58 protein-coding genes, 2 pseudogenes, 1 riboswitch and 2 other annotated features (1 of these 63 running past the window's edge) are annotated in these 57671 nt (G+C 42.4%); of the genes and pseudogenes, 13 read left to right on the top strand and 47 right to left on the bottom strand.

From position 1 onward, the window contains the following. From CU633_RS05465 to CU633_RS05435, 8 genes are all read right to left on the bottom strand, one after another. On the bottom strand, nucleotides 1–87 hold the beginning of the coding sequence (locus CU633_RS05465) for a phosphoribosylanthranilate isomerase (protein ID WP_101658715.1). Its footprint begins 528 nt before the window's first position; the window shows 87 of its 615 coding nt (coding positions 1–87); the start codon lies at nucleotides 85–87; its stop codon lies beyond the left edge, outside the window. After that, nucleotides 84–878, bottom strand: a complete 795-nt coding sequence (trpC, locus tag CU633_RS05460; protein WP_101658714.1) for an indole-3-glycerol phosphate synthase TrpC — start codon at nucleotides 876–878, stop codon at nucleotides 84–86. Before trpC ends, CU633_RS05465 begins: the two co-directional genes overlap by 4 nt. 1 nt (nucleotide 879) lies before the next feature. After that, nucleotides 880–1905, bottom strand: a complete 1026-nt coding sequence (trpD, locus tag CU633_RS05455; RefSeq protein ID WP_101658713.1) for an anthranilate phosphoribosyltransferase — start codon at nucleotides 1903–1905, stop codon at nucleotides 880–882. Beyond that, nucleotides 1877–2488 (bottom strand): anthranilate synthase component II, encoded by a 612-nt coding sequence (locus CU633_RS05450; protein WP_101658712.1) that lies wholly within the window; start codon nucleotides 2486–2488, stop codon nucleotides 1877–1879. Before CU633_RS05450 ends, trpD begins: the two co-directional genes overlap by 29 nt. Continuing rightward, entirely contained in the window at nucleotides 2472–3872 is a 1401-nt protein-coding gene (gene trpE / locus CU633_RS05445) for an anthranilate synthase component I (RefSeq protein ID WP_101658711.1), read from the bottom strand. Before trpE ends, CU633_RS05450 begins: the two co-directional genes overlap by 17 nt. A gap of 71 nt (nucleotides 3873–3943) precedes the next feature. Continuing rightward, nucleotides 3944–4227: a binding site (T-box leader), on the bottom strand. A gap of 35 nt (nucleotides 4228–4262) precedes the next feature. Continuing rightward, nucleotides 4263–4509 (bottom strand) — a binding site (T-box leader). 94 nt (nucleotides 4510–4603) lie between these two features. Next, nucleotides 4604–5257, bottom strand: coding sequence for an MOSC domain-containing protein (locus CU633_RS05440; RefSeq protein ID WP_101658710.1), 654 nt, complete (start codon nucleotides 5255–5257; stop codon nucleotides 4604–4606). Nucleotides 5258–5578: 321 nt separating this feature from the next. Next, on the bottom strand, nucleotides 5579–5662 hold the full coding sequence (locus CU633_RS23595) for a putative holin-like toxin (RefSeq protein WP_219620947.1): 84 nt from the start codon (nucleotides 5660–5662) through the stop codon (nucleotides 5579–5581). A 257-nt stretch (nucleotides 5663–5919) separates the two neighbouring features. Beyond that, a complete protein-coding gene (locus CU633_RS05435) occupies nucleotides 5920–6720 on the bottom strand; it encodes a DUF2935 domain-containing protein (RefSeq protein ID WP_101658709.1) in 801 nt (266 codons plus the stop codon). 249 nt (nucleotides 6721–6969) lie between these two features. Between CU633_RS05435 and cls the strand changes: the two genes are divergently transcribed. After that, a complete protein-coding gene (gene cls, locus CU633_RS05430; RefSeq protein ID WP_101658708.1) occupies nucleotides 6970–8448 on the top strand; it encodes a cardiolipin synthase in 1479 nt (492 codons plus the stop codon). 95 nt (nucleotides 8449–8543) lie between these two features. On the opposite strand, the gene CU633_RS05425 is transcribed toward cls, so the two are convergent. The 5 genes from CU633_RS05425 to CU633_RS05405 form a co-directional block, all read right to left on the bottom strand. Then, nucleotides 8544–9167: a flavodoxin family protein gene (locus CU633_RS05425; protein ID WP_101658707.1), complete on the bottom strand. Its 624-nt coding sequence runs from the start codon at nucleotides 9165–9167 to the stop codon at nucleotides 8544–8546. A gap of 192 nt (nucleotides 9168–9359) precedes the next feature. Beyond that, the gene (locus CU633_RS05420; RefSeq protein ID WP_101658706.1) at nucleotides 9360–11228 is read right to left on the bottom strand and encodes a PTS fructose transporter subunit IIABC; all 1869 of its coding nucleotides are present in this window, start codon (nucleotides 11226–11228) and stop codon (nucleotides 9360–9362) included. A gap of 13 nt (nucleotides 11229–11241) precedes the next feature. After that, entirely contained in the window at nucleotides 11242–12156 is a 915-nt protein-coding gene (pfkB, locus tag CU633_RS05415) for a 1-phosphofructokinase (RefSeq protein ID WP_101658705.1), read from the bottom strand. Next, nucleotides 12153–12902: a DeoR/GlpR family DNA-binding transcription regulator gene (locus tag CU633_RS05410; RefSeq protein WP_101658704.1), complete on the bottom strand. Its 750-nt coding sequence runs from the start codon at nucleotides 12900–12902 to the stop codon at nucleotides 12153–12155. Before CU633_RS05410 ends, pfkB begins: the two co-directional genes overlap by 4 nt. A 215-nt stretch (nucleotides 12903–13117) precedes the next feature. Further along, nucleotides 13118–15172: a thioredoxin domain-containing protein gene (locus CU633_RS05405; protein WP_101658703.1), complete on the bottom strand. Its 2055-nt coding sequence runs from the start codon at nucleotides 15170–15172 to the stop codon at nucleotides 13118–13120. A gap of 251 nt (nucleotides 15173–15423) precedes the next feature. Between CU633_RS05405 and CU633_RS05400 the strand changes: the two genes are divergently transcribed. Beyond that, a complete protein-coding gene (locus CU633_RS05400; protein WP_101658702.1) occupies nucleotides 15424–16023 on the top strand; it encodes a biotin transporter BioY in 600 nt (199 codons plus the stop codon). 18 nt (nucleotides 16024–16041) lie between these two features. Beyond that, a complete protein-coding gene (gene bioB / locus CU633_RS05395) occupies nucleotides 16042–17043 on the top strand; it encodes a biotin synthase BioB (RefSeq protein ID WP_180954873.1) in 1002 nt (333 codons plus the stop codon). Nucleotides 17044–17242: 199 nt separating this feature from the next. Here the strand turns inward: bioB and CU633_RS05390 are convergent, their stop codons facing one another. The 4 genes from CU633_RS05390 to CU633_RS05375 form a co-directional block, all read right to left on the bottom strand. Then, on the bottom strand, nucleotides 17243–18922 hold the full coding sequence (locus CU633_RS05390) for a bifunctional metallophosphatase/5'-nucleotidase (protein ID WP_101658767.1): 1680 nt from the start codon (nucleotides 18920–18922) through the stop codon (nucleotides 17243–17245). A 646-nt stretch (nucleotides 18923–19568) separates the two neighbouring features. After that, nucleotides 19569–19979 carry a hypothetical protein gene (locus CU633_RS05385; RefSeq protein WP_101658700.1) on the bottom strand — a complete coding sequence of 137 codons (411 nt, stop codon included), beginning with the start codon at nucleotides 19977–19979 and terminating at the stop codon, nucleotides 19569–19571. 305 nt (nucleotides 19980–20284) lie between these two features. Further along, nucleotides 20285–20728, bottom strand: a complete 444-nt coding sequence (locus CU633_RS05380) for a DUF6376 family protein (protein WP_101658699.1) — start codon at nucleotides 20726–20728, stop codon at nucleotides 20285–20287. Nucleotides 20729–20896: 168 nt separating this feature from the next. Further along, on the bottom strand, nucleotides 20897–21790 hold the full coding sequence (locus tag CU633_RS05375) for a YitT family protein (protein ID WP_101658698.1): 894 nt from the start codon (nucleotides 21788–21790) through the stop codon (nucleotides 20897–20899). A gap of 296 nt (nucleotides 21791–22086) precedes the next feature. Here CU633_RS05375 and CU633_RS05370 point away from each other — a divergent pair, with 296 nt between their 5' ends. Together CU633_RS05370 and CU633_RS05365 are read left to right on the top strand one after the other, a co-directional pair. Further along, nucleotides 22087–23151: a DUF3900 domain-containing protein gene (locus tag CU633_RS05370; protein WP_101658697.1), complete on the top strand. Its 1065-nt coding sequence runs from the start codon at nucleotides 22087–22089 to the stop codon at nucleotides 23149–23151. Between the two features lie 41 nt (nucleotides 23152–23192). Continuing rightward, nucleotides 23193–23483 (top strand): DUF6509 family protein, encoded by a 291-nt coding sequence (locus CU633_RS05365; protein WP_101658696.1) that lies wholly within the window; start codon nucleotides 23193–23195, stop codon nucleotides 23481–23483. A 97-nt stretch (nucleotides 23484–23580) separates the two neighbouring features. On the opposite strand, the gene CU633_RS05360 is transcribed toward CU633_RS05365, so the two are convergent. From CU633_RS05360 to ku, 9 genes and pseudogenes are all read right to left on the bottom strand, one after another. After that, a complete protein-coding gene (locus CU633_RS05360; RefSeq protein ID WP_101658695.1) occupies nucleotides 23581–23790 on the bottom strand; it encodes a cold-shock protein in 210 nt (69 codons plus the stop codon). 336 nt (nucleotides 23791–24126) lie between these two features. Beyond that, entirely contained in the window at nucleotides 24127–24327 is a 201-nt protein-coding gene (locus CU633_RS05355; protein ID WP_101658694.1) for a cold-shock protein, read from the bottom strand. 99 nt (nucleotides 24328–24426) lie between these two features. Continuing rightward, nucleotides 24427–25800 carry a DEAD/DEAH box helicase gene (locus CU633_RS05350; RefSeq protein WP_308314709.1) on the bottom strand — a complete coding sequence of 458 codons (1374 nt, stop codon included), beginning with the start codon at nucleotides 25798–25800 and terminating at the stop codon, nucleotides 24427–24429. Nucleotides 25801–26217: 417 nt separating this feature from the next. Continuing rightward, nucleotides 26218–26418 carry a cold-shock protein CspD gene (gene cspD / locus CU633_RS05345; RefSeq protein ID WP_101578371.1) on the bottom strand — a complete coding sequence of 67 codons (201 nt, stop codon included), beginning with the start codon at nucleotides 26416–26418 and terminating at the stop codon, nucleotides 26218–26220. Between the two features lie 239 nt (nucleotides 26419–26657). Beyond that, nucleotides 26658–28337, bottom strand: a complete 1680-nt coding sequence (locus tag CU633_RS05340; protein ID WP_101658692.1) for a glycerol-3-phosphate dehydrogenase/oxidase — start codon at nucleotides 28335–28337, stop codon at nucleotides 26658–26660. A 140-nt stretch (nucleotides 28338–28477) separates the two neighbouring features. Then, nucleotides 28478–29968, bottom strand: a complete 1491-nt coding sequence (gene glpK, locus CU633_RS05335; RefSeq protein WP_101658691.1) for a glycerol kinase GlpK — start codon at nucleotides 29966–29968, stop codon at nucleotides 28478–28480. Nucleotides 29969–30000: 32 nt separating this feature from the next. After that, nucleotides 30001–30825, bottom strand: coding sequence for an MIP/aquaporin family protein (locus CU633_RS05330; protein WP_101658690.1), 825 nt, complete (start codon nucleotides 30823–30825; stop codon nucleotides 30001–30003). Between the two features lie 219 nt (nucleotides 30826–31044). Beyond that, nucleotides 31045–31562: pseudogene (locus CU633_RS05325) on the bottom strand (glycerol-3-phosphate responsive antiterminator). 313 nt (nucleotides 31563–31875) lie between these two features. Beyond that, nucleotides 31876–32706, bottom strand: a complete 831-nt coding sequence (gene ku, locus CU633_RS05320; RefSeq protein WP_101658689.1) for a non-homologous end joining protein Ku — start codon at nucleotides 32704–32706, stop codon at nucleotides 31876–31878. Nucleotides 32707–32845: 139 nt separating this feature from the next. Between ku and CU633_RS05315 the strand changes: the two genes are divergently transcribed. After that, nucleotides 32846–34681: a DNA ligase D gene (locus CU633_RS05315; protein WP_101658688.1), complete on the top strand. Its 1836-nt coding sequence runs from the start codon at nucleotides 32846–32848 to the stop codon at nucleotides 34679–34681. Between the two features lie 42 nt (nucleotides 34682–34723). On the opposite strand, the gene dapF is transcribed toward CU633_RS05315, so the two are convergent. From dapF to CU633_RS05275, 8 genes and pseudogenes are all read right to left on the bottom strand, one after another. After that, a complete protein-coding gene (gene dapF, locus CU633_RS05310) occupies nucleotides 34724–35707 on the bottom strand; it encodes a diaminopimelate epimerase (RefSeq protein WP_101658687.1) in 984 nt (327 codons plus the stop codon). A gap of 203 nt (nucleotides 35708–35910) precedes the next feature. Next, nucleotides 35911–37173, bottom strand: a complete 1263-nt coding sequence (locus CU633_RS05305) for an EAL and HDOD domain-containing protein (RefSeq protein WP_101658766.1) — start codon at nucleotides 37171–37173, stop codon at nucleotides 35911–35913. Nucleotides 37174–37376: 203 nt separating this feature from the next. Further along, nucleotides 37377–38675, bottom strand: a complete 1299-nt coding sequence (locus CU633_RS05300; RefSeq protein ID WP_101658686.1) for an NCS2 family permease — start codon at nucleotides 38673–38675, stop codon at nucleotides 37377–37379. 267 nt (nucleotides 38676–38942) lie between these two features. After that, a complete protein-coding gene (gene ribH, locus CU633_RS05295) occupies nucleotides 38943–39407 on the bottom strand; it encodes a 6,7-dimethyl-8-ribityllumazine synthase (RefSeq protein ID WP_101658685.1) in 465 nt (154 codons plus the stop codon). Between the two features lie 32 nt (nucleotides 39408–39439). Beyond that, nucleotides 39440–40057, bottom strand: a pseudogene (ribB, locus tag CU633_RS05290) (3,4-dihydroxy-2-butanone-4-phosphate synthase); the annotation flags it as partial. Between the two features lie 18 nt (nucleotides 40058–40075). Then, nucleotides 40076–40729 carry a riboflavin synthase gene (gene ribE, locus CU633_RS05285; protein ID WP_101658765.1) on the bottom strand — a complete coding sequence of 218 codons (654 nt, stop codon included), beginning with the start codon at nucleotides 40727–40729 and terminating at the stop codon, nucleotides 40076–40078. A 137-nt stretch (nucleotides 40730–40866) separates the two neighbouring features. Next, a riboswitch (FMN riboswitch) is annotated at nucleotides 40867–41014 on the bottom strand. A gap of 175 nt (nucleotides 41015–41189) precedes the next feature. After that, nucleotides 41190–41747: a TlpA disulfide reductase family protein gene (locus CU633_RS05280; RefSeq protein WP_257958527.1), complete on the bottom strand. Its 558-nt coding sequence runs from the start codon at nucleotides 41745–41747 to the stop codon at nucleotides 41190–41192. Nucleotides 41748–41923: 176 nt separating this feature from the next. Continuing rightward, a complete protein-coding gene (locus CU633_RS05275) occupies nucleotides 41924–42712 on the bottom strand; it encodes a hypothetical protein (protein ID WP_101658682.1) in 789 nt (262 codons plus the stop codon). Nucleotides 42713–42854: 142 nt separating this feature from the next. Between CU633_RS05275 and CU633_RS05270 the strand changes: the two genes are divergently transcribed. Continuing rightward, nucleotides 42855–43349 (top strand): GNAT family N-acetyltransferase, encoded by a 495-nt coding sequence (locus CU633_RS05270; protein ID WP_101658681.1) that lies wholly within the window; start codon nucleotides 42855–42857, stop codon nucleotides 43347–43349. A gap of 118 nt (nucleotides 43350–43467) precedes the next feature. On the opposite strand, the gene CU633_RS05265 is transcribed toward CU633_RS05270, so the two are convergent. Continuing rightward, nucleotides 43468–43800, bottom strand: a complete 333-nt coding sequence (locus tag CU633_RS05265; RefSeq protein ID WP_101658680.1) for a DUF4870 domain-containing protein — start codon at nucleotides 43798–43800, stop codon at nucleotides 43468–43470. Between the two features lie 174 nt (nucleotides 43801–43974). Here CU633_RS05265 and CU633_RS05260 point away from each other — a divergent pair, with 174 nt between their 5' ends. From CU633_RS05260 to CU633_RS05250, 3 genes are all read left to right on the top strand, one after another. After that, nucleotides 43975–44754: an undecaprenyl-diphosphate phosphatase gene (locus tag CU633_RS05260; protein ID WP_180954879.1), complete on the top strand. Its 780-nt coding sequence runs from the start codon at nucleotides 43975–43977 to the stop codon at nucleotides 44752–44754. 13 nt (nucleotides 44755–44767) lie between these two features. Continuing rightward, complete coding sequence (locus CU633_RS05255; protein ID WP_101658678.1) at nucleotides 44768–45892, top strand: amidohydrolase; 1125 nt, start codon at nucleotides 44768–44770, stop codon at nucleotides 45890–45892. Nucleotides 45893–46183: 291 nt separating this feature from the next. Then, entirely contained in the window at nucleotides 46184–46744 is a 561-nt protein-coding gene (locus CU633_RS05250) for a GNAT family N-acetyltransferase (protein WP_101658677.1), read from the top strand. Between the two features lie 81 nt (nucleotides 46745–46825). Here CU633_RS05250 and CU633_RS05245 read toward each other — a convergent pair whose 3' ends face one another. Both CU633_RS05245 and CU633_RS05240 read right to left on the bottom strand, forming a co-directional pair. Next, the gene (locus CU633_RS05245; protein ID WP_101658676.1) at nucleotides 46826–46972 is read right to left on the bottom strand and encodes a YflJ family protein; all 147 of its coding nucleotides are present in this window, start codon (nucleotides 46970–46972) and stop codon (nucleotides 46826–46828) included. A 185-nt stretch (nucleotides 46973–47157) separates the two neighbouring features. Continuing rightward, nucleotides 47158–47934, bottom strand: a complete 777-nt coding sequence (locus CU633_RS05240; RefSeq protein ID WP_101658675.1) for an SDR family oxidoreductase — start codon at nucleotides 47932–47934, stop codon at nucleotides 47158–47160. A gap of 166 nt (nucleotides 47935–48100) precedes the next feature. Between CU633_RS05240 and CU633_RS05235 the strand changes: the two genes are divergently transcribed. Together CU633_RS05235 and CU633_RS05230 are read left to right on the top strand one after the other, a co-directional pair. Next, the gene (locus CU633_RS05235; RefSeq protein ID WP_101658674.1) at nucleotides 48101–48568 is read left to right on the top strand and encodes an Hsp20/alpha crystallin family protein; all 468 of its coding nucleotides are present in this window, start codon (nucleotides 48101–48103) and stop codon (nucleotides 48566–48568) included. A gap of 36 nt (nucleotides 48569–48604) precedes the next feature. Further along, nucleotides 48605–49075, top strand: a complete 471-nt coding sequence (locus tag CU633_RS05230; RefSeq protein ID WP_101658673.1) for an Hsp20/alpha crystallin family protein — start codon at nucleotides 48605–48607, stop codon at nucleotides 49073–49075. A 5-nt stretch (nucleotides 49076–49080) separates the two neighbouring features. Here CU633_RS05230 and CU633_RS05225 read toward each other — a convergent pair whose 3' ends face one another. From CU633_RS05225 to CU633_RS05215, 3 genes are all read right to left on the bottom strand, one after another. Further along, entirely contained in the window at nucleotides 49081–49590 is a 510-nt protein-coding gene (locus CU633_RS05225) for a GNAT family N-acetyltransferase (RefSeq protein ID WP_101658672.1), read from the bottom strand. A gap of 162 nt (nucleotides 49591–49752) precedes the next feature. Then, the gene (locus tag CU633_RS05220) at nucleotides 49753–50481 is read right to left on the bottom strand and encodes a CAP domain-containing protein (RefSeq protein ID WP_101658671.1); all 729 of its coding nucleotides are present in this window, start codon (nucleotides 50479–50481) and stop codon (nucleotides 49753–49755) included. 470 nt (nucleotides 50482–50951) lie between these two features. Continuing rightward, nucleotides 50952–51245, bottom strand: a complete 294-nt coding sequence (locus CU633_RS05215; protein ID WP_101658670.1) for a hypothetical protein — start codon at nucleotides 51243–51245, stop codon at nucleotides 50952–50954. Between the two features lie 101 nt (nucleotides 51246–51346). On the opposite strand from CU633_RS05215, the gene CU633_RS05210 reads away from it, so the two are divergent. Then, nucleotides 51347–51592 (top strand): DNA alkylation repair protein, encoded by a 246-nt coding sequence (locus tag CU633_RS05210; protein WP_101658669.1) that lies wholly within the window; start codon nucleotides 51347–51349, stop codon nucleotides 51590–51592. A 72-nt stretch (nucleotides 51593–51664) separates the two neighbouring features. Here CU633_RS05210 and CU633_RS05205 read toward each other — a convergent pair whose 3' ends face one another. The 7 genes from CU633_RS05205 to CU633_RS05180 all read right to left on the bottom strand — a co-directional run bounded on the left by CU633_RS05205 (nucleotide 51665) and on the right by CU633_RS05180 (nucleotide 57436). After that, nucleotides 51665–52489 (bottom strand): hypothetical protein, encoded by an 825-nt coding sequence (locus CU633_RS05205; RefSeq protein ID WP_101658668.1) that lies wholly within the window; start codon nucleotides 52487–52489, stop codon nucleotides 51665–51667. A gap of 89 nt (nucleotides 52490–52578) precedes the next feature. Then, nucleotides 52579–53001: a MarR family winged helix-turn-helix transcriptional regulator gene (locus CU633_RS05200; protein WP_257958513.1), complete on the bottom strand. Its 423-nt coding sequence runs from the start codon at nucleotides 52999–53001 to the stop codon at nucleotides 52579–52581. 141 nt (nucleotides 53002–53142) lie between these two features. Beyond that, a complete protein-coding gene (locus tag CU633_RS22740; RefSeq protein ID WP_180954872.1) occupies nucleotides 53143–53310 on the bottom strand; it encodes a hypothetical protein in 168 nt (55 codons plus the stop codon). A 191-nt stretch (nucleotides 53311–53501) separates the two neighbouring features. Further along, nucleotides 53502–54998: a S41 family peptidase gene (locus tag CU633_RS05195; protein WP_101658763.1), complete on the bottom strand. Its 1497-nt coding sequence runs from the start codon at nucleotides 54996–54998 to the stop codon at nucleotides 53502–53504. A 125-nt stretch (nucleotides 54999–55123) separates the two neighbouring features. After that, nucleotides 55124–56014: a M15 family metallopeptidase gene (locus tag CU633_RS05190; RefSeq protein WP_101658667.1), complete on the bottom strand. Its 891-nt coding sequence runs from the start codon at nucleotides 56012–56014 to the stop codon at nucleotides 55124–55126. A gap of 230 nt (nucleotides 56015–56244) precedes the next feature. Continuing rightward, nucleotides 56245–56949 (bottom strand): purine-nucleoside phosphorylase, encoded by a 705-nt coding sequence (gene deoD / locus CU633_RS05185; protein ID WP_101658666.1) that lies wholly within the window; start codon nucleotides 56947–56949, stop codon nucleotides 56245–56247. Nucleotides 56950–57127: 178 nt separating this feature from the next. Next, complete coding sequence (locus tag CU633_RS05180; RefSeq protein WP_101658665.1) at nucleotides 57128–57436, bottom strand: YodL domain-containing protein; 309 nt, start codon at nucleotides 57434–57436, stop codon at nucleotides 57128–57130. Nucleotides 57437–57671 lie beyond the last annotated feature (235 nt).

The raw sequence follows: 57671 nt of genomic DNA, 5'->3' as shown, positions 1-57671 counted from the left end.
AAAAACAAAACCGAGCAGATCGGCACCGGCCTGTACTGCGGCTTGAGCCGTTGTGCTGTCCGTTATTCCGCAAATTTTCACTTTCATCTCTGCTCCGCCTTCATAACCGGTACTTTCATGCCTTTTAATTGTTCTTCCAGACTGCCCGCTGCCATCAGCGCTTCTCCAACTAATATCCCGTTTGCACCAGCCCTGACAGCTCTTTCCACATCAGCTTTTGTTTTCAATCCGCTCTCGCTGATTAAGAAAGCACCTGATTTTTTAATTTGTGGCGCGAGCGTTTCGGTTACTCCGAGATCAACCTTGAACGTCTTCAAGTCACGGTTGTTTACGCCAATCAGCTTTGTTCCGGTTTCCAACGCTGTTTCGAGTTCCCTGGCGTTATGAACTTCTATTAAAACTTCAAGGCCGTTTGCAATGCTAAAATTATATAATTCTTTTAACTGCTCTTTTTCGAGGGCGGCTGCAATTAACAAAATGATGTTGGCCCCTGACCGTTTGGCGAGCTCTATCTGTGACCTGTCGATCATAAAATCCTTGCACAAAATCGGGCTGTCGACCGCTGCCCGCACCGCCTCAAGGTCAGCGAACGAGCCTTTAAAAAAGCTTTTGTCCGTTAAAACAGAAATGGCATCTGCCCCGAATTCGACATACGCGCGGGCCTGCGCCTGCGGGTCCGCCCCGATATTTATATCTCCTTTGGACGGCGAAGCACGTTTAAATTCTGCAATGATTTTTAGTTCATCTGCCGGCTTTAGCTTTTCAAGGAACGATCTTTTAAAATAGTTGTCTTGTCCGCGTTTTTCCTCAAGGGCATGCTTGATCTCGCCAAGTTCCCTATGCTTTTGTGCGATTATTTTGTCTAAAATCGTTCCCACCTTAAATCACCTCTTGTTGATAAAAACGTGTTTTTTCTATTAATTGTTCAAGCTTATTAAGGGCAGCACCCGAGTCGATGCTCTCTTTGGCAAGTTCAATTCCTTTTTTAATTGATGATGCTTTTCCGCCGGCATAGATGCCGATCCCTGCGTTGAGAAGAACTGTATCGCGGTAAGCTCCCTTTTTCCCTTTGAGAACAGCTTGTAAAATTTCTGCATTTTCCCTGGCGTCCCCGCCTATGATTTCCTGGTTGTCATATTGCGGAAGCCCCGCTTCTTCCGGACGAAGAATCTGCTTTCTTATTTCTCCTGCTTCAAGGATAACTAAATGGTTCTCTCCTTGAAGCGATGCTTCGTCCATATGGCCGGCACCGCTCAAAACAACGGCGCGCTTTCTGCCCAATTTTTTTAACACATTTGCAAACATTTCCGAAAAATCGCGTCGGTATGTTCCAAGCAATTGATAGTCCAAATCAATCGGGTTTGTGAGCGGACCGATTAAATTAAACACTGTCGGGATCCGCAGGTCTTTACGGACTTTCATAATTTGCTTGATTCTCGGATGGACATTGGGCGCGAACAAAAAGGCAATCCCGATGTTTTCAAGCATCTCTTCGGTTGCTTCTACAGAGGAAGCGAGATTAACGCCAAGCTGCTCAAGGACATCGGCGCTTCCCGTTTTACTGGAGACGCTCCGGTTGCCATGCTTGGCGACCGCAATCCCTGCACCGGCAATCACAAACGCCGAAGTCGTGCTGATGTTGAAGCTTTTCGAACCATCGCCGCCTGTACCGCAATTATCCATAACATTGTTAAACCTCTTTTGAAAGGGCAAGGAAGCATCCCGCAATGCCTGGACAAGGCCGGCGATCTCATCCACGGTTTCGCCTTTCGTCTTTAAGCTGATTAAAAATGCCGCAATCTCGCTATCTGTAATATCATCCGAAAGCAGCTGAAGAGCTGCTTCCTTCATTTCTGCTTCTGTTAATGAATCCCGCTCAGACAGCCTTTGAAGATACGTTCTCATCTGCAAACTCCCTCCCTATTTCTCTCAAAAAGTTTTTTAGCATCTGTTTGCCGAGTCCTGTGCCGATCGACTCAGGATGGAATTGCATCCCAAACAGCGGATACCGTTCGTGCTTGACAGCCATGATTTCCTGATCATCCATGGAGCTGGCCAGGATTTGAAATGCTTCTGGCAGGGTGCCGCGGCTGATCACAAGTGAATGATATCTCATCGCGTCAACCGGCTGGGTCAAATATTGAAATAAATGAGAGCCCGAATGCGTCAGCTGCGAAATCTTTCCATGCATAATCTTTTTGGCGACTTCTATTTTTGCCCCGAATGCATAGCCGATTGCTTGATGGCCAAGACAAATGCCGAGAATCGGAATCTGCTTGTAAAAAGTATTGATCGTTTCAATGCAAATGCCGGCTGCCTCGGGACGGCCCGGACCTGGTGAGAGGACGATCGCTTCCGGACTCAGTTTTTGAATTTGTTCAATGCTGATTTCATCGTTGCGGACAACCGTAACGGTTTCACCAAGTTCACCCAAATACTGATAAAGGTTATAAGTAAATGAATCGTAATTATCAATTAGCAATATCATCTTGATCCTCCAAAAAGGCTTTTAGTTTGTGAAGCGTTTCTTCGTACTCTTTTTCCGGGGAAGAATCGTATACAATTCCTGCTCCTGCCTGGATATACGCTTTGTCTTTTTTGATCAGCATCGTCCGGATCGCGAGCGCGAAGTCGAGGCTGCCATTGGCGGAGATATAGCCGACCGCCCCTGAGTACACGCCCCGCTTCACTTCTTCAAGTTCATTGATGATTTCCATCGCCCTGATTTTCGGCGCTCCCGAGACTGTGCCGGCTGGCAGGCATGATATTAATGCATCGATCGGCTTATACTTTTCGTTAAGCGTTCCTGTCACTTCCGAAACCAGGTGCATCACATGCTTGAATTTTTCAACCTCCATATATTTATCAACTTGGACCGTTCCAAACTCGCAGATCCGGCCAAGATCGTTTCGGCCGAGATCGACAAGCATGCGATGCTCTGCCAGCTCTTTTTCATCCTCAAGTAAGCTTTTTTCGTGAATCCCATCCTCCTGCTCCGTTTTACCGCGCGGCCTTGTACCGGCGATCGGGTTCGTTGTCACTTTTTTACCGTTTGCTTTAATTAAGCTTTCTGGGGAAGATCCCGCCACTACGTAGTCGCCAAAATCAAGATAGTACATGTAGGGGGAAGGATTGCCGACTCTCAGCTTTCGATAAAATGAGAAAGGATCTCCTGCAAATGTTGCCTGGAGCCGCTGTGAAAGAACGACTTGAAAAATGTCGCCTTCAGAAATGTATTGTTTTGCTTTTTCAACCTTTTCGATAAAATCATTTTTGCTGATCGAGGCTTTGAAGGCTGAAAGGTTTGCGTCCTCTGCAAGCTTTGTTTCTCCGCCCGCAAATAGTTCGGTTTTTCTTTTTGCTATCCGCGCCTTTAACTCGTCAATGGTCGTTTCTTTTCGAAGCGGGGATGCGACAATGGAGATTTTTTGTTCAAGATGGTCATAGACGATCACATCTTCGTAAAACATAAAATGAACCTCGGGAATATCCAGCTCATCAGGCAAGTTTTCGCCGATTTTCTCGTATTGGCGGATGACATCATAGCCGGCATAACCGACAGCACCGCCGACAAGCGGAAAATCGGTTGCCTCATTATCAGGCAGAAGGGCTTTTAATACTTCAAGCGGCTTCTCATTTCTTCGTTCCTGCCCGGTTTCGGTCTTAATTGTTGTTCTGTCCCCCTCGCCGGTAAGTTCGAAAACGGGATCTGCCCCGATGAAGGAATATCGTCCCGAAGCCTCATATTTTAGCGAACTCTCCAATAAAAATTTTTTCCGCCCCGACAACCTTTGAAAAATCAAAATCGGTGTGAAGGTATCCCCCTCCAGTTGTTCAACGATTAGATTCTTATTTTCCAATAAGCTTTTCATCCACCCATGCTCCTTTCACAGCTGTTTCTGAAAATAAAAAAGACCCCTATACACACGTTATGGACGTGTATATAGAGGACGATTATGCTGGACCGTGGTGCCACCTCAAGTTCGGAGCAGTTGTCATTGCTCCCTCTTTCAGATACAGGCTAAACCCGGGAATATTCTTGGGAAGAATACCCACAGCTCAGGCCGATATCCTATCCTTTTAACGGTGGAAGTCCGTGTACCCCTACTCAATGTTCAAGGTACCTCTCGTAAGGCCATTCAGCTGACTTCTTGTACCGGGTTCCACCAATCCCGGCTCTCTGGAACGAAGATCAATCAGCTTACTCTTCTTACTCAACGATTTTTTTATGATATTTTCAACACAAAAAGGGCCTCCCGTCAAAAAAGGACGAGAGACCCGTGGTGCCACCTTCATTAGCTAAAAATCAGCTCACTTTACGACATCAAAGCATTGCTTTAATATCTGTCTCTTGTAACGATGAGACTGTTCGCCAAAGCCTACTATTCGTAAAGAAGTTCGGTTCGGAGGCTCCGAAGTCCATTCACTCTTACATCGACACTGATTTGCACCAACCATCAGCTCTCTGCAGTTTCCGTAAAAGTTACTACTCTTCGTCATCGCCGTACGTTTGATTTATTGTTTTCAATGATAATGACAATATAAAAAAATGTCAATAAGTAAATTCTATTTTTTAAAAATATTTGTGCAATAAGTACACTGCTTACACCCGCTCCTTTAGCAGTTCCCTTTTTAACTTTTCCTGCCAAACAGGTGCCAATTCTTCAACCTCAAGAATTTTTTCAATCGCCTCTTTGTTTTTCCTGTCATGAAAAAGAGTTTGATTGGCAAACAAAATCGATACCTTTTTTGCGTTTTCTTCTACCAGTTCCACGTGTGAATTCTGAAAAACCATTCCTTCTTCAAGGACCCGGAAAAAATATCCTGTAAATCCTGTCTCGACAATTCTTTTTAACAGATGGTCCATGCCGTTGTGCTTGGAAATCGTTGAACATGGAACCCGCCCCTGAGAAATTTGCACAACTGCATTTCCCATTCTGTAAATATTCCCTATGTACACATCCGCCTCCCGCATTCCCGCAATCGTAATATTCTCACCAAAAGCAGGCGGCTGGAGAGGGACCTTGAACTCTTTTTCCCATAAAGAATAATGCTCGAAAGGATAAAGGCAAACAGCGCGCTCAGGACCGCCATGGAACTCATGATTAGCCACTCCGTCGCCAATAAAACCTTCTTTTGTTAACAGAACCTCTTGAATCGGTGTCTTGCCGATTGCCGATTTTTCCTCTTGTCCTTTCCATAGAAAATCTTTAGGTTCTCCGACTGACAGTGCTATAATTGGTGCATTATTATTCATCTTTATCACCCCGATGTCTTTTTCGCCGCTTAAGCCGGTTTTCCCTTCTTTTCCCTGTGCTTATTCATGAATGGCACTATTCACCATTTTTTTGACAAAAGTGCAAATATAGAGAATCTAAAGCCATCCTGCTTCCTGCAATCAATGGATTAATCGTGACATTCCCGGCGTTCTATGATATTCTTTTAGTTGAAGATTGCATAAAATATAAAAAGCCGCAAGTGTTACTGGCACCTGCGGCCTGCCATAGTCGTTCCCATAGGGGATCGGCCTATCTCATATTAAAATAGACCTCTCCCTCAATTTGCGGTCAAGGGAGGTCTATTTTTTTTGGTTGAAGGCAATCACTGCGACGATTAAACTGGCAAAAGACAACATCACCATCATCGCTTCAAAAACCGACATGGCATCACCCCCTTTCGTATGGGGCTAGCCGACCACCCTTGAGAAACAAACTATCGCCTCTATAGTATAACACAGATTTGTCCAGTGCATAGAACAGATGTTCTGTTTTTTTAAAAATTGAGACTATGCTCCTACCCCGAAAACTTAAGAAAATTGTCTAAACAAGATATCAAGAATGAGAACTTCAACAATGCTTCACTTTTGCACACCTATTTTTTAAAAAAGTTAAATGCTTTCTAATAAATGGCATGCTGCCTTCATTCAGCTTCAATTCTTGGCTTCCCCGGATCGCAGCCCGACCTTTCTAATGAAGCCGATTCTGCCACCTTCGTTAAATAATAACATTCCTCCCGGTACATATGGTCTGCCATCAATGGAGCAAAAGTCCCCAAAGCCTGTGCTGACAGCTCAAGCTCTTCAAGCTCGTTGAGAAAATTCATAAACAGTTGTATTTCCAATGATACTTCCTTGTTCATTCGCCTTAATGCCGGAAACGATTTAAGGTTCGTCCGCAAATAGCCGGTCATCTCAACAGCCTTTAAATAAAAGTCTTCAAAATCTTTAACATACATCATGGTTTTTGCCTTTAGTTTTTTTTCAATCTGGTCGAGATTGTCATTAATGGCCCCTGCATGTCCGGCCGCGTCCAACAGCCAGACAAGATGATGATGCAGTTCATGGAAAATCGGTGGTGTTTGCCCGTTTTTTAAATAATCGAGAACTCGAATATACTCTTCTGCTTCATTGACCATATGGTTAATAAACGTTGGGGATAAGCTTATCTTGATTTGGCCCTGCAAATGCCTGGCGATTAATGAAAGCTTAAATTCGCGAATTTGTTTCGCTTGCTCGTCCGCTTCGTTACTTAGCCCGATTAAATCCTCTCCATTAACCCGCTGTAACAGCCTGTCAAATCGGCGGATAAAAGAAGCCGCCTTCGCGATATCCTCAGTTTCACCTGGTGCGAGCGAATCATGAATAAACCGGCTGTGATCTCCAAGAACTTGCAGCCAAAACCTGTGTTCAAACCGTGCCGAACGCTCAAAATTGGAAACCATGCTACCTCTCCTTTCGTATTCTCTACATTGATACTTATCTTTTTATTCAGTCATTTATGACAATGAAAATCTCAGGTGAATCCCGGTCGAATCCTGCCACCCGAACACTTTTAACCTGGTTTAAAGGCGAGGTCGTGAACGTCAAGTTTTAAATTTTCATCGATAACGTGTTATTCTTTTGTTAGGATGGTATTTTTTATATTTGAACGACAGAAGCTATTTTTTTGCCGTTGATTGTGGGGAAATCAAATGGTCATTAATCTCAATCCAGACATTGGTTTTAATTTAACATCGATTTTATTGGTGCTTGTGCTGATTTTGAATTTTCTTTTTGCCATTTTCGTCATTTTTCGGGAGCGACGTGATGCCAGTTCAACATGGGCCTGGCTGCTCGTTCTTTTCTTCATCCCCCTGCTTGGTTTTATCCTTTACCTGCTATTCGGTCAAAACCTAAGCCGCTACCATCTGTTTCAATGGGAAGACAGAAAAAAGATCGGCATTGAAAGGATGCTCTCGAATCAATTGCATCAATTAAGAACGGACCAATTCCATTTTCGGAATAAAGCTACGGAAACCAGCAAAGATTTAATTCATATGCATTTATTAAATAATGATGCTGTTTTGACCGAAGATAATAGCGTGGAAGTTTTTACCGACGGACAGGAAAAGTTTGCGCGCCTTTTTAAGGATATTGCAGCTGCGAAACACCATATCCATTTGCAATATTACATCATAAGAAGGGATGAGCTCGGCAAAAAGTTGATAGATGCGCTGACGGTTAAAGCAAAAGAAGGTGTAAAAGTCCGGATTTTATATGATGATCTCGGATCAAGGACGATTACGAAATCATTTTTGAAAGAATTGCGCAAGGCCGGTGGAGAAGTCGAAGTATTTTTCCCTTCAAAATTGCGCTTAATTAATTTGCGCCTTAATTACCGTAACCATCGCAAGCTGGTGATCATTGACGGGAAAATTGGCTATGTTGGCGGTTTTAATGTCGGCGATGAGTATTTAGGCCTGAATCCTAAATTTGGCTACTGGCGTGACACCCATTTGCGCATTGAAGGCACAGCTGTACATGCCATCCAAACCCGCTTTATTCTTGACTGGAACCAGGCTTCCCACAACCGGGATATCGCTTACGCACCGGAGTACTTCCCCGAGGAAATTGGTACGGGCTATGTCGGGATGCAAATTGTAACGAGCGGTCCTGATTCAGAATGGCATCAAATTAAAAACGGCTATATTAAAATGATTTCTTCCGCGAAGAAATCGATTCTTATTCAAACACCTTATTTTATCCCGGATACAAGCCTGCTCGATGCACTCCAGATTGCCTGCTTGTCGGGAATCGATGTTAAAATCATGATTCCCAACAAGCCTGACCATATGTTCGTTTATTGGGCGACCTTGTCATACATTGGAGAACTTTTAAAAGCGGGGGCAACTGTTTTTATTTATGAAAATGGCTTCATCCATGCAAAGATGCTTGTCGTCGATGAGCAAATTTCATCTGTTGGTACGGCCAATATTGATGTCCGCAGCTTTAAGCTGAATTTTGAGGTAAATGCATTTCTTTACGATGAAACGATCTCAGGAAAGCTTAGCAGCATTTTTCAGGAAGACTTGCTCGTTTCCACCGAATTGACGCTGGCCAGCTATCAAAGCCGGTCTCTATGGATCCGCTTCAAAGAATCCGTATCAAGGCTGCTGTCACCGATTTTGTAAAGGAGCAGATCTGAGATTAAAATTGGTCTCAGGATCGCCATCATTTGTCGCGATTATCCGAGCAAAAAAGGCACATCACGTCGCTGTGCCTTTTTTTACTCCAATAAATTCCCTTCTGCGGGAATCGGATTTTCTTTTAACAGACGGGCAAAGTGTACGAGATTATGTCCAGTTGTACGGACTGATCTCATCGTAAAATCATTTTCCCAGCCGTTTGCTTCAATATATGAAGGGCCTGGACCAGCTTCCCCGACCCAGTAGGTGTCAACATTGGGTGGTACTGTGAATCCGATATGTGACAAACCATAAAGAATCGAGCACGCAGCGTGCTTGGCGCCATCTTCATTGCCGGTCACGACAGCGCCGCCAACTTTATTGTAGTAGAGGGATTGCCCCTTTTCATTGGCCATACTGCTTGCTCCATATAATCTTTCGATTGCAAATGCCGCAATACTGCTTTTTTCCCCAAGCCAGATCGGTGTTCCAATTATAACGATATCAGCCTTTTTTACTTTTTCAAAAATATCAGGCCACTCATCATCAATACCTTCATCAGCTGAAATCCCATATGCGATATTAAAATCGGCCAACCTGATCATTTCAGATTGAACCTGTTCCTTAGTAAAGATTTTTTCGACTTCGCGCATTAAGCTCTCCGTATTCGATTCTTCAGGGCTTTTCTTTAATGTACAGTTCAGAAAAATTGCTTTCAATGACATAAACATCCTCCTTCGCGATACTCTTTATTTTTAACCTATTTCTTAAAAACAAAACAAATGAAGCGAGGATTTTTTGGAAGATGCGCCTGAAGTTTGCAAGTCAGAAATATCCTCAAACAATAGTTCTCAGCAAATTTGTTTCCAAAAAAAGAAGCTCACCCAAAGTTGGGTGAGCCGCTTTCGTATTACCTATTAAAGCTTTACCGGTTTCTTTAAGAAGCCGAGCAGTAAAGCAGATACAACCGCACCTGCGATAATGGCAAGGAAGTAGAGGAAACCGTTGCCTTCAACCAACGGAATAACAAAGACTCCGCCGTGAGGTGCTCTCAATCCAATCGAGAACATCATCGATAGGGCTCCTGCGATCGCGGATCCAGCCATAATCGAAGGAATGACACGAATTGGATCTGCGGCTGCATAAGGAATCGCACCTTCTGTAATAAACGATAAGCCCATTATATAGTTGACTTTTCCTGCTTCTCTTTCCTGCTTTGTAAACTTATTTTTGAAGAAAGTCGTCGCCAGCGCAATGGCTAGAGGCGGTACCATACCTGCTGCCATAACCGCAGCCATTGGCTCATACACACCGCTCGTAAGCAGGCCAGTTCCAAAAACATATGCTGATTTATTGATCGGACCGCCCATATCAACAGCCATCATTAATCCGAGCAAGATGCCCAGTAAAACGGCGTTACCAGTACCAAGTCCTGTTAACCATTCTGTTATCGCTTTGTTCATTGCTCCAACTGGCTCGTTGACAAGATAAAGCATAATAAATCCAGTTAAGCCAATTCCGAGCAACGGATATAAAAGAATTGTCTTGATTCCTTCAAGAGACACTGGCAGTCCCTCCAGTAGTTTCTTTAAACCCACAACCAAATATCCAGCCAGAAAACCGGCAATCAGTCCACCCAGGAAACCGGCGCCACTTGTAGCAGCCATGAAACCACCGACCATCCCCGGTGCAAATCCAGGCCTGTCGGCGATGCTTGATGCAATAAATCCGGCCAGTACCGGAATCATTAACCCAAAAGCATTTCCCCCGCCAATAATACTCAATGCTTCAGCGATTGGATTATAGGAAGGGTCTTCGGGATTGGCAGCATTATAGCCAAATACAAATGATAGCGCGATTAAAATTCCGCCCCCAACTACAAATGGAAGCATATTGGATACGCCGTTCATTAAATGCTTATAAATACCTGTTTTTGGTCCCCGCTGTTCTTCTTTATCCCCGGATTTTCCAGAACCGCCTTTGAATACAGGGGCATCCTGGTTAACAGCACGGGTGATGAGCTCTTGAGGCTTGCGAATACCGTCGGCAACAGGCGTTTCAATGACATGCTTTCCGCGAAAGCGTTCCATTTCAACAGAAGTGTCTGCAGCGACGATGACCGCAGCTGCGTTTGCAATTTCTTCCGGCGTCAGAACATTTTTTGCCCCGCCTGATCCCCTCGTTTCCACCTTTATGTCGACACCCATTTCAGCAGCTTTTGCCTTTAAGGAATCGGCAGCCATATACGTATGCGCAATACCTGTCGGACAAGCCGTAACAGCGACGATATATTTTTTTGAATCAGCAATTGTTTGTTCTTCTTGTTCATCCTCACGGTCATAGCTGTCAATGATTGTGATCACATCGTCTTTTGTGCTCGCCTCCATCAGTTTCGCGCGGACTTCTTCCTTCATTAAAAGAGCAGACAGACGTGATAACGCTTCCAGATGGGTATTGTTGGCGCCCTCAGGAGCTGCGATCATAAAGAACAGATGGGCTGGCTGGCCATCCAAAGACTCATAATCCACACCTTCTTCGGATTTTCCGAAAACGATTGCCGGTTCGATCACAGCTGCTGTTTTTGCATGGGGAATCGCAATTCCATCGCCAATTCCAGTCGTGCTCTGCTCTTCCCTTTTTAAAATTGCCTCAGTGAATTGAACTCGATCCGAGATCTTTCCAGCTTTTGCGAGCACTTCCACCAATTCATCCACAGCCCCCGGCTTTTGGCGGCTATTCATTGATAACAAAATTGTATCTTTCGTTAGCAATTCTGTAATTCTCATTTTTCTCTCTCCTTTATAAGAATTCCTTAATCACTACTTCTGGCAATAGCTTAGCAACCTTTTCCGGGGTGCATAAGCCGATCGAAAACGCGGTAGCGCTTCCGGATGCCACACTGTACTGAAATGCTTCTTTAAAATTGTTTGTCGTTTCATATTTTGCAAGAAAACCGGCAACCATGGAATCTCCTGCCCCAACCGAGCTTTTTACTTCTCCTTTAGGCACTTCGGCAATGTACGCAACACTTTCATTAATAAACACCGCTCCTTTTGCAGCGAGCGACACAATCACGTTTTTCGCGCCCATTTCAACAAGTTTTTGCCCGTAGTGGATTGCTTGTTCACAAGTTTCAATATTTGCTTGAAACAGCTCGCCAAGCTCATGGTGATTCGGCTTAATTAAGAATGGCCGGAACTTGAGTACATTCTTTAAAAGGTTTCCCTCAGCATCAACCGCAAACCTCGCCCGATTCGCACTGCATATTTCAACAAGGTCTTCATATGTCGTTTCCGGCATTGTAGCTGGAATGCTTCCTGCCAGAACAAGCAAGTCTTCTTCCGTCAACGCGCTCACTTTATCTTTCAGCGCCTGATAATCCCCATTTGCAATCTGCGGACCTTTCGCATTAATTTCTGTCTCTGTATCCGTTTTCAGCTTGACGTTGATTCTCGAATCTTCTTTTACGCGTACAAACTGCGAAGCTATGTTTTCATTTTGCAGGTAATCTTCAATAAATTGGCCGGTAAATCCGCCGATAAAGCCCAATGCCTGGCTGCTAATGCCCATTCCCTTTAAAACTCTTGAGACATTAATTCCTTTGCCGCCGGGAAATTTTGCATCTTTGTTCGTGCGGTTTAAGCCGCCAATATTTATTTGTTCAAGTTCGACAATGTAATCAACGGATGGATTTAATGTCAGTGTATAAATCATGCTGTCACAACCTTTATCGTTGTTTTACTTAAAAATTGCTCTTCAGTTTCTTTGTTTAATTGATTCGTAATAATTGCTGCTTCATGCAAATCGGCAATTTTCGCAAAAGAGATTTCGGAAAACTTTGTTTCATCTGCAAGCACAAACGATTCACGCGATAAAGATATCGCCGTTTGCTTGACGAGTGCTTCTTCCTGATCAGGAGTGGTATACCCAAATTGCGGATGAATCCCGTTTACACCCATGAAGCATTTATCAAAGCGGTAATTCTCCAGGCTGGCGAGGGCTCCCCTGCCGATGATTGCCTTTGTTTTATGTTTCGCAAAGCCGCCGATTAAAAACGTGTCGATTTCTTTATCAAGCAACAAATGAATGTGCATAAGCCCGTTCGTCACAACTACAATATCCTTCGGTAAATATTCGATCATCGCCATGACTGTGGAACCTGCATCGAGATAGATGCAGTCGCCTTCTTCCACCAGGTTTGCAGCATATTGAGCAATTTGCCTTTTTTCCTGAAGGTTTTTGAATGATTTTTCCGACATGCTCGCCTCTTGCAGTTTTCCTTGAAGTCTGGCAGCACCGCCATGAACCCTTTTTAAGAACTTCTCTTGCTCCAATTGGATCAAATCCCGCCTAATAGTCGATTCCGAAGTATTAGTTAAATCAACCAGCTCCTGAATCTTGACTGTATTCCTCTCCTTTAACAACTGAAGGATCAAGCGGTGACGCTCTGGTGTCAGCAATCCAACACCCCCCTTAACTATTTTCTCTTTATAGTTCCATGTTACTGTAACCGATTTCAAAAATCAATCATTATCATTCATTTTCTTTCATATTTTTATAGTTTTTGAAGGATTATGATTGATTTTATAATTTTCAGATTATAAATCAAAAAAACACCCCATCGTAACAGACAGCGTGTTAGTGAAAAAATTACTTCTGATAAGTATTCCCTTTTTTAAGAGGGATTCCCATCTAATTTTAGTACCGACAATACTTCGTCCTTCGATGTTAACGGCTGCTTGCAGGCGAAGTTTTCACATATATATACGGTTAATGAACGATCAGCGAGTGGCCGGTATCCTCTCTCATAGATCGTTTCCAAACCTTCATCACTCGTTGAAGTGACTACTGCCAATTCTGGAGCATATTTTGAACGCAGCTCTGCGACAAGGTCAAGCCTTGGCTCCGCTTCGCCCACAATCACAACTTCCTTCATCGGGTATTCCTTGAGCAGCAAGCATTGCAACAAAAATGTATGCCCTGATCCGTATGCTTCGATATCCGGCTTAAAAACCTTCAATATTTCGTCCGCCATATCGAGCCATTTAGTGTCACCTGTAAAATGCCCCAACCTCAAAAGATTAGCGGCTGCAACACTATTACCTGACGGAATGGCCCCATCATATCCTTGCTTCTCCCTGACGATGAGTGACTCACTGTCCGCTCTTGTAAAAAAGAAGCCGCCAGCTTGTTCATCCCAGAACATCGGGCGCATCTTCCCCGCCGCGTCAACAGCCTTATTTAAATATGTCATATTCGCAGTGCCTTGATACATTTCAAGGTAACTCCAAAGCAGAAACGCCCAGTCATCCAGATATGCCGGATATTTTGCTTCCCCGTCCCGGTATCGGGCAAGCAATTGACCGTCAACGACAAGCTGCTCTTCGATAAATTGAAGAGCCTTTTCCGCTTTTTCAATATAAGCTTTGTTTTGAAGTGCCTGTCCGGCTTTCGCAAGCCCGGCGATCATCAGTGCATTCCATGCTGTTAATATTTTATCGTCCAAATGCGGATAAACGCGCTCAGTACGTTTCTGATGCAGCACTTTCCGCAGTTCCTCGAGTTTTTGTTTTCCTTCTTCCATAGTCAAGCCAGCTTCCGAAAATGTTTTCGCCATATTGTCTTGAAGCAAATTTGGGATGTTTTCACCTTCAAAGTTTCCTTTCGGTGTTATATCGTAGATTCTCGAGTAAAACTCCCCATCCTTTTCTCCAAGCAAATCTATGATCTCCTTTTTTGACCAGACATAATACTTGCCTTCAGCCCCTTCACTGTCCGCGTCAATCGCAGAGTAAAAAGCGCCTTTTTCATCGGTCATTTCACGGTCAACAAAAGTGACAATTTGCTCAACAATCTCCTTATAGCGGCTTTCGCCGGTGATCTGGTAAGCTTCGGCATATGTGTAAAGAAGCAAGGCATTGTCATAAAGCATTTTTTCAAAATGCGGAACAAGCCATTGTTCATCAACAGAATAGCGGGCAAACCCAAATCCGATATGATCATAAATTCCCCCGTCGGCCATCGCGTTTAAAGTTCTTTCAACCATTTTCAGGGCTATTTCGGCATCTGTCCATTTGTAGTACTTGAGTAAAAACATCAGCGTGTGCGGCATCGGAAACTTCGGTGCATCGCCAAATCCTCCATAAATGCTGTTAAACCGGTTCGATAATTGCTGATATGTTTTATGGAGCACGTCCTCAGAAGGCAGCTCTGCCCCGCTTCTCTCTGCCGACTGCCGCAGCGCTTCTGCAGCCTCCTCTGCAATTGTATCGATTTTATCCCGTTTGTTTTGGTACTGATCATAAAGCTGCGTCACGACTTCTTTGAAACCAGGAACTCCATATTTACTCTCCGGCGGGAAATAAGTACCTGCATAAAATGGCTTTTGATCCGGAGTAATAAACACATTCAGCGGCCAGCCGCCATGACCTGTCATCAGCTGGCAAATATTCATGTAAATTGAATCAATATCAGGCCGTTCCTCGCGATCCACTTTGATCGAAACAAATCTCTCGTTTAGCAGCTTTGCCACTTCTTCATCTTCGAATGATTCTCGCTCCATGACATGACACCAATGGCAAGTCGAGTAGCCGATGCTCACGAACACTGGCTTATTTTCCCGTTTTGCTTTTTCGAATGCTTCTTCTCCCCAAGGGTACCAGTCGACTGGGTTGTGGGCATGTTGCAATAAATATGGGGATTTTTCAGCGATTAATCTATTTGCTGGCATGGGATCACCCTCATTCCATTATGAATATTTGACTTCTTGTTTCATTGTACCCTAACAAACGAAAAAGACACCAACAAGCGTCTGTTTATACTTAGCATAACGAAAAATAAAATATACTTTCTATTTACTTTCTGATAACTGGGACCCGTACAATGGGAACTATATTTTTCGTCAACTAAAATATAATTTCAGTTGACATATGTTAACTAACCGTTTTATCTTTAAATTATTACAATTCAAGGAGGAATAAGATGAACAGGAAACTGACTGCCTTTGATTTAACCCTTGTACCATTATTTGTTGCGCTAATGTGTATAGGGGCAAACATTACGTCAATCGTGCCATTCATGGTCGTTGGAGGCGTTCCGATTACTTTACAAACGTTCTTTGCGATCTTATCGGGCATTATTTTGCGAAGCCGTTTAGGAGCCATTGCCATGATCGTGTATGCATTGGTCGGCCTTCTTGGAGTACCAGTTTTTGCAAAATTCGGCGGCGGATTTTCGCATATTCTGAGTCCTACCTTCGGCTTTATTATTTCATTTATTTTTACAGCTTATTTTGCTGGAAAAATTGTTGAAAAAAGCAAAACAGTTAGTACTTACATCATTGCAGCCTTAGTGGGAATGATGATTAATTACGCATTCGGAACAAATTGGATGTATTTTGCTTATAAGCTATGGGCAGCAGCCCCGGAAGGTTTCACGTATCAAATGGCATGGCTCTGGATGGTTGTCCCGCTTCCGAAAGATATCTTCTTAGCTGTGTGTGCTGGTTTATTAGCCCACCGTTTAGACAAGACCGTTCTTTCAAAAGCCTTGTTTAAAAAAGCCAATCGTTTAGCATCTTAATCCAAGGAGGAAACCATGGTGGAAAACTGGAAAGAGCTTGCATTTGATGTTCTAAGGGGTAGAGAAATCTCCGATGAAGAAGCATTCAAAATTTTAAATTGTCCTGATGAGGAGCTTCTTGAACTGCTGAACAGTGCTTACTTAATCCGTAGATTTTACTATGGAAATAAGGTAAAACTGAATATGATCATTAATACTAAATCAGGAATATGTCCGGAAAATTGCGGTTATTGTTCACAATCAAGTATTTCCACTGCTCCAATTCCTAAGTACAGAATGGTAGATAAGTCGACTATTCTGAAGGGAGCCGAACAAGCGTACCGGCTAAATGTGGGCACCTACTGTATTGTGGCAAGCGGACGTGGACCGAGTGATAGAGAAATTGATACTGTGGTCTCCGCCGTTGAAGAAATCAAAGAGAAATACAATCTTAAAATTTGTGCCTGCCTTGGCCTCATCAAACCAGATCAGGCCAAAAGATTAAAAAATGCCGGAGTCGAAAGGTACAACCATAATATCAACACGTCAGAAAATCACCATGAATCCATTACAACCTCCCATACATATCAAGATCGGGTAGATACTGTCCAACTTATAAAAGAAACCGGAATCTCCCCGTGCTCCGGTGTTATTATTGGAATGAGAGAAACCCAGCAGGATGTCATCGACATGGCCAGAAGCCTAAAAATTTTAGATGCTGATTCAATTCCAGTCAATTTCCTGCATGCTATCGATGGAACACCTTTAGAAGGTGTTGATGAACTTAATCCGCGCTATTGCTTAAAGGTATTATGTCTAATGCGGTTTGTTAACCCCTCAAAAGAAATTCGGATTTCCGGTGGAAGAGAAGTTAATTTACGCAGCCTTCAACCGCTTGGATTATATCCTGCAAATTCTATTTTTTTAGGAAACTACTTAACAACAGAAGGACAGGAAGGCACAGCAGACCATCAAATGTTAAAGGATCTGGGATTCGAAATTGATTTTATCAAGGAAGAGGCGGAAACTGCAGCATTCTAACATTCACGGTTGAATGTTCAAGAAAATACATTTAGTTTTCATTTCTTGCCACATGGCCTGACCTGAGATATTTTGTCTCAGCGATAGGCCTTTCTTGTTTTCATCATGCTATCAGGAGCTTACTCAAGTTTAATTTTCTCACTGGATCGGTAGATTTGGTATTCCTTCCCTTCGCCACTATGTTTCATATCCTTTCCTACTACTTTTGTTCAGTAGAAACCACCGCTCTATTTAGATCGACTTCAGGAGCGTGAGCGAATTCATTATTTAATTTGGTAATTCTGCTGTCAGCTGAGGCTATAATAGGTTTTGGCTGTGTTTCCACATAGCTGATCAGAGCATCTATATCGACCGGGCCTTTTCTATGATTTTTGCCTTTTGCAAATGAAGTAAAGTCGTCTTTTCCCGCAGCCAGGAAGGTATTGACTGTTACCGAGTATTCCAAATCAGGATTGATCTTTTCACCATTCGGCAAGAAAATATCAACCACTTTTTGTCCGGCGGGTAATTCGTTTGACCAGGTGTATTTCAAGCCGGAAATTTGCAGCATACGCTTTTTGGGAGACCACTGCTGATTTAAAGCATCGCGCACTTGTGAACCAGTCATTGTTAATCTCACTAAATGGTTGCCGAATGGCAGAGCAGTAAACAATTCACCCCATGTAATCGGCCCGGCATCAAGATCTGAGCGAATCCCGGCCGATTCAATAAAGGCAAAGTCGGTGTTCATTGTGTGGCGCATGCTGTCGGCGATTAGCGTACCAAAATCAGATTGACCAGCTGCATTTTGCCCTCTTGTCAACTCCACTCCTGTTTCACCGATTTTTTCGTTAATCGTATCGCTCACATCATCTTGATATGCGGCTATCATTTTAGTCATTTGTCGATCCGCTTCGATTGCATCTTGATAGGTTACGATAATTTCAGCTCTTTTTTCAACAATATCCCCGGTTGCAGCATCGATGACGAGGTCCACATCGGCAAACGCCGTACCGGCTGAGTAAGCCTGAACCAGTAATTTACCATCCACGACTGAGTTCATATAAGCGTGGTTATGCGCACCAAAGATTACATCTACTTCATCATCGACCTGTCTGGCAAAATCAACAATTTCCCCATTTGGTTTCGAACCGTCAATACCGGATTTCCCGGGATTGTGCGCAAGCACGACAATCGCTTCCAAGCCCTGATCCTTTAACTCTTGTGTATATTTATTAATCGCTGTTACTTCATTTGTAAACTTGACATCTTTAACCTTGCTCGAATCCAAAATATTTGGAGTATCAGAGTAGACGACTCCTATAAATCCTATTTTCACACCCTTAACTTCTTTAATGACATAAGGATCTAGTATTGTCTTGTTCGTATCTTTGTCAACTACGTTTGCAACAACGTATGGAAAATTTGCACCTTGAAATTCTCCGTACCTTTTTGCTGTTTTAGGATGTTTGCCCCCATCAATCAGACGCATCATTTCCTGGACACCTTCATCAAATTCGTGATTTCCAACGGTACCGACATCAAATCCCAGCTCATTTAACATATGAATTGCCGGTTCATCCTGCAATAATGCGGATGCTGGTGAGCTTCCCCCAACTGCATCGCCTGCATGGACCAGCAGTGTGTTGGGATTTGTTCTTTCACGTTGTTTTAAGTATGCAGCTAAATAATCAGCCCTCCCGGCAAGCCGGTTGTTCACTTTTTTGGATGTATCAATCTGGCCATGAAAATCGTTGATCCCCAGGAGTTGAACTTCAATGTCCTGTTCAATTGAATGGGAAGTTGATAGGGAAAATTGGGCGATCAATGTTGTTGCCAACAGACTAATGAATAGTACAGCTGCTCTTTTCACAAAATGCCCCGTTTGTGTATTCTTCATTCTGGCGCACCATTCCTTTACAGAATTAATGTACATCAAAAAAATGATGAATTCTTTCCCTGCAACTGCCCTCCTCTTAAATTTTACGAAAATGAATACCGCCTCTCGTCGGAACTCAATAAACCAATTTCAGGATAGTTCTACAGTCGTGTTAATTGGCAGTAATCCTCTATGCTTCAGAGTATAAAATACTATTGTTATGCAATTTCGAAGACAGTGTAATTTTATTGAAAATTTTTGTAAAGTGTGTGTGCCGATGGTTACGCTTTCAAAATGATAGAAACCCAGCATGCTTTCCATACTAAGGGTATAATGTAGAGATTTTCTATTGGAGGCGGATTTTGCGTGTAAGCTATGTGATATTGGACATTTTTCTCTAACCCGAAAAAGTGGGCTATTGATGAGTTTTTAATAATCGGGGTAAGTTTACGGTTTATTCTTGGTGGTACGTGGCGAAAAAAATAGTTCTTTCCGGATTTATTGAGATGCGAAAATTGAGATGGTATAAGTAGAAAAGGTGATTAAATTTTTAATTAGGTCGATAAGAGCCTATAGTGGATGATTGTCATTAAAAATTAATTGCCTTCCTTTTCAGTTCGGAAAAATTTCATTATACAAAAAAGAACGGTAGATACCGGCCCGCCCTTTATTGTTGTGATATTCGATTAATTATCCGTTCGTGTTCAGCTAACTTCTTAATGATTAAGCCCATATCCTTTTCGTTGTCCTTTGTTCGCTTATGGATTGAATGCAGTAACGTTAGAACATCATCTTTATATTGAACGTCGGTGATTTCTAACCGTTCTTCCAACTTGTCAAATCTTTTTTCCATTTGGTCGAATCCTTTGTCAACTTCCTCAAAACGTTCATTCATATTCTTTTCCATTTGCTCAAACCGATTGTCAAACTGTTCGAAACGTTCGTTTATATTCTTTTCCATTTGCTCGAACCGATTGTCAAACTGTTCGAAACGTTCGTTTATATTCTTTTCCATTTGGTCGAATCGTTTGTCCTGACCGTCTAACTTTACCAGGATTTCCTTTAATAGTTCTTCCATTTTATGTAGCCTCCTCTTTCCTTCAAGTATAACATCAAATGAATTTATCGTAACGTTAAATTCATTTTCAACAACCACAACCTACAACGTGTGATTAAAAGGGACTTATTTGTGTTTGAAATCGACGATGAAATAGTACGATTTTAAAAGAGTTTGGAAAATATAAAAAAGACCGTTGGTGCTGTTCACCAAACGGTCAGATAATCGATGTTTAACTTGGAAGATTAGCATTGGATAGAAAGTAATCCACCGAGCTGCAAACTATAGGGATGATTATTTTTGGTTAAAACTTCGTGCCTGCTTACTTATGCTCCCAATTGTTCCAACTGCTCAATAAGACTGGTGATTTCATTTAAGGTGGTTAATATTTGTGAATCTTCCAATGTAGTTAAATCAAGATTTCCGATTTCGATATTTTCCAGGTATATATCTATAGCCGCTTTCAATTGTTCACTATATTCAGTCAGTTGGGCATGGACATCGTCTGCCACTGCCGGCGGTTCAATGGCGATGAAATTTTCTGCATCTTCTTTCATATCAATTAAGCTATTCTTAAGCTCCTGGACTGAGTCATTGTTTGCTATTGCTTCTTCCGCCAGTTGCGGCAATTCTTCCGCAAATTTGTTTGCTTCGTTAATATAGGTTGTTGCATCATTAACATATTCAACCGACTGATTTACATCGTCGAGGAAAGAACAGCCGCTTAGCAGCATTACAATCATTCCGAAAATGGCTATATACCGCTTCATTGTTAACTCCTTTCATATCATCTTGTTTGATTTCATATATAAATACGATTGAAATCTAAATAAGTTTCATAAGCTGCATTTGCAAACGATACAGTGTGATCATTGCCGGATTCAAATTATATATTTTCCGCTTCAAAAAAAGCGGCAACACCAGCCTTCTGGAAACCATTAATGAATATCGCGCTTCTTGAATCTTCCGCCGCGCACTTCGGATATATTTGCAACAGCAAGAAAAGCGGATGGATCAAGGTCTTCAACGATCATTTTCAGCTTCGCCTCTTCAAGCCGGGTAATGACGCAGAAAATGACCTTTTTGTTATCACCTGTGTATGCCCCTTCCCCATTTAAATATGTGACTCCCCTGCCAAGCCGGGCAATGATGGCATCGCCAATCTCTTGATGGTTGTCAGAGATAATCCAGGCTGATTTCGACTCATCAAGCCCCTGGATGACGATATCAATTGCTTTAAATGCGATAAAATAGGCAATAATCGAATACATTGCACGATCCCAGCCAAATACAAAACCGGCTGTCCCGAAAATAAATAAATTGAAAAACATGATGATTTCACCAACCGAAAAAGGCAGCTTCTTATTGGCCAAAATCGCCATGACTTCGGTGCCATCGAGAGAGCCACCGTAGCGGATAACCATTCCGACTCCGACTCCGAGCGTGATTCCGCCAAACACAGTCGCAAGCAGTAAATCGTCTGTAAACACAGGGACCTCGTGCAGCAGAAACGTAGTCACGGAAAGAACTGCGATTCCGAGCAGTGTCGATAGAGCGAAGGTTTTGCCAATTTGCTTATATCCGATGAAAATAAACGGCATATTCAAAAGAAAAATAAAAAAGCCTAATCGAAAGCCTGTCAGGTGAGCAAGGATAATTGAAATCCCGACAATTCCCCCGTCCAAAACACGGTTTGGAACTAAAAATTCTTCAAGGCCGACCCCCATTAAGATCGCACCAAGAACAATAAACAATATCCTCTTTGCGAGCTTCGTTTTTGGTAAACCTTTATGTTGAATGATGTCAAGTGTATTTGTTTCTATTCCGTTCATTCCCCACTCCCCATTCATCAATTAGATATAAGTGCGTTTATCGCTAACTATTCCCTGTTTAGGCTTGTTTTATCTTTATTTTAACATTATGATTCCGGCCAATCCTATAGCACAACCCTCTTAAAACTATTTTTCCCTATATTCTCCCCTTTGACAAACATTATGCCCGCTATCCTAATCACTTGGTTGCACGCATATATGTTAATGAATATTCATATTTCTCTATTTGCGATTGACGAAAGACAGCCTGTTTTTCTATACTGAGGAGAGCTAATTTTGCAGAAACGGGGAACATCATGGATTTTGAAATCATATACTTATCCTTTTACGTTATTCAAGTAGAAGGAAAAGGAGAGCAAACAGATAAACGCTATAAGCATTTTCAAACACTAAACAATGAAGATTATCAACAAAGCGCTCTAAAAATCTTTTTGGATGGTGATCTGGCGAAAATTTCAAAGAGAAAAGTTGAACGACATCCGAAAACAGACCAGGTGCCGACCAAGATAGGTCATTTTATTGTTGAAGCTGGCCATGATCTTAGTTCAAATCCGAACTATAATCTTTTCCAAAGGGTAAAATCAGCCACATCCAGTTCTGAATTTCAGGAAGCAAATGAACAATTGGTGCAGGCTTATTTGGATACAAGCGCTGTCCGCGGAGGCGTTTTTCTCGTTGCCTCCGCAAAGCTGCGAAAATATTTTGATGAACCTTTTATTTTTATCATGAAGTGTGATTTTGAACCGAAAGTCGCATCCATTTCAGATGAATCGACACTCATTAACCACGTCGAGATGGCGATTACGACGAAAAATATGAAATCGATCCAATATCCATACATGCCCGAGGAAGGAATTGTCGAGGAAGCAGAGTTGAAGATTCACCAGGCTTCGCATGCCCGCTATTTCGAGGACTTCTTAAAGTATGTTGATTACGCTGAGTCAATGCCGGAAATCGTTAAGACACAAGTGATCGGCATGGTTCGTGAGCAGCTTGAGGATCGGTTTGAGCCTGAAAGCGACGAAAGAGAACAGTTTGAATCAGCGATGGAAATATGGGCGGCGAGCCCAAAACGGGAGCTGCAGGAGCAATTTTCCACCTCCAGGATTGTCGAAGCTGCCGTCCAATTAGTTGAGCATACGCCTGAACTTGAGCTAAAAATGAAGCTTGACCATATCTCCGTTAACGGAATGCTTGCGGATTTTGGCGATCAGATCCATATCGGCAAAATGAATGATAAATATGTTATGTTGATTGAATCCGATTCAATTCACTTTGAAAAAGGCTTTTCACCGATCGAGTTTTTAAAACCAGAGAATCTTGAAGAAATAATGGACAGAATAAAAAAGAAGCAAGCATAAACACGATTGATCTTGAAAAAAGGCCGGAGGGGTGCACTTATATGAATATCACTGAGTATACAGTTGAAAAAATCGCCGATCCATTCGGCATATTAGCTGGAGACCGCTACGAATTTTTTCTAAAAGTTGAAGTTCCCGAAGATGATGAATTGTATACGGAAACAGGACTATCTCTCAAAGTGCTGTTTATCGTGACAGAAGATAGCGTAAAAATCTCCAACTATCATTTCATCGATGATGCCACTGAAAAAATTCTTGAGTTTGAGCTGGAGGAAGATGAGGAAGAAATGGTCGCAGCGTTCTGTAAAGAACATTATAGGGAAGCACTGTGAAATACAAAACGGGCAAATGGATTGCCCGTTTTTCTTCTATGCGATTATAACGAGGAATAAAAACTGGTTCTTTGAAAAAGGAATAATTATGCATAAATCATGAATGCTTATATTTGGGACTGCTATTCACAATCACCTGAAGCAGCTTAGTCCCCTGGCTCATCTCACTATTACAGATTGGGCATAGAGGTGTTTCACTGCTTTTGAAATTGTCCCTTACCCAGGCGTTGCAGCCATTAGACGTACATTCCCATATCTTCGTTTCTTCCGTTACTACTTCTATATCTTTCTTTCTACCAAACGCCATACGATTTTCCTCCCCGTTTCTATTTTTAACGGACTGGCACCAAACACATTTATTATATGCTGCCAGCCGGCAAATCTTGTTCATACTTTTAGCCTAAATAAGGAAGGCCCTATGCAAGACATCAAAATCATCCAACTGAATTTCAGTACGTTATCATCATTTCTAAAAAAGAATTCACTGCCTATAAAGCAAATCCTCTTAGCCCCAGGGCTTGCATACAACTTATGTTGCTTACTCTAAGAGCCGGCCGATCTTTACATAACAGTGAATTCTAATGGGATTATTCATTTATAAAATAGTTTTCCCTAACTGAAAAACCTTTCCTCATGCCTAAAATTAAGCTTTAACAACGTTGACAGCCTGAGGACCGCGCTGGCCTTCTTCAACATCAAAAGCTACGCTTTGACCTTCCTCCAACGTCTTAAAGCCTTCTCCTTGAATAGCAGAATAATGAACAAACACGTCTTCTCCGCCGTCAGCTTCGATAAATCCAAAGCCTTTCTCCGAATTAAACCATTTTACTTTTCCTGTTGCCATTTTTTTATTCCTCCTAAATTAGTCAAGCATATCAGTGGTTTCTATAAACTGCCACTATACCTACTAATATGGACAATTTATGCCAAATTAAACCTATATTTATTGGAATTTATTTTTGCGTGCCGGACGATTTCTTGTTCTGCTTCTATCATTGCGGCGGTTCCAATCCCGATCAGAGCGGTTTCGATCTCTGCTGGCTTTCGGCTTTTTAGAACGAAGCGGCTCGACTGCCGTTAATCTGACAGGTGTTGCATCCGGTTCTTTTGTTAATAGTTTTAATGCTGAAGCAAGCAATGTCACCGAATCTGTATCCTCCAGCAGCGTTTCGGCAATATGCTTATATTCTGAGAAATTACCATTTTCCATTACATCGCGAAGCCGCTGGATCGTCGCTTCCTGATGGCCTGCCAAAACTTCTCCCATCGTCGGAATCGGTGTTTTGGACATTTTTTTCTTAGTCATATTTTCAATAGACCTCAAGTGGTCTGTTTCCCGCGGCGTTACGAATGTTATGGCGAGGCCTTTTTTGCCGGCGCGCCCTGTTCGGCCGATCCGGTGTACATAGCTTTCAGGATCCTGTGGAATATCAAAGTTATATACATGGGAAACACCGCTAATATCAAGGCCACGGGCAGCTACGTCGGTGGCAACCATAATATCAATTGACTGTTCTTTAAATCGGCGGATTACTTGATCCCGTTTTGACTGGGGAATGTCCCCGTGAATTCCTTCGGCCGAGTAACCGCGTTTCATTAAACCTTCAACCAGTTCATCAACCCGTTTTTTTGTCCGTCCGAAAATAATCGCCAGGTCAGGAGATTGGATATCAAGAAAGTTGCATAACACATCAAACTTTTGCTTTTCCTGAACTTCAACATAATGCTGTTCAATGTTCGTGACAGTCATTTCTTTTGCTTTGACTCGTACCAGCTCAGGATTGTCCATAAATTTTTCAGCAAGCGACTGAATTCGCTTTGGCATTGTAGCCGAGAAAAGCAGAGTTTGATATTTCGTGGGAATCTGGCCGAGAATCTTTTCAATGTCCTCAATAAAGCCCATATTCAGCATTTCATCTGCTTCATCAAGGACAACAGTATGGATGTTTTGCAGACGGATCGTCCTGCGATCCAAGTGGTCCATTAACCTCCCGGGGGTGGCAGCAATAATTTGCGGCTTATTCTTTAAAGCTCTAATTTGACGGCTAATATCCTGTCCGCCGTATATTGGCAATGTGCGAATTCCTTTGCCGTTGCCGATCTTGTTCAGTTCCTCTGCCACCTGCACCGCTAACTCACGCGTTGGAGCGAGCACCAGGCCCTGAATGCCATTTTCAACGACTGCTTTTTCGATTAGCGGAATCCCGAAAGCGGTTGTTTTACCTGTTCCGGTTTGGGCCTGGCCGATTAAATCCCGGCCTGTCAGTGCAAGCGGGATCGCCTGTGCTTGAATCGGTGTCGGTTCTTCAAAGCCCATATTCGATACAGCACTTTGAAGTTCTTTGCTTAAATTAAATTGCTCAAATGTTGTCAAACCGTGTATTCCCTCCTTCACACCATTGGTGTGGATGCTCATTTATTACCTTTAAGGTAATGCATCAATATTTTATAAAATGTTTTCTTTCTCCATTCATATTTTACCTATCCGCTGGCAATTAAAACGTTACTTTTACGAAAGTTGCAAAAAAAGAATCAAGCCCTCTGCTCTCATCTTTAACTGCTCCATAACCGGCCAAACAAAATTAGTTTTGCGGGATAGTTTTTAGCCCCTGATTCTTTACATCTTCAGTTGGAAAAGGATTGTCCTAATTGACAAAATGCAGGTATTTATGAAAAGAGGATATAAGTGGAAAAGGCGATGCCCACCTGAGCACCACCTTAAGATTTCGAGTTATTAAGCTTTGGTAACGTTAGCCGCTTGTGGTCCGCGGTTTCCTTCAACAACTTCGAAAGTCACGCTTTGGCCTTCGTCTAAAGATTTGAAGCCATCACCTTGAATAGCAGAGAAATGAACAAATACGTCTTCTCCACCTTCTGCTTCGATGAATCCGAATCCTTTTTCTGCATTAAACCATTTTACTTTACCGTTTTTCATCATGAAAAACCTCCTGAAATTGTTTCACCATAACACTTTTTATAAAATTCGGAAAAAAGAAAGCCGCAGTTTTGCAATGATAATGAAGGAATCGGCCCACATTCATTGCAGCTGCGACTTCTTGTATCCACATAATTAAATAACGAGCTTTATAGCGTTATCTTAATAGTAAATTAAAAATGCCACAAAGTCAACTTTAATTGCCCTTTTCTGATGGTTTGCATGAAAAAACTCTCCAATTAACTGGAGAGTTTAGTGTTTTCTTCATAACCAGGCTGGGCCTCGGCCATTGCCGTTTCTAATTCCTTCATATGATTTTGTTTTTCTTCACCCGTCCAGCTGAACTTGTCAGCAAAATAATCAACTACCTGCTCCTTCCACTTTTTAACGAGATTGATGTTAAAGAGCAGGGCGCCGGTTCTGCGATAGAAAAAGTCGAGCGGGGTTGCCGCCATTTCATATTGGATCGCATATTCCAACTGTCCGAATAAAACCTTTGGCAGCCCATATTTATTTCTTATATCGTTATTGGCGCTAATTAATTCAAAAACAATCGGGCTGTTGGAACCATACATGGATGCAATCCCGGAAGCTTCTTCTTTTGTCAGCCCTAATGACATTCCCCGTTCTGTTTGCTGTGCAATATAGCGAATAAAGCCTTCTGAGCCGCCAACGTCCCCTCCAGAGATCGGCATATGCTTTGTCGGGCTTTCCGGAAACTGCTTATTTTTCTCATTCGCCAGCTTTTGGGCCACTAAATCGACAATCGTTTCAGCCATTTTCCGATACCCTGTCAGCTTACCGCCCGCTATCGTGATCAGGCCTGTTTCAGATTCCCAGATCTCATCCTTCCGGGATATTTCTGATGGTGCCCGGCCTTCTTCATGGATGAGCGGCCGGATACCTGACCAGCTGGATTCGATATCCGCTTCGGAAATATTTACAGCGGGGAACATGTAATTGATGGCGTTAATAATATAAGTCCGGTCTTCCTTTGTTACGCCCGGGTTGGCTTTATCGCCGTCAAAAAAAGTATCCGTTGTTCCAACATAAGCCTTTCCTTCGCGCGGAATCGCAAACACCATCCGTCCGTCAGGTGTATCAAAATAAACAGCCTGTTTCAGCGGAAAGCGGCTCTGGTCGATCACGATATGGACGCCCTTTGTAAGCTTTAGTGTTTTCCCTTTTTTGGAGCCATCCTTTTCACGGATTGTATCGACCCACGGCCCTGTCGCATTAATGACTTTGTCGGCACGGATTTCATACACTTCTCCCGTGATGAAGTCGGTTATTGCTGCCCCGACAACCTTCCCATTCTCATATAATAAATTGTCTGCGCGCGCATAATTTACGGCTGTCGCTCCTTTTTCAACAGCAGCTTTTAAGACTTCAATCGTGAGGCGGGCATCGTCTGTCCGATATTCTACATAATAGCCGCCGCCTTTTAAGCCTTCTTTTTTGACAAGCGGTTCTTTATTCAAGGTTTCATCGGCACCAAGCATTTTTCGGCGCTCTGTTTTTTTTACACCTGCCAAAAAGTCATACACCATCAGACCGATCGAGGTGCTCGTTTTGCCGAATGTTCCACCTTTATGCATAGGCAGAAGCATCCATTCCGGGGTTGTCACATGCGGGCCGTTTTCATAGACAATTGCTCTTTCCTTGCCCACCTCTGCCACCAGCTTCACTTCAAATTGCTTTAAATAGCGAAGGCCGCCATGAACAAGCTTCGTTGAACGACTGGAGGTTCCAGCTGAAAAATCCTGCATCTCTACGAGCGCAGCTTTCATTCCTCTAGAAGCAGCATCGAGTGCAATTCCAGCGCCTGTAACTCCTCCCCCGATGATAAGAACATCGAAGGATTCAGACTTCAGCATACTTACGATAGTTGTTCTGTTCAGATTCGAAAACTTTTCCATTTAAGTACCCTCCTAATGTAGAAAAAAGACCACAAAGCACACTATCGCCAGATCCGATAGTGTATTTGTGGTCTCTCCCTGTCTCCTGCCGAGTATTAACTTAGTTGAATTATAACATAGTTTTATATTTTTGAAAATTATTACTTAAATGCCATTGTCGCATTGACGGCTTTCTTCCAGCCTTCATAAAGCTTTTCACGCTCTTTGTCGTCCATGGAAGGTTCAAATGATCGATCAATGGACCATTGCTTGGCAATTTCTTCCTGACTTTCCCAATAACCTACCGCAAGCCCGGCGAGATACGCTGCTCCAAGTGCAGTCGTTTCATTGACGGTTGGTCTTTCAACAGGAACATTTAAAATATCGCTTTGGAATTCCATCAAGAAGTTATTTTTAACTGCCCCGCCATCGACACGCAATGTCTTCAGTTCAATGCCGGAATCCGCTTCCATTGCGCCGAGTACATCTTTAGTCTGGTAAGCCAGCGATTCAAGCGTTGCCCGTACGAAGTGTTCTTTTGACGTTCCTCGTGTTAAGCCAAATATGGCTCCGCGTACATCACTATCCCAATACGGTGTTCCCAGCCCTACAAAAGCGGGCACAACATAGACGCCGTCAGTAGAATCGACTCTGGTTGCATATCCTTCACTATCTTTTGCATCTTTCAGCATTCTTAATCCATCACGAAGCCATTGAATCGCAGAACCGGCAACAAAGATGCTTCCTTCAAGGGCATATTCCACTTTCCCGTTCAATCCCCACGCGAGCGTTGTCAATAAACCGTGCTCTGAACGAACTGCTTTTTCACCGGTATTCATCAGCATGAAGCAGCCGGTTCCATAAGTGTTTTTTGCCATACCTTCGTCAAAGCAAGCCTGGCCGAAAAGCGCTGCTTGCTGGTCACCCGCAGCTCCGGCGATTGGTACTTCTTTGCCAAAGAAATGATAGTCGATCGTATGGGCATATATCTCAGAGGAAGGACGAACCTCCGGCAGCATCGACTTTGGTACTGTTAAGATTTCAAGGAGCTCATCATCCCATTTAAGATCATAAATATTGAACATCAGTGTTCTCGACGCGTTGGAATAATCGGTTACATGTGCTTTTCCGCCTGATAACTTCCAGATGAGCCACGTGTCAATCGTTCCAAATAAAAGCTTGCCTTCTTCTGCTTTTTGACGAGCGCCTTCGACATTATCCAAAATCCATTTTACTTTCGTTCCGGAGAAGTATGCATCAATGAGCAAGCCTGTTTTATTGCGGAATAAATCGTTATGGCCTTTTTTCTTTAGATCATCACAAATTTCGCTTGTTTGCCTGGATTGCCAAACAATCGCGTTATACACCGGCTGACCTGTTTCCTTATCCCAGACAACAGTCGTTTCACGCTGGTTGGTAATCCCGATGCCGGCGACTTGTTCAGGCTTGACTCCGGATTCGGATAAACAGCCGGCAATGACTGCCAAAATCGACCCCCAAATTTCATTCGCATTATGCTCGACCCAACCCGGCTGTGGGAAATATTGCGTAAATTCCTTTTGGGCGACATGAACAATTTCTCCCTGCTTATTAAAAAGAATCGCCCGTGAACTTGTTGTCCCTTGGTCTAAAGATAAAATAAACTTTTCCATTAATGCCTCTCCCCCAAATATATGTTTAGTTTTTAAGCGACAGCCTTTGATTGATCCACTTCACCTGGCTGTTTTTTCCCGAATAAATATGCTAACAATAATATTACTATTGTAATAGAGATAACACCCCATGTCATCGCAGTCACTTTTCCGTTATACATATATTGATAAAATACGGAGCCAAGTGATCCTCCAAGAATCGGTCCCAGAACCGGAATCCAGGAATAACCCCAATTGGAGCCTCCCTTACCAGGGATCGGAAGTAAAAAGTGTGCAATTCGCGGGCCAAGGTCACGAGCCGGGTTAATCGCATAACCGGTTGTTCCGCCAAGCGACATCCCGATGACCACAATCAATAAACCGACCGCTATTGGGTTCAACCCCTCCGTGAATTGGTTTGCACCAATGAAAAGCAATCCCAGTACAAGAATAAAAGTACCAATAATTTCGCTTAAAAGGTTTGAAAATGTGTGGGGAATTGCCGGACCTGTCGAAAATACGCCAAGCTTTGCTGCCGGATCAGGAGTTTCTTTCCAGTGCGGCAAGTAATGTAAAAATACTACACAAGCACCTAAGATGGCGCCGATCATTTGCGCAACGATATATCCCGGTACCTCCGCCCAGGCAAAATCGCCATTAATGGCTAACGCAATCGTTACCGCAGGATTCAAGTGTGCCCCGCTGATGGATCCAACCGCAAAAACGCCCATTGTAACGGCAAGTCCCCAGGCGATGGTTATGACAATCCATCCTGCATTATTGGCGTAAGATTTTTTCAATGTGGACCCGGCGCCAATTCCGGCTCCAAAGATAATCAGAATCATGGTGCCGATGACTTCTCCCATAAAAGCAGTCATAAATACTCCCCTTTCTTTTTTGAAAGCGTTTTAATTTTATTTCGCAACAAGCCTGAAAAGAAAAAGGAGACACACGACAGAATAACCCTCTCAAAAGAGGCAATCTGCGTGAATCTCCTTTTCTCCATCACGATTCATTAACTTGTTAATTATCAGTATACTGACCTATGAAAGCGTTGTCAACAAATTAATAGTTTTTTCAATTCATATTTTTTCGATCTAGAGTCTAAACATGTCCCATAGGTCCGTTTTCGATGTGGTAATCGCGACAGCGCCTGCATTTAATGCATTTTTTACTTCCTCGGGTGAACGGATTAAGCCGCCGGCAAATATAGGAGTGCTCAGGCGCTCCTTGACTTCTTTGATCATCCACGGCATGGCACCGGGAAGAACCTCGATATAATCCGGCTTGGTCTTTTCAACAAGCTTGTAGCTTTTCTCGAGGGCATGGCTGTCGATATTAAAAAAATCCGCTGCACCGCGATTACCCCTTTTTGCCTGGCTTTATGGATGACGCTTGATTTTGTTGAAATAAGCCCGTACGGACGAAATTCCTGGCATATGTATTCTGTGGCATAGTCATCATTTTTAATTCCATGAATCATATCGACATGATAGATCATTCTTTTACCATGCTGTCTCGCCATCGCATTTACATTTTTCAATTGAGCGATATGCATCTCCAGGAACACACCGATCTCGTAGGGACTTTCCAAAAATTTTTCAAACTCTTTCATGCTTGATGACGCTGGCAAGATCTTTTGGTTCACTTTGTTACCTCCATTAGCTGTTCGCTGAATCCCCTATTGCTGAACCAATCGCAAGCCGCAGAGCCAACCACCGTCATCCCCCCGCACCTGCGGGGAAATGAACACAGGGACTTTGCTTCAGCTGTTTCGTAATAAAATCATACATGAAGCACATGCAAACTTCTATATTTCTTTTCAAACTAAAAGCAGCCAAACTGACATATTGTTCCTGGACATTGTTCTCATATTGCCGGATTCAGCTGTGATGGCCATTGTTTTCATGGCCAACTCCACTCAACTCCTATGCTTCTTTTTTTGTTCTCGTTGTGGCGCGTTTTCTTCTGGCTGGCGCTTTTTTCGGTTTTGTTTTATCAATAGAAGCTTGCAGGGCTGCCATTAGATCGGTAACGTTCGATTTTGGCTCTTTTTCAGCCGGCGCAACCGTCTCTTTGCCTGTCCGTTTCGCTTCAATTAATTCCAGTAGTGCATTCCGGTAGTCATCGGTATACTTTTCAGGTTCAAACTCGGTTGTCAGCTGATCAATTAACATGATTGCCGTATCAAGCTCTTTTTTAGTCACTTTATCTTCGGCAGGAACATTTGGAACATCGATTGCTCCGCGAACTTCGTCTGGATAATGTATCGTTTCCATGACAAGTGTGTTTTTATATACCCGCACTACAGCCAGCTGTTCCTTTGATCTAATCACGATTTTGGCAATCCCGACCTTTTCCGACTCATCAAGCGCTCTGCGCAGCAGTGAATAAGCCTTGCCTCCCCCATCTCCCGGCGACATATAATAGCTCCTGCTGTAGTAAATCGGATCTATTTCGGAAATCCTCACAAAATCGATAATTTCAACCGCCTTATCTTCATTTTCCTTCTTTAATTTTTCCAAATCATCGTCATCAAGCACCACAAACTTTCCTTTCGTGTATTCAAAAGCTTTCACGATGTCTTCACTTTTTACTTCCTTTTCACAGACCGGGCAAACCTTTTCATATTTGATTGGCGATTTGCATTCCTTATGCAAAGTGCGGAGCTTCACATCTTTGTCTTCAGTTGCAGCATGGAGCTTGATCGGAATATTAACCAAACCAAAGCTGATGCTGCCTTTCCAAATTGTATGCATGCGGACTCTCCATTCATTGTTGTTTACATTTAATTTGTGTGAATAAAGCCAGGAAATTCATTTAAACAAATGGAAACAGATTAGTTTTGATGCCAAAAAGGCAAGATAACATAGACACAGCCCGAAAGGATGAAGCGGAATGAAACCGATGCTGCCCACCCTTGCGTTCGAAGTTCCAATAGGTGACAATTGGATTTATGAGGTGAAATACGACGGGTTCAGGGCGATATTAACCTGGGATAAAGACATAACTTTAATTAGCCGGAACGGCAAAGAGCTTCTTCCCATATTTCCGGAAATTAAACAGTTCCTTGAGGAAAATCGCCCGGTATTCGAGAACTATCTGCCTTTTGTACTCGATGGGGAGCTTGTTTTTCTGGAGAATCGCTATAAAGCGGGCTTTGATTCCATTCAAGTTCGCGGCAGGATGCGGTCTGAACAAAGAATACTTCAAAAAGCGAAGACATCCCCGTGCAGGCTGTTGATATTCGATATTTTACAGTTGCAGGGCAACTCCTTAATAGAAAAGAAATTCATTGAGCGAAAGGAAATCCTGCTAAATTTTTTCAAAACCACAGGCCTCCCTCTCGAACCTGACGAAAAACAGCATAAGCTGCTTCAATTCATTCCGGCACATAAAGATTTTAAGAAAATTTGGGATGAAATTGTCTTACATGATGGAGAGGGAGTTGTCGCAAAGCATGTGAATAGCCGCTGGGAAGCTGGAGCAAGGACGCGGGAATGGATAAAGTATAAAAATTGGAAATACGTGTCCTGTTTCATTACGGCTTATGAAAAAAAGAATGGCTATTTTTATGCTTCTGTATTTAAAGATGGTACCCCTGTCCCGATCGGAAATTTCATATTTGGGCTTAAGCCTGAAGAGAAAACTGCTTTGTTTCAAATCGTTAAAGAAAATAAAAAAGAAGAAGACAGCCAATTTATTTATGTTGAACCTGCGATTTGTGTAGAGCTAAAATATTTGGAAATATACGAAATGCAAATGAGGGAGCCCCATTTCGAGCGGTTTCGCTTTGACCTGGCGCCCGAACAATGCACGTTCGAAAAATTTGTCCAGCAGCAGAAAAACGTTCCTGTCGATGTCGACATTACCCATCCCGACAAACCGCTCTGGGAAACGCCGCCCATTAAAAAAATTGATTACATTCACTATTTAAGAGAAATCTCCCCTTATTTACTGCCGTTTTTAAGGGACAGGCTTTTGACAACGATTCGCTATCCGCATGGAATATTCGGTGAAGCATTTTTTCAGAAAAATCGTCCTGATTATACACCTGAATTTGTTGATACCAGCGAAAGCGATGGGATTCGATACATCGTTTGCAACAATCTGAAAAGCCTGCTGTGGCTTGGCAACCAGCTTGCCTTTGAGTTTCACGTTCCTTTTCAAACGATTAAAAGCACGGGGCCAAGTGAGATTGTCTTCGACCTTGATCCGCCCTCAAAGCATGCGTTTCCGCTCGCCATTAAGGCTGCCCGACTGATTAAGGACGTGCTGGACCAGCTCAAGCTGATCAGCTTTATTAAAACATCCGGGAATAAAGGTCTCCAAGTATATATACCATTGCCGGAAAACCGCTTTTCTTATGAAGAGACCCGCATGTTTACATCGTTTGTCGCCGATTATCTCGTTTCAAAAGACCCGGATTCCTTTACGGTCGAACGGATGAAGAAAAACCGCGGAAACCGCTTATATGTCGACTATATCCAGCATGCAGAAGGAAAGACGATCATCGCCCCTTATTCTCCAAGAGGGAATAAAAATGCAACAATTGCAGCACCGCTTTTTTGGGAGGAAGTTAATGAAACATTAACAATGGAAGCCTTTCAAGTCACAACGATGTTAAAAAGATTAAAAACGAAAGGCTGCCCTTTTCAAACATTCTTCCAAACAAAGGAAATACAGCTATTTGAACCTGTTTTGGCATTTCTAAAAAACGGGGGCAAATCATAAAAGAAAGCAGCTCCTATATAAAGGCGGCTGCTTTCATAATAATTAAATATATTTGCTTAAATACTCTTTAACATGATTTTGTAATTTTTCGAAATGTGTTGCCTCTTCTTCGAAAAATTCCTTTGGACCCGATTGAAAATGATCAACGTCCACCCAATCAACATAAACTTTAGCTTTGTATACATACGTCGCATTTCCAATTAAATCAATTGAATAGCTCCCGTTTTGCTCGTGGATGATACAGCAAACCTTCCCGCCATTATTATAAACATCGATCGGTTTTTCTTTCTCATTTAATCCGTTCAGGTATGTGACAAGACTCGAAGCAGACATCGCTGTACCGCAGGCATTTGTAAATCCGACGCCTCTTTCAAAGGTCCTCACATAAATTGCCCCGTCCTTAAGCACTTTAACAAAACTGACATTCACACCATCAGGAAACAAATCATTTGGACCGTTTACGTGCTCACTCAGTTGTTTTTGCAAGTCTGAATGAATTTGTTCAGCGTCGACAATTGCGACAAGATGTGGATTTGGGACAGCCAAAGCCGTAAATCGCAATTGATCGGATAGAGAAGGTATCATTTCATTCCGCAAGCTTTCCTGGGGAAGATTTAACGGTAAATCTTTTAATCGAAAAGAAACGGGTGAAATTTCAACCTGATAAGTCGGAACATTCGGGAAAAGTTCATCCATTTGATTAACAGACAGATTGACTTTCATTGTTTCGATTACAGCACTGCTCTTTTTTTGCAGCTCACAAATATAACGGGCGACACAGCGCAAGCCATTGCCGCACATCGATGCCTCGGAGCCATCTGCATTAAACACGCGCATTCGCGCATCAGCACTATTTGAAGGCATGACAAACAATATTCCATCCGCTCCCAATTCGCTTGAACGGTTACATAATGCTCTGGCCAGTACTGCCCGCTGTTCCTCCGTAAAGAAATAATCGTTTGAAATCTCATCTATTAATAAAAAGTCATTGCCTGAACCGTGGCATTTTATGATATCAACCTGCAAGGGATAAACCTCCATTATCTTTTTCTGGCGTTAAACAGCTAATATAAGAGTGCCACATTTCAGTTTAATATTCAATAAAGTTATTCCTATTGTGCTGCGGAGCTAAAAAGATACATCCGGCCGCAAAAAGCATTTAAAAAAAATCCAGCCGACGGCCAAGGCTGGATTTTGAACAGAAGTATTTCGCGTTTTATGATGTATGCTTACGCCTGGAATAACTTGTTCTGGTTACTTGCTTCGGCGTTAAGGAGATGGTCAGACCAGTTTAACGCTTCAGCATAGATCAAGAACAGATCCTTTTCCTCAATTTTAAAATCGCGGCATTTCTGATTGATCATAATCCAATCCGCTTTCTCCACCGCGACAACAAGGTCGAGTACTTCCTTATAGCAATTTGGTTCTCCTTTTAACGCTGAGCAAATCTCATCTTGCAACGGCAAATCTTTCAGGATTTTCTCCATCGAAGCTCCCATCATCGTATCCATAAAAGAAAACATACCTGTCATGAAAAAACTTGAACAAAACGCTGATTTATTCTTCAGCCTCGCAACCGATTCACACATTTTCGCTCTTGTCAGGCAGGTTTTTATTTTTTCTTTGGATAAGCTTCTTGCCCTTCCTGTTGTTTCTCTTATGGCCAGGACATATATCCATTTTTGGGTTTCGATCAACCCGAGCAATATAATCGCCTGGCGGATTGAGTTAACTTTATGCTTCGGGCGAAATGCAGGTGAATTAATAAGCTTCAGCAATTTGTAAGAAAGGGATAAATCTCTTTCGATTAGCTCGGAAATCTCATCAATACTTGGTTCAGCCATTGAAAAATTTTGGATCATTTCAAAATAGGACGGAAAGTATGCAGGTATATCATAAGTCGAAACAACGTCAGGCTTTGAAAAGAAGTAACCTTGAAAAAAGTCGTAGCCTTTTTCCATTGCTGTTAGAAACTCTGTTTTCGTTTCAACTTTTTCAGCAAGCAGCTTTATATTCTGCGTTTTTGCAGCCAATTCGATTCTGTCTCGTATTTCTGGCGATGTTTGTAAAAAATCGACCTTTATAATATCAGCATAATTGAGCAGTGCAGAAGAATACGGGTTTTGCTCATTCAATGCATAGTCATCAAGAGCTATTTTATAGCCGAGCGCTTTCAGCTCCCGGCAGATCTCAATAATTTCTTCACTCGGCTCGACCGACTCCAGTATTTCAACAACAATTTCACGCGGCCGAAAATAAGTCGGCAGCCGCAACTGCAGAAGATTTTCTGTAAAATTAATGAAGCAAGGCTTTCCATTCGCTACATCATCAATTCCGATATTAAGAAAGCTGTTAATAATCACATCGGCCGTTGCCTGATCCCCATTTACATCTGGAAACACATTTACTTCATTGCTGCGATGGAGAAGTTCGTAAGCAAAAACTTCTTCCTTTTTATTAAAAATCGGCTGCCTTGCAACAAAAACTTCCATTCCTGTTAACCTCCGAACCGTCTGCAATGTCTATTGTCCTCCTCTACATTTTAGCGGATAGACATTTGAAACTTTGTCGAAACTTGTAACTTTCAGAAAACTTTTTACAAGATAAACAATAATCTCCTTTATTTTGACGAGAACAAGCAAGAGATTACAAAAACCGGGAAAACAAAAAGAGACACCAAAAGGTGCCCCTTCTGTTACCCAATAAAATGAACGACAAAATTCATCAAAAATAAAGCAGAAATCAAATATAATGTTAAAGAAACTTCGCGTGCTTTCCCAATGGCAACTTTCAAAATTGGATAAAGAATAAATCCGATCGCAATTCCGTCAGCAATGCTGTAAGTGAATGGAATCATCGCCACTACCAACATAGCCGGAAAGCTTTCACTCAGATCTTTCATGTCAAGATTGCGGATATTTTGCAGCATCAACCCGCCAATGATGATTAAAATGGGGGCAACCGCACTGTCAGGGATTAATTTGATCAGTGGGATTAAAAATGCCGATACACCAAAGAGAAGGCCTGCCGTGACAGCAGTCAACCCGGTTCTCCCCCCGGCAGCCATGCTTGCTGCGCTCTCCGCCGTTGAAACGGTCGGACTCGTGCCGAATAAACCAGAAAGCAGCGCCGAAATAGCGTTTGCTTGAAAAGCGCGTGTGAATTTCTCAGGACTGCCGATAAAATTCACATGACCGTGAACAAGGCCAATATTCTCGAAAACAAGAACCATCGTCAATGAAAAAACGGCTACCCAGAAAGTGAAAGAAAGCAGTCCATCAAAGGAAAAAGACGCAAAAACAGTCGAGTAATCATGCAAGGTAAACTTTGTGTCCACCGAGGTGCCCGGGCCCATTAAACCGAACAACCAGGCAATCATTGTGCCGGCGACCATGCTGATTAAAAAATTGCCGGAAACGTTTCGCAAAAACAAAATGATTGCAATCAAAAACGTCAAAATCGTTGCAACCACTTCTGGATTCCCAAGCTCACCAAGCGCGATCAGTGAATTATTGCCCCTTACGATAATCCCGCCTTTTTCAAGTCCGATGAACATGAGAAACAGACCGAGACCAACCGTAATCGCCTCCTTGAGAGAATGTGGAATCGCCTCGCCCAGTTTTTTGGCATAATTTGAAAAAGCAACGAAGCAAAAAATCAGCCCGGAAACAAAAACTACTCCGAGTGCTTCCTGCCAGGACAAGCCCATCGAGTTAACCAAAGTGTAGGAAAATAACGCATTAATTCCCATCCCGGGCACCAGTAAAATCGGGGCATTTCCCCACAATCCCATCAACAGGCAGCCGGCCACCGAAGCCACAATCGTAGCGATCATCGCCGCTTCTAAAGGAATCCCTGCTTCTGACAGGATGAGCGAATTCACCGCAATGATATAGACAATCGTAAAAAAACCGACCGAACCGGCCAGCATCTCTTGTTTCACCGATGTCCGGTTTCTTTCTAGCTGAAAGAATTGATTAAGCCTTTTATGCAATTAAATCATATCCAGTTTTTAATAGCCCTCTCCCTACCCGCTTTTCCTGAAAAGTTCAGGTAAGCCACAAGTCAGTATTTTATCAAAAAAATACGGTTAGTTCTACAAAAACCATTTTGCAAAGCTTTACACTTCAAAAAAACTGGATTTTACTGTTGGCTAAATGTGTTCCAAACCTTATCCGATTTAAGTGGAAAGCCATGAATCGGTTGGGTATAAAATAAACGCAAAAAAACAAGCCCCGTACCGGAGCTTGTTCGGTTTCTCTTATAACTGCTTGTACAAATTCGCCATTTCAATTGCACCTGTTGCCGCTTCCCAGCCTTTGTTTCCTGCTTTTGTTCCTGCCCTTTCAATTGCTTGTTCAATCGTATCGGTCGTCAATACGCCAAAAATAATTGGGACACCTGTCTGCAGGCTGCTGTTTGCAACTCCCTTTGCCGTCTCACCGCTGACGTATTCGAAATGGGGTGTCGCCCCTCTTATTACTGTTCCGAGCGTAATGACAGCATCATATTTGCCGGATTCAGCCAGTTTTTTGGCCATTAAAGGAATTTCAAATGCCCCAGGGACCCAGGCAACCGTTACATCTTCTTCCTGAACGCCGTGGCGGTAAAGCGCATCCTCGGCACCGCTAAGCAGCTTGCTTGTTATAAATTCATTAAAACGGCTGACAACGATCGCCATCCTCAAACCTGTTCCAATTAAATTTCCTTCGATTACTTTTTTCATCATGTTTCTCTCCTAATATGTCAATTTCACCGTTTTTGAACAAGAGAATCGTGTTCAAGCCGGTATTGAATTAAATCCGCGATTGTAATCATCTTCATATCAAATTTATTGGCAAGCTCCGCCAATTCAGGAACTCTCGCCATTGTACCGTCTTCATTCATGATTTCGCATATCACTCCGGCTGGTGACGCACCACATAAGATAGCTAAATCAACAGCTGCTTCGGTATGGCCGGCTCTTTCAAGGACACCGCCGTTTTTTGCAATAAGCGGAAAAACATGCCCTGGACGTTTAAAATCTTCTCCGGTTACTTTCTCATCAATCAATTTTCTGATCGTGAAAGACCGCTCAAACGCGCTGATCCCTGTCGTGGTTTGAATATGGTCAATGCTGACGGTAAAAGCCGTTCCGTGCGAATCGGTATTGTTTTCGATCATTGGGTCCAATCGCAGCTTACCGGCCAATTTTTCTGTAATTGGCACACAAATCAGGCCCCTGCCTTCTTTTGCCATAAAATTGATCACTTCCGGGCTGGCATGGTCAGCGAGGCAGACAAAGTCTCCTTCATTTTCGCGATCCTCATCATCACAGACAATGACAATTCTTCCCCGTCTTAAATCTTCAAGGGCCTCTTCAATTCGGTCAAACATGTGAATTCCACCTTTCAGCTACATAAAGCCGTTTTCCCTTAAGAAATCTGCAGATATCCGGTTGTTTTTTTGCTGGCTGCTGATTTTGTTCTCGATGATGTTATGTAAATATTTTGCAAGCATATCAAATTCAATATTCACAGTCTCACCAGGTTCCTTCAAACCAAGAACGGTTTCTTTACTCGTATGGGGAATGAGCGAAACAGTAATCCGTTTATCTTCTACTGCAAAAATCGTTAATGACGTCCCATCAATCGCAATCGATCCCTTAAAGAGAACATACTCAATCCCGTGTTCGGGAATTTCAATATCAACGTAAATCGCGTTATCTTTTTTTCGCTTACGGATAATCGTGCCGGTACCATCAACATGTCCTGTAACAAAGTGGCCGCCAAACCTGCCGTTCGCCGCCATCGCCCGTTCAAGGTTCACGGGTGATCCTCTCTGCAAAAGCGATAAAGACGTTGATTTATATGTCTCCGGCATCACATCCGCAGCAAAAGAATTGGCACTGAATTCGGTTACCGTCAGGCAAACCCCATTAATCGAAATGCTATCGCCAAGCTGAACATCTTCAAGCACCTTTTTGGCAGAAATGCTCAATTTTAAAGATTCACCCTGTTGTGTAACATTCTGCAACGTCCCGATTTCTTCAACGATTCCTGTGAAAATGACTCTCACCACCTTTTAAAATGCACCTTAACAATCTCGGCTCATAAAAATGAGCAATTAAAAACCCCGTACAAAAAAAGTACGGGGCCAAAACCATGACAAAATAAACGTTGAAAAAAGGTATTTTCAACGCATATTTATGCCTTCTCCCATCCAGACTTTCACTGTCGGCTTTGGAATTTCACCAAAATCCACCGTCTCCAAACTATGAAAACGGGTCACGGGCTTAGAGTTCAATGCCTCATCACCGCCGGTTGGGAATTGCACCCGACCCCGAAGGCGGCTATTAAATATAGCCATACTAAGATTCAGTTGTTATTGCTATCGTACATTAACGTATTAATTTATGCAATTTTTAGATTCAGGTTTTTGTGCACAGAATATCTGTTAATTTTTTAATCATGTGGATCTTGCTAACAACAGTTACAAAAAAAGGAGATGCAAACGGCATCTCCTCTTCTTATGGTAATCTTTTCAGTTCGTCTTCCAAAAATTCTTTATTTACTCCGCCGATGGCTCTGCTGCGAATGATCCCGTCAGAATCAATAAAAAAGCTTGTCGGGTATGTGAGTATTTCAAACCGGGAAGAGACTTCATTCTTCTCATCCATTGGAATCGGAAAGGTCAGTCCGTGCTCTTTCACAAAATCAACGGCATCTTGTCTGTTTTTTTCAGTAACCGTTGAATTGACGGCAAGTATTTCAAAACCATCCTTTTGATATTTTTCGTACATCTCCTGCATATAAGGCATTTCTTTCTTGCAAGGCGGACACCAGCTTGCCCAAAAATTAACCAGAAGTTTTTTGCCTCTTAACTGATCCAGGGAAATCTTCTCTCCATTGATGTCCGTTAATTCAAAATTGGGGACCCGATTTCCCGGCTCTATCCCAACCGGAAGCTCGTTTGGGTGATCAACCTTGTCATACTTTTCAATTTTGGGAGCCTCGTCTCTTGGTTCATGATCCTTTAAGACGAACGTATCGACCAGATACAAAACAAGGACGATGGCAGCTGCCACTATACACAATCTTTTCAACCCTGCTAACCTACTTTCATTCCCTTTTGCGTTTATCTTAAAAGCAGCCTTTTTATGTTAATATTGAATAAAAACCAGCTATCGCGGCTGGTTTTATCATACACTATTTAAACAACAAGAAAAATCGATTTAGCTTGCAAATGTGAAATTGCGTTTTCTTAATGGTTCGAGTAGCAATAATACAGCGTCAAAAGTGCAAACATCGCCAATCGCTTTTTCTGTGAATCTTTGCTGTTGAAGGTTACGACTGGTGTGTTTGGGTCTTTAAAGTGTTTGCTCCAATCGAGCGGCATCCAGCCTTTTCTCAAAGAAATCTCCGGTGTTCCATCTGTCCATAGATAGTGAATATCTGTAAAAACAGTTGAGCCCGTTAAATGAATATTGATTCTTTCACCGTTCATATCGATGTGAAAAGATTTCATTGAATTGCGTTTAATTCTCGCTATTTCCGTTTGCCCAGAGTCGGTAATGATAATCTCGTTTTTTTTCACTTTAAAGATGGCTGCCAATTGATTATGGCCATTGTAAAATCCGTAATGAGCCGGAAACGACTTATCTAAAAAATAGGGCAGCAGCCATCTCCATTTCCAAAAACGGAGATCCTTGATTTCCCCTACAAGAATCCCGTGCGGGTTAAATATGAGCATTCTCAATGAAGGAGCGGGAAGAAACGTTAACAACAGCTGATCTTCGCTGAGCGGACTTTTTCCCTGCAGCTGTTCATCATTAAAACTGAAAGCGCTGCTTCTTGACCGTTCCTCAAGCAACAGATGCTTTTGGTAGGAGAAGAAGCTAAGCAGCAGAAATGGAGCAACCAGAGCTAAAATGGGCAGCTGAATTTTCAGCCATAACGAAATGCCTAATATTAACCCGGGTGGAATCAGAAATAGGAGGCTGCCATTTAATGAAGCAGCAGCCGAGTGCTTATAGTACTGATGGATGGTCATTCTTGTGCACCTCGCCTGTGTGTAATCTAGTTCATGTTCAATGAAAGAATCCTTTTTAATAGTCTATTATTCTTCTTTATAAAAGATGATTTTTTTAGAAATGAAAACAGAAGATAAGTTGAGACAGGAAAGAGGAATGTAAATGATCAGAGAAATATCAGAACAAGATGCCGAAAAATTTCTTGAGCTATTAATGGAAGTTGATGACTCGGGTTTAATGCTTTTCGAACCCGGGGAACGAACATCGTCTGTTAAAAAAGAGGCGACTAAAATTAGCCAATTTTTAGCGAATCCGCATACAGCCATATTCGTATCGGAAGAAGATGACCGGCTGACCGGCTACATCATTGGAATCGGCAACACCCTAAAGCGCAAACAGCATGCAGCTTATATAGTCATTGGTATCCGTTCCGGGTATCGCGGGCGGGGGATCGGAACAAAGCTGTTTGAGAAATTGTTTGAATGGGCAAAACAGCGAAGGTTGAAAAGGCTTGAATTGACTGTGATTGCTACGAATGAACCAGCCTATCACCTTTATAAGAAGGTCGGATTTCAAGTTGAAGGGGAAAAAATCGGCTCCCTGATTATCAATGGGGAAGCTGTCAATGAATATTATATGTATAAATGGCTCGATTGATAGGAGACAACAGTCAGATCTATTTGTTACAAAATGAGGGCTGATTTGAAATCAGCCCCGTAAGTTTAGTAGTTAACAATCATGTCCGCATACTTTTTCGCGTCTTCTTCCCTGCTTGCTAGAGAATCCGAAATATAAACGGAATTCGGTATTCTTCCCCTTCAAATGCCTTAATTGCTGCGATAATTGTAAACACCACTGTAAGAATCCCAATAATCCAGATCGTGACAAAGCCGATTAAGACAAGCATTAATAAAACGCTTACGATCGAATAAACCGCGTAAGAAATCATAAAGTTAAAATACTCTCTGCCATGATAATCAACAAAAGATGAGTCGTTCTTCTTTAACAGCCAAATAATCAGCGGGCCGATAAAAGTTGTAAAAAAACTGCTCACATAAATCGCGGTCGCCAGAAGCCTTTCGTCATTAGTCGGTAGTTTTCTATCCATTGCAGGTTCCCCCAAATTTCGAATAATCGTTCTTTCTATTATTTATTTACGTTCCATCTTAAAAAAAGTTTCCTCAATTTAATAACCCGGCATCTGAATATGTTTCCTGTTCTTGTTCAGGACAACTTGAATACAAATGATTATAGACGAAGATACAAAGGGTGATGATCAATGTTGTCGAAGCTTGAAGCGCTCGTGCTCGGGATCATTCAAGGTTTAACCGAATTCTTGCCTATTTCAAGCACTGGCCATTTGTATTTGGGCAGACACCTATTTGGGCTTGATGAAGCAGGACTTTTTCTCGATACAATGCTCCATGTTGGCACTCTGCTAGCTGTGCTTGTCGTCTATAAGGATGAGCTGTTCGAAATCCTGAAAAATCCGTTTGGAAAATTGGCGATGCTCGTCATTATAGGGACGATTCCGGCTGTGCTTGTCGGGTTTCTGTTCAGCGACTTGTTCGATTCTATCTCAAAAACCGGCACAACGATTGGCTGGGAGTTTCTCGTGACCGGCTTCATCCTTTGGATTGCAGATCGTGTAAAACAGGGAGCGAAGAATATGGATAACATCAGCTATGGGGATGCGCTTTTCATTGGTTCCTTTCAGGCAGCTGCCATTTTTCCGGCAATATCCCGCTCGGGGCTAACGATCGCCGCCGGTTTATTCCGAAAATTGGACCGGGAAACGGCCGCTTATTTTTCTTTTTTGCTGTCGATTCCAGCGATTGCCGGCGGGATTGTTCTACAGGCCGGCGAGCTGTATTCAGGGCATGTTGAAGCGATATCCTTCAGCAGTCTGCTGATTGCGACACTGGCATCTGCTCTATGCGGCTATGCAGCTGTCGTATGGATGATTCATTTTTTGAAAACAAAATCGCTGAAGATTTTTGCCATTTATGTTTGGTTTCTCGGGTTTGCAATACTTGCGCTTCAGTTCACTGGTGTTTTTTAAAGGAAGGAGCCAAATGAAGACTTTATTGAAAAATGCAAAAGTCTATCCGATTACCTCACAACCATTATTACCTGGTGACGTCTTAGTGGAAGATGGCAAGATTGCGCTGGTCGGCAAAAATCTTGTCACCGGCAGTGATGTAAAAATAATCGACTGCTATCAGCGCTATCTGTTTCCGGGGTTCATTGATGTCCATACCCATCTCGGCCTGTACGATGAAGGGACGGGCTGGGCAGGCAATGACGCCAATGAAACGATTGAAACAATGAGTCCGCATATCCGGGCAATCGATGGGGCTTATCCTCTGGATCCGGCATTTTCCGATGCCGTCAAATATGGAATTACAACCGTGCATATTATGCCGGGCAGCGCAAATGTGATTGGGGGAACGACGTCCGTCATTAAAACGTCGGGGAAAAACATTCAAAAAATGCTCATCCATGAAACGGCCGGTTTAAAGATTGCCTTCGGAGAAAATCCAAAGCGGATTCACAGCCATGGAAATAAGGATTCTATTACGAGAATGGGGATTATGGGCATGCTTCGCGAAGCTTTTTATGAAGCAAAAAATACCGATCAACCCGACTCGCTCAGGATGGCCCCTTTAGTAAAAGCATTAAAGAGAGAAATCCCCGTAAGAATCCATGCCCATCGTGCGGACGATATTATCTCGGCAATAAGATTTGCCGAAGAGTTTGATCTTGATCTCCGCATCGAGCATTGCACGGAAGGACATCTTATTGCGGAAGAGCTGTCCGGGAAAAATTTGAAAGTCTCCGTTGGCCCGACATTAACGAGAAAATCCAAGGTCGAACTAAAGAATAAACAATGGAGAACATATCGGGAACTGACAGATCATGGAATCGAAGTGTCGATTACAACCGACCATCCATACATCCCGATTCAATACTTAAATGTTTGCGCCGCCATCGCTGTCAGGGAAGGATTATCCGAGCAAAAGGCGCTTGAAGGCATTACCCTATTGGCTGCGAGGAATTTACGAATGGCTGAAAGGCTTGGAAGCATAGGTGCGGGGAAAGACGCTGATTTGGTGTTATGGAGCCATCATCCTTTCCACTTTTTAGCTAAACCAATATGGACGATGATCGACGGAAATTTCGTCTTTACAGAAACTTAATTTTATGTAGAAATATGTGAAAATTCCGCTATAAAAATTAACATTTTACCTATTTCTTTTTTGATATTTTTTTAGTATTATACCTTAAGTACGATGTTTTCACAGCTTTTATAAAAGTAAATAACCGTATGCGAGCAATTGGGAAGGCAAATGGTGCGCCACCAGTTTACTGGTTCTAGTGGGTTCGATTCCCACCCCGAAATTTTTTAGCAACATTACAAAAAATTTCGAGGGTGGGCCCAGAGTCTATTTGGGATGGATCCGGACTGTCCTCAGGATGGAGGTTATCACATGCTCAAGAAACGTGATCTTCAAGACTGTCACGCCTTGTATGATCTGATGGTTCACCCTGATGTTTTCCCTTATGTACGCCAAAAAGCTTATTCATATGATGAGTTTCTATTTATAACGAAGCAGACCATTGAAGCTGAAGAACGCGGTGAAATCATTTCGCGGACGATTCTTGACGAATGGGGAACTCCAATCGGGACGATTAACCTGTTTGATATCCAGGATAATGCGGGCTTCTTAGGGACATGGCTTGGCAAGCCATTCCATGGAAAAGGATACAATCAACTTGCGAAGGACGCTTTTTTTGAGGAGCTTTTTTACGAGGCCGGCATTGAAACGATTTTCATGCGAATCCGCCATGAAAACGTCCGTTCACGGAAGGCTGCCGAAAAACTGCCTTATGCCATCATAGCGAATGAAACAAGAAAAACGATATATGATCAATTGAATGCTGCAGGCAAAGTATACGATTTATTTGAAATCCCCAAAGATTTGTATACACTGCAGATTCTCAGGAACGGGACACAGCAGCAAGAAGCTTCACATTTGCTTGAAGCCTGACCATACATTGGGTACTTCCTGTTTACACAACTAACGCTCCGAGCTATTCGGAGCGTTTTTTAGTTTTTTTAATAGTATATTTCACTTTTTCCCGATCATTTCCAAATAGAGATTTCGGACTACATACGTTTTATAAAGTTCAAGCTTTCTTCTTTCAACCGGATGCCTTGTAACACCCGCTGCTTTCAACTGTGAGATATACCAGCCTTTTGACCCACGATACGCCATGTATTTACCCCTCTTTCATTATGCTTGTCTCTGTCAAATATATATGCACAGGCATGATGAAAGATGACGGGTTTAATAGACAAACAACTATATGCGCTTTATCTGCGTTGTTCCTTTAAGGGGAGATGTAAAAAATCATTGCCATAATGACGAAACCGGCAGCTTTTATTGGCTGCGGGTTTCGTTTATGATTGTTTGTAAGCTTTCCCCAATACGTCCTTTCCACCCGTAACCGGAATAATACTCCCGGTGATGAATGAAGAGCTTTCCTCCGCCAAAAAACAAATGACTCTTGCAATATCTTCCCCGGTTCCCGGTCTGCCAACCGGAGTTTCTGAATCAACCACATTCAACGACTCAGAAATACTTTTTTCTTTCCAATCACCTATGATGTCACCCGGGCACACCATATTTGCCGTTATCCCGAATTCTGCTTCCTCAAGTGCAATCGTCTTCGTCAATGAAGCGAGACCGGTTTTTGCAGCAGCAAACCCTGATCTGTATATCCATCCCGGCGCCGCTTCGACGCGATCAAAGCCAATCGTAATGATTCTTCCCCACTTTGCTTCCCTCATCTTCGGGATCAGAAGTCTTGATAAATAAAAAACTCCATTCAGGTTGCCATTAATTAGATAATTCCACTCTTGCGGAGTATAGTCGGTTAACCGTTTTCGTTCATGGATATAAGGGCCTGCATTATGGATGACAATATCGATGGAAGCGAATGACGAAAACGCCTCTGAAACGACTTTGCTGCATTGCTTTTCGTCTGCAACATCACCTTTTACGGCAATATTTTCGGTTCCATACCTTTCAGTCAGGCCGCTTGCCAATGCAACGGCTTCATCGTGGCTGTTTCGGTAATTAATGATTAAATGAACCCCGTTTTTGGCGAGCTCGATAGCTGTTCTCTTGCCGATCCCCGAGGACCCTCCCGTTATTAATGCGATTTTCCCGTTCACTGTAACTACCCCGCTCTTTTATGATTTAGTTTCTTTACCAATATACTAAAAAGTTCACCGGTGATATGCAAACTTTTACCCTTAACGGTGAGGCTTGATCCTGCATATATTGAAAATAGAATGGATAACGCTGGCGACCCTTTCGGCCTTGAAAGGAGGCTTCACTTTGTTTCCGTGGAATCTCTTCCCGATAAATAAAGACATGAAAAATATGATGAAACAGGTTAAACCAGAAGAAATTGAAAAGCATGTCGAGGAAATGATGAGTAAAATGTTCCCTCCTCATATGCAAGGTATGATAAACCCTAAAGAGTTTGCAAGTGGGATCAATCCTGTCGCAAAACAAAGCATCCTTCCTCTTGAAGCAGTTGTCTTTGAAACACACGATTTCGTTTTTGTGCGGATTCCGATCAGAAACCAGGAGTGGCTCCATAAAATGAAACTGTACCATACGTCCAACCAAATGATCTTTGAACATATTCCCGAAGACCATGACAAGCATACCATTACCCTTCCCGCACTCGTCCGGAAAAAAGGGGCAACCGCGCATCATAAAGACGGAATGCTTGAAGTTAGAATGCCAAAAAGCGTGGATATGCGATTTTCCGAAATCGATATCACAGATGTTCTTTAAAGTTATACATCCTTACAGAGATTTGGAGGTATAAGAATGGACGTAAACAAGTTGGCACAGTGGAACGAGATTTTAAAAAATTATCATTCTGAAAAATTTTGGGAGGATGTTTTCGGCGAGGAAATCAAGCTTGCAAGGCCTTATAATCCGGAACAACATGATCAAGCCTGCCTCTTTTACCAGAATGAACTGTTTCCACGCTGCGATCTTTACGAAGAAAGCGGGACCCTTTTTATCGAAGCTGAACTGCCCGGAATCCAAAAAGAAGAAATTGAGCTGAAAATCGAAAACAATTCTCTCACCATGAAAGGGGTTTGCCGGACATTAAAGCCAAAACGGCAATATTTTTTAAAGGAAAGACAGAACCGTACGTTTGAAAAAAAGATTCTTTTGCCTGTTGAAATTGCTGTCGATAAAATGGCAGCCCATTTGGAAAATGGAGTGTTAAAGATCAGCTTGCCTGTCGAGCGGAATGAAAATGAGGCCATTTATATACAGCCTGAGTGAACGCGCTATTTCGTGCGGGAAAGGAATTTATCATAGCAATAAAATGGATGTTCTTTTTCAAGGAATTCCATTGTCCCAACTTTCACAAACCCGTTTTTTTCAAACAGAAGCTGCGCCTTTTTATTTAAGGAATAAGTATCTGTTTTTAAGTAAAATACGCCTTTCTCCAATGCATAGCTTTCAGAAAAAGAAATCAGTTGGCTGGCAATTCCTGCTCCTCTCACGTCAGGATCTACGACCAGCCGGTGAAAGACAAAAAAATCTTGATCACTCCGCCAGTTTGCTTGTTCGTATTCAGGCGGCTCTTCCTGGTCAATCGTGATTGATCCGGTCACTGTTCCGTTTTTTTCTGCTACGTACAGACTTCCTGCTTTGCAGTCAGCCAAAAAATCCTCCTTATGGGGATATATATCAGACCATTGGTCATTACCTTCCTGATTCATGATCTCAACAGTATGTATAACAAACTCCATTATTCTTTCTATATCTGCGGCAGTTCCGACGCGAATATTCATGTGATCACCTTTTTCATCAATGTCTAACCAGTATTCTAACCCATTTTTAAATGTTCATGAAAGAAATTGAATTCTATTTAGCCTAATTGCGCCCGTCAATACGCATAATCCGGAAAAAAGAAAAGAACCGCCTCTCTAAAGCGGTTCTTTTGCTGTGATTGATTATTTACCAATAAACATTTGAGTCCAGTAGTTGCCTTGTGCAACATGTCCTACTCCAAGGTGTGTATAGCTTGGGTTAAGGATGTTCTTGCGGTGGCCTTCACTGTTCATCCAGGCTGTAACAACTTCTTGTGGAGAACGTTGGCCCATCGCAATATTTTCACCGGCTGTTCTGTAAGAAATGCCGAATTGTTTCATCATATCAAATGGAGATCCGTAAGTCGGGCTAGTATGGGAAAAGTACCCTTTCGCTTGCATATCACGTGATTTTTCACGTGCGACTTTGCTTAATTGAACATCTAATTGAAGCGCTGGAACTCCGTGTTTTGCACGTTCCTGGTTTGTTAATTCAAACACTTGCTGTTCAAATGCACTAACTTGAGAAGAAGCTGGAGCTGCAGCTTTAGCAGGCTGTTGGGCCGGCGCCTTTGTAGCTGGCTTCTGTGCTGCAGGCTTTTGTGCTTGCTGCTTTGGTGCAGGCTGTGCAACTTGCTGCTTTGGTGCAGGCTGCTGTACTTGAACGTTATTCCATTGAATATTGTAGTTGCTCATATACTTCTTAAGAATGCTATTAATTTGCTCATTTGTTAAATTGCCAGATTGATAGCTAACAACTTTAACTTGTGCATGAATCGGGCTGTTGGATGCCGCATCTGCTTTATCTGTAATTGGATTTGCCATCAGCATTGCTGCTGCAGCTGCAACTGAAAAAATCAATTTTTTCTTCATCTATCAAAGTTCCTCCCTAGCTCGTTGTTTTTTGTCTGTCTGACTTGCAAAATAATCATAACATGCGTTTTTTGTAATAATTGCGGGAGGATATTCCAAAACCATGCCAAATGAACTAGATTAGCAGGACTTTCTTTTAAAAAAACGATATGAACCTATGAGGTTATCATATTTTCATAGGATTTAATTGGATAATATTAGAATGGATAAAACCAGTTAAAGAGGAAGTTTACTGCTTAACTTGGAAAACATATGATAGACAAAAAGGGTTGACAAGTTTTTACGAACGTTATTATTTTTACAAATGTTACTTTAGGATTACAATGTTAACTGTTCATATAGGTCAAAGTAATCAAAAAAACGGCCTTTAATAGCCGTTTTAATCGCCAAGTTCCGGATATTCTCCTGGATACCGCTTATATATAAGCAATGATGGCTGCAAAACTGATTCCCTTTTCTAAAGGAGTAATTTAAATTTCCCCGGAAGTCTGGATGCTTTCGCGTGCCTTAATCGTTTCCATGGTTTTTTTATAAAGTAAAATTAACGCTAATTTATCGTGATCCGGAAGTGCTGAATCGATGATTCTGCTAACAGCCAAGTAAAACTTATCGTATCGTGAGCGGCGGACCCGCGGATGCGAATTCTCATCCAATAATTCACGGAGGATGGCTTCGTCCAGGACGGCTTGGCTGTTCTGTTCAGATGGCAGCGTCCGATGATTCCAAATCGATCGGTATTGCTGTAATAAATAATCATAATCCATTCTGCCTGCCCCTTCCTTAAAATATCATTAGCAATATTTTTACATAATTGATAGCAACTTTGCAAAAAATAAAAGAAATCTATTTTGAAAGGAGCTTGAAGATGAATACACCATACCGCTGTCCGAGTTGCCGGACAAACAGGAGCCGTTTTAATATAATCGAGCAAGTGGCACATTCGGTAAAAAAGCATCCGCAAACAGGAGAAATCCTCGAGGAGTATTCAAACGAGAATCTCTCTCCTTTTCATATGCCGTACACGGGCCCGGTATATAAAGTCCAATGCGCAATCTGCGGCCTCGTGCAAGATGAACAACCATTTATTAAGTTTGGGCAGAACCAACTTTAGAACAGTTGATGCTCTATTCCAATTAACGTTTGCTTGCATTGCGACAGCGCCTGAACAGCTGAAAACCGCTTCTTATTCGATGAAGCGGTTTTCCTTAAGGAGTTTTTCAGAGTCCAGCTTCCAAGGTCCTTCAGGGGAGTATCGGATTAAGTTTATCTCCCCTTTGAACTTAACTCTTCCCTCTCCCTTTACATACCATTCTATTTTAACCGGTACAGAAACAAACAGGTCGGTTTGAAACTCGTTTTCAGTCGGAGCCGACATTTGGCTAATACTTACGTTTTCAACCTTTTTGAAAATCGGGATGTAGTTTCTTTTCTCCAGGATAATATTTTTTAGAATTTTTTCATCTTCTTCTTTAATACCGGCAGCATAGGCATCTATCAGTTCGGATGGACCCGCGGCAGCCAAGTACTCCTCAAGCTTGCCGGCAGCTTTGAAAATCATCAACTTATGCGATAAATCCATGTGATCAGTACGATGCGTTGTGCTTCCAAAAAAATGAATGCAAAAATGCCCGGGAAAATTGTTTTGAATCGCCCCCGCCCCATGGGGCATCCCGTGCATGGAGGCTGCGATCCTTTTTCCTTTATGCTCAACGATAATGGCACGGCGCTTCCAGCTCCATTTGCCGTTGTAGATCCTTTTCATCGTCTTTGTATGTTTTTTTGAAATCGGTTGAACATCAGCATGGCTGCTTCCGGCCCTTCTTTGCACAGTGAATCTCTTCCCTGTTTCCAGGTCTTCCACAGTAAAGGTACTATATTTAGGGAGAAGCTTGTTTACTTCTTCCCAGGGGAGCATTTGAACCCGGTCATCTTTTTTTGCCGCTGAAGCGGCCGTGTCTGCGAATGTCCAAATCAATAAAAGCAATATCGCTAAAGCTATTTTTTTCATCTATCCCACTCAACTTCTATATCGGTTTTTCTTAAAGTTTGCCCTAATGATCAAAAACGATACAAAAAACGCCCTCAAGGGGCGCACTTTCAATCATCATTCAATTTACGGAATAACCGGATAAAATGATCCAGCTCCTGTTCGGAGAAGGAATTAAATTTTGACCTTAGGTAGTCCGACTTTTTCTCTTCCAAAGCTTTTACTAGCAATTCACCGGCACCGGTCAAAGCCATTTCAACAATTCTTCTATCCTTCTCTGACCTGATTCTCGAGATAAATCCTTTTTTGACGAGAGAGTCCGTTACCGTCGTAATATGGCTTGCCGATACCTTCAATTCCTTTGAAATGGATGATGCCTTTAAAGGCTCTGATGAAGAGTATAATGTTTTTAATACAATGAACTCATTGATATTGACTTCGTCGCCAAGCGTATTATTTAGCTCCTGCCTCATTTTTCGAAAAACGTTCCGAAATAACTTCTCGACCTCATAAATTTGTTCTTGCCTCAACACAATCGCCCTCTCTTAGACACTAAGGCAAGTATAAAAATGTTTTTGCCCGTTTGTCAATTAACATTCCGGGGCCCTTTTAATTTATGGATCGTCGAAAAGCGGAGAATGGCCGCCTCAAATGCGGAAACGTAACGATTCGGACTAATGGTTCTCAACATATTCTTTTGCTTTATCAATTGCAATTGGGATGGCCCGTCCATCCTCATAACCATCTTCAAGAAGCGCATTTGCAATTTCAATGGCCTTTTCCCTGACTTTTGGATCGAGATTCTTCATGGCATCAGGATAATCGTTTTTGCTCCACGGCATTTAAACCACTCCTTATCTGCTTTTGCTATGTTTATACCCTGTGGCAGCGCGGACAAACCAAATGATTTTAATGCTGCGTTTATGACCGCAACCATTGAGCAGCAAGAAAAATTATTCGCAGCAATCTCACCAATTCTTATGTTACTTTTTATAACGCAAAAAAGCTCTCCACATTAGGAGAGCTTTTTTTGCTATGAATTAAGCTGCTGTTTCAAGACTTCCACTGCTTTTTGGATCTGTGGATCATTGTTTTCAAGCTGTTCGCGCAATTTCTCCATTAGCCTTAATGTTGATTGGCCGCTCAGGATTCCGGTTGCTTCCAGGCCTTCAGCTTCCTGGAATGCGATCACTGCCTTCTCGGTTCCTTCATCAAAAAAGCCGTCCTCTCTTCCCGGTTGATAACCGATTGCCGCGAGCATCTGCTGTGCTGCTTTTACTTGCGCAGAGGATGCGGAACGGCTGAGCTCAAGATCAGGATTGATAAAAGGTAAGGAAGCATATGGTGGAAGCTGGACTTCGTAATCCGGAACAATTCCTTTTTCATGTATCCAGTTTCCATCAGGGGTCAGCCATTTTTCGGTTGTAAATTTAATGTTTGAACCATCCTTGAAATTCTGGGCGCGCTGAACCGTTCCTTTTCCAAATGACTTTTCGCCAACCAGCGGAACATCCGCCGATTCTTTAACCGCCGCAGCAAGGATTTCTGAAGCGCTGGCGCTTCCTTTATCAATCACGACAACAAGCGGGATATTCGGCCCGTTCTCATGTGTCGATTTAACTACTTCCTTGTCGCCATTCCGGTCTTCAATTTGGAACAAAATTTCACCTTTCGGGACAAATAGACTGGAGATTTTGATTGCCTGATCCAGCAGACCGCCGGGATTTTGCCTTAAATCCAATACAAGTCCCTTCATTCCCTGTTTTTGCAGCTCGTTAAGCTTATCAACAAGTTCTTTTGCAGTATTTTCTGAGAAACTCGTTATTTGGATATTTGCGATTCCATCTTCCCTCATTTTCCCATAAACAGTTTCGAGAGGAATTGTATCCCTGATAATCGAAATATCCATCGGCTCACCCATTCCCGGGCGCTGGACCACTATGTTTACCTCTGTCCCTTTTTCTCCTCTAATCAATGTAACGGCTTCTGTCGAACTCAACCCCTGCAGGCTTTTTCCATCGACCGATAAAACAATATCATTCGGCTGCAGTCCTGCTTTCTCAGCCGGGGAGCCTTTTAAAGGAGAAACGATGACGATGTTGCCATCGAGCTCCTGAATTTCAGCTCCAATACCCTCGAAGGAAGAGGAGATGCTTTCATTAAAGTTTTTTGCCTCTTCCTCATTCATATAGTCTGAATATGGGTCATCGAGAGCTTCTACCATGCCATTAATGGCTCCGTTAATGAGCTCTTCTTCATCGACAGATTTAAAATACATTTCCTTTAGCGTATCATAGGCAGAGTACAGCTTGCTGAATTCCGGCCGTTCCGTTCCGACATTGACCGCTTTTTCGTCACCAAACGCAAGTGCGAATGTTGTAATTCCCGCTGTGATAAAGACGATGAAAAACAACAGCATGACAAATCGGAATTTTTTTATCTTAATATAGTTGGAAGGACTGTCTGATGTTTCTTGTCCTTTGTTATCCATTTCGGTTTTCTCTTGATCCAAATCTTTCACCACTTTCATCATCAAACAAGTCTTTTTTCAGACCTTAAAAATTAGGATAACATTTTTTATTAAAAAATAACAAAGAAAAAGTAAGCTTATAACTTATGGGAGCGTCTATATGTTATCATGCCATTCTTTATACACTAAATTTTTATAACAATATTAAAATATTCTTCGAGAGTCAGGTTTTTTTCATAAATGACAGCTGCATTCTTTTCCCCGACATAACGGAAATGCCATGGTTCATACTGATAGCCGGTGATCTTTTCTTTTCCTTTCGGGTATCTGAGAATAAACCCAAATCGGTGCGCATTTTCCGCGAGCCATTTTCCTTCTGGCGTTTCCCCAAATTGCTCTGTTAGTCCCAGTCCTGCACCCTGGCTCGATATATCCATTGCCAGGCCGGTTTGATGCTCGCTATTGCCGGGAACAGCAACGGCCTGTTTCGCGTTTTCTTCCCCTACACGGCTGACTTCCGCATCAAACAACTCTTTTTGGCGCTCATACGACCGAAAACCGGATACTGCATAGAGCTTAAGACCATTTCGGTTTGCCTCGGCAAACAAGTTTTCCAGAGCTGTCGCCGCTTCTTGTCGCAAGTAGCTTTTCTCAATATCCTGAGCACCGTAGGAAAAAGGGACGTTCGGTCTTACCATTCCCTCGGGGAGATATCCATCTGGCAAGGCAAAATCTTTATTGACCAAAGCCATAATATTAACAGGATTTTGAATGATTGCTCTTCCGTTCACTTCGATTACACTATTAAAATAAGCCGCTTCCAGAGTTGGTGTCCCGGGAGCGGGAGTTTCTGCACTCGAATTGTTTCCTACTGTCTGGCTATCATCTGTATTTGTTTGTCCGGGTTCGTTGTTGTCCCGGTTGTCACGAGTGACGTTATCTTCTTCCGGCTTTGCCTCCTGTTCATCGCTTTCCTTTTCGTCCTGTTGAAAAGGAAGCTTCTCCATCATCGACTCGACCTGGCTGCAGCCGCTTAAAATCAAGCCAGCTCCTAAAACTATCCAAATTCTCCTCATTCATTTCACCTGTTTCATCTTTGTTCACTATTTCAGCACGTTATTTCTATTTTAACACGATCCGTCAAGTGATCTAAATGAGTAGACTTCCTTATTATTTATTTTTTAAAATATTGTAGACGCTCCTTTTACATAGAACTTCTATATATATATTTAAAAAAAAGATACCTAATTAATTTTAGGTATCTTTATCATGTGCTTAATTGTTTCCTTTTTCAATCAAAATTTGGCTATTCCTGGACTACTGCCTCGAGCGCAACCTCAATCATCTCGTTAAAAGTGGTTTGGCGTTCCTCTGCAGTTGTTTCTTCACCTGTTAAAAGATGGTCGCTTACTGTCAGTACCGACAATGCCTTGCGATTGAACTTCGCTGCCAGAGTATAGAGTGCGGCTGTTTCCATTTCGATCGCCAATATTTGATATTGCGCCCATTTTTCATGCTCAGCATGATCGTTGTAGAACATATCAGCAGTAAACACATTCCCGGCTCTAAGGTTCAAGCCTTTTTTCGTACCGGCATCATAAGCTTTTTTAAGCAAGTCAAAATCAGCTGTCGGTGCAAAATTCACTGCGCCAAAAATAACTTCGTTCATTTTCGAATCAGTCGAAGCGCTCATCGCCAGAATGACATCGCGAACCTTAACCTCCTTTTGAATAGCGCCGCATGTTCCGACCCGGATCAGGTTTTGGACGTTGTAGCTTTGCATCAATTCATTTATGTAAATGGAGATGGATGGGACACCCATTCCCGTTCCCTGCACTGATATTCTTTTACCTTTATACGTTCCAGTATAGCCAAACATATTGCGGACTTCATTATAGCATTGTGCATTTTCCAAAAAGGTTTCTGCAATATATTTAGCACGAAGAGGATCTCCGGGAAGCAAGACCGTTTCGGCAATTTCATTTTCTTTTGCATTGATATGGATACTCATTGTATTTACCTCCATTATTTTCTTTAGCTGTTATATCCTTGTCTATCCCTTCAAACTATAACATATTCTGTTCTCCATGAAAAATCATCCGGGCACCAGATTTTTTGAATGGTTAATGGGAAAATATGTTTTTAAAAAGGAGAAAACAACCCTGAAAGTCAGAGTTGTTTTCTTTACGTTACCTCACCTGAATTCGGTTAATCTTTGTCCAGCCGCCCGCTTTTAGCTGATAATAATGATGGCCCCTCAAGCCTTCATCAATTAATATAATATCGCCTGTACTCATAAACCTGCCCTTGTAATCCGCGGGTATTGTATCCGGCACATTGAAAAGCTTAAATACCTTTTCAAAACAATCCTGATGTCCCTCCGCCTTGATTGCAAGCCGGTACACTTGAGTATAGCCTCTATCCTGCCTAAATTGCGGGGTTTGAAAAACCGTAATATCATAATTTTTCTTCCTTCTGCCTGTTAACTCTTTTAACATGCTGCATCCCCCTATCAAATTAAACTGTATATGTACTATTAAAGCTAACCTTTGTCGATTCCTTTATCGGAAAGCTTCTACTTTTGTCGATAGGTGGGTTTTTCGCATGGAAATTTTATCCTGAATTATCGAATCGAGCCGGACGTCACGATTTTCTCTTTCCGGGCGCATAAAGAAAAGCGCAAGCGCCTTGGTCAGCCCCGACAAGCGCTGGCCGACTAAGAGCGCCACGTCC

It is taken from the genome of Bacillus sp. V3-13 (assembly GCF_002860165.1).
In the GTDB taxonomy this organism is placed as follows: Bacteria; Bacillota; Bacilli; order Bacillales; family Cytobacillaceae; genus Bacillus_BJ.
This window is presented reverse-complemented; position numbering and strand designations above follow the sequence as displayed.

Coding starts and splice junctions, on each gene's coding strand:
- glpK (WP_101658691.1), bottom strand. CDS start 29,968: ATGGAAAAGTTTATTTTATCTTTAGACCAAGGGACAACAAGTTCACGG.
- CU633_RS05315 (WP_101658688.1), top strand. CDS start 32,846: ATGAAACCGATGCTGCCCACCCTTGCGTTCGAAGTTCCAATAGGTGAC.
- CU633_RS22740 (WP_180954872.1), bottom strand. CDS start 53,310: ATGCCGTGGAGCAAAAACGATTATCCTGATGCCATGAAGAATCTCGAT.
- CU633_RS05180 (WP_101658665.1), bottom strand. CDS start 57,436: ATGTTAAAAGAGTTAACAGGCAGAAGGAAGAAAAATTATGATATTACG.
- CU633_RS05210 (WP_101658669.1), top strand. CDS start 51,347: ATGAATACACCATACCGCTGTCCGAGTTGCCGGACAAACAGGAGCCGT.
- CU633_RS05230 (WP_101658673.1), top strand. CDS start 48,605: ATGGACGTAAACAAGTTGGCACAGTGGAACGAGATTTTAAAAAATTAT.
- CU633_RS05390 (WP_101658767.1), bottom strand. CDS start 18,922: ATGAAGAATACACAAACGGGGCATTTTGTGAAAAGAGCAGCTGTACTA.
- CU633_RS05245 (WP_101658676.1), bottom strand. CDS start 46,972: ATGGCGTATCGTGGGTCAAAAGGCTGGTATATCTCACAGTTGAAAGCA.
- CU633_RS05225 (WP_101658672.1), bottom strand. CDS start 49,590: ATGAATATTCGCGTCGGAACTGCCGCAGATATAGAAAGAATAATGGAG.
- CU633_RS05380 (WP_101658699.1), bottom strand. CDS start 20,728: ATGAAGCGGTATATAGCCATTTTCGGAATGATTGTAATGCTGCTAAGC.
- CU633_RS05190 (WP_101658667.1), bottom strand. CDS start 56,014: ATGAGGAGAATTTGGATAGTTTTAGGAGCTGGCTTGATTTTAAGCGGC.
- CU633_RS05250 (WP_101658677.1), top strand. CDS start 46,184: ATGCTCAAGAAACGTGATCTTCAAGACTGTCACGCCTTGTATGATCTG.
- trpE (WP_101658711.1), bottom strand. CDS start 3,872: ATGAAAAGCTTATTGGAAAATAAGAATCTAATCGTTGAACAACTGGAG.
- CU633_RS05370 (WP_101658697.1), top strand. CDS start 22,087: ATGGATTTTGAAATCATATACTTATCCTTTTACGTTATTCAAGTAGAA.
- ribH (WP_101658685.1), bottom strand. CDS start 39,407: ATGAAAAAAGTAATCGAAGGAAATTTAATTGGAACAGGTTTGAGGATG.
- CU633_RS05305 (WP_101658766.1), bottom strand. CDS start 37,173: ATGGAAGTTTTTGTTGCAAGGCAGCCGATTTTTAATAAAAAGGAAGAA.
- CU633_RS05275 (WP_101658682.1), bottom strand. CDS start 42,712: ATGACCATCCATCAGTACTATAAGCACTCGGCTGCTGCTTCATTAAAT.
- CU633_RS05340 (WP_101658692.1), bottom strand. CDS start 28,337: ATGGAAAAGTTTTCGAATCTGAACAGAACAACTATCGTAAGTATGCTG.
- CU633_RS05350 (WP_308314709.1), bottom strand. CDS start 25,800: ATGGGCTTTGAAGAACCGACACCGATTCAAGCACAGGCGATCCCGCTT.
- CU633_RS05385 (WP_101658700.1), bottom strand. CDS start 19,979: ATGGAAGAACTATTAAAGGAAATCCTGGTAAAGTTAGACGGTCAGGAC.
- CU633_RS23595 (WP_219620947.1), bottom strand. CDS start 5,662: ATGTCGGTTTTTGAAGCGATGATGGTGATGTTGTCTTTTGCCAGTTTA.
- CU633_RS05425 (WP_101658707.1), bottom strand. CDS start 9,167: ATGTCATTGAAAGCAATTTTTCTGAACTGTACATTAAAGAAAAGCCCT.
- CU633_RS05355 (WP_101658694.1), bottom strand. CDS start 24,327: ATGGCAACAGGAAAAGTAAAATGGTTTAATTCGGAGAAAGGCTTTGGA.
- CU633_RS05220 (WP_101658671.1), bottom strand. CDS start 50,481: ATGAAGAAAAAATTGATTTTTTCAGTTGCAGCTGCAGCAGCAATGCTG.
- CU633_RS05255 (WP_101658678.1), top strand. CDS start 44,768: ATGAAGACTTTATTGAAAAATGCAAAAGTCTATCCGATTACCTCACAA.
- CU633_RS05330 (WP_101658690.1), bottom strand. CDS start 30,825: ATGACTGCTTTTATGGGAGAAGTCATCGGCACCATGATTCTGATTATC.
- CU633_RS05205 (WP_101658668.1), bottom strand. CDS start 52,489: ATGAAAAAAATAGCTTTAGCGATATTGCTTTTATTGATTTGGACATTC.
- CU633_RS05360 (WP_101658695.1), bottom strand. CDS start 23,790: ATGGCGTTTGGTAGAAAGAAAGATATAGAAGTAGTAACGGAAGAAACG.
- CU633_RS05420 (WP_101658706.1), bottom strand. CDS start 11,228: ATGAGAATTACAGAATTGCTAACGAAAGATACAATTTTGTTATCAATG.
- CU633_RS05435 (WP_101658709.1), bottom strand. CDS start 6,720: ATGGTTTCCAATTTTGAGCGTTCGGCACGGTTTGAACACAGGTTTTGG.
- CU633_RS05375 (WP_101658698.1), bottom strand. CDS start 21,790: ATGAACGGAATAGAAACAAATACACTTGACATCATTCAACATAAAGGT.
- cspD (WP_101578371.1), bottom strand. CDS start 26,418: ATGAAAAACGGTAAAGTAAAATGGTTTAATGCAGAAAAAGGATTCGGA.
- CU633_RS05400 (WP_101658702.1), top strand. CDS start 15,424: ATGAACAGGAAACTGACTGCCTTTGATTTAACCCTTGTACCATTATTT.
- cls (WP_101658708.1), top strand. CDS start 6,970: ATGGTCATTAATCTCAATCCAGACATTGGTTTTAATTTAACATCGATT.
- CU633_RS05405 (WP_101658703.1), bottom strand. CDS start 15,172: ATGCCAGCAAATAGATTAATCGCTGAAAAATCCCCATATTTATTGCAA.
- CU633_RS05215 (WP_101658670.1), bottom strand. CDS start 51,245: ATGGATTATGATTATTTATTACAGCAATACCGATCGATTTGGAATCAT.
- pfkB (WP_101658705.1), bottom strand. CDS start 12,156: ATGATTTATACACTGACATTAAATCCATCCGTTGATTACATTGTCGAA.
- trpD (WP_101658713.1), bottom strand. CDS start 1,905: ATGAGAACGTATCTTCAAAGGCTGTCTGAGCGGGATTCATTAACAGAA.
- CU633_RS05365 (WP_101658696.1), top strand. CDS start 23,193: ATGAATATCACTGAGTATACAGTTGAAAAAATCGCCGATCCATTCGGC.
- CU633_RS05450 (WP_101658712.1), bottom strand. CDS start 2,488: ATGATATTGCTAATTGATAATTACGATTCATTTACTTATAACCTTTAT.
- deoD (WP_101658666.1), bottom strand. CDS start 56,949: ATGAGTATCCATATCAATGCAAAAGAAAATGAAATTGCCGAAACGGTC.
- CU633_RS05195 (WP_101658763.1), bottom strand. CDS start 54,998: ATGAAAGTGGTGAAAGATTTGGATCAAGAGAAAACCGAAATGGATAAC.
- CU633_RS05270 (WP_101658681.1), top strand. CDS start 42,855: ATGATCAGAGAAATATCAGAACAAGATGCCGAAAAATTTCTTGAGCTA.
- ku (WP_101658689.1), bottom strand. CDS start 32,706: ATGCATACAATTTGGAAAGGCAGCATCAGCTTTGGTTTGGTTAATATT.
- CU633_RS05440 (WP_101658710.1), bottom strand. CDS start 5,257: ATGAATAATAATGCACCAATTATAGCACTGTCAGTCGGAGAACCTAAA.
- CU633_RS05265 (WP_101658680.1), bottom strand. CDS start 43,800: ATGGATAGAAAACTACCGACTAATGACGAAAGGCTTCTGGCGACCGCG.